Below are 55,007 nucleotides of genomic sequence, written 5' to 3' on the forward strand. Positions count from 1 at the left end.
GCGCCCGATATGTCGGCGGCCGCGCGCGCCGAATCGGGGTTGAGCGCGCGGCCCGCCCCAAACCAGCCGCCGGTGTCGAATGCCGCCCCCGCCAAGCCGCGCGTTGCCGCCGCGACGGCCGAGCCGGGCAAGCGGCCTTGGGCAACCGGGCCGAAAGACCGGCCAGCCCTGAAATCGGATACCGCGTCAGCGCCCGCGCGCATCCCCGGCCGGGCGCCGCCGCAAAGCGGCGGTCGCAAAAAAATCGTCACCGGCAAATGGTGGGATGCCAAAGGGCCGCGCACGATCGAGCTTGGCCCGAAGGGACAGCAGGCGCTGAGCGGCGGTTTTCTGATGCTGTTTGCCGTCGCGTTTGTCGCAGCGATCGTCGCGCTGATCATTCAGCCTTTGCTGCTGTTTGTCGGCGCCTTCCTGCTGTTCCGTTTCGGCAGCAATATTCTGGGGCCGCTGGGCGCGGGGATTATCGACAAGGCGATTGCGGAAAGGGATTAGCCGATCCTCCCTGTCGCATGGCGACGGGGAGGGGGACCGTTCGCGAAGCAAATGGTGGAGGGGCCGCGACGCCGCGTCATAGCCCCTCCGTCAGCGCTTCGCGCTGCCACCTCCCCATGGCTACGCCACAGGGAGGATAGACACCGTTTACGCGTCCACCAAAGCCGGATAGTCGATGTAACCCTCGGCGCCCGGCGAATACCAGGTCTGCGGATTGTCCTGCGACCAGGCGGCGCCGCTCCGGATGCGTTCGACGAGATCGGGATTGGCAATGAAGGGCCGGCCAAAGGAGATGGCGTCGGCCACACCGCTCGCCAGCGCCGCCTCGGCCTTCGCCACATCATAGTCGCTGTTGAGCACCAGCGGCCCCTTGAACGCCTGACGAATTGCGGGCGACTGCTTCGGCACCTCGGTATTCCCGAACGTCCCGTCGGGGCCGGGTTCGCGCAGTTCAAGGAAACCGATGCCGAGCGCGTCCAGCGCCGCGGCTGCCGCCGGGAACAGCTTCTCCGGCGCGCTGTCGTCGACGCCCTGCGTTTCGCCGTTCGGCGACAGGCGCACCGACACCCGGTCGGCGCCCCAGACGCCGGTCAGCGCTTCGGTGACTTCGCGCAGCAGGCGGATGCGGTTTTCGACCGGTCCGCCATAATCATCGTCGCGCAGGTTCGAATTGTCGCGCAAAAACTGGTCGATCAGATAGCCGTTGGCGCCGTGCAGCTGCACCCCGTCGAACCCCGCCTTTTTGGCATTTTCGGCGGCATGGACATAATCGGCGATCACGCGGGGGATCTCGTTCTGTTCCAGCGGACGCGCGACTTCCAGATCGCGACGGCCGACCGGCGTATGAGCGCGGCCCGCGCCGACGGTGGCCGATGCCGACACCGGCGGCTTGCCGTCGTTGAACACCGAATGGACGAGGCGGCCCATGTGCCACAGCTGCGCGATGATCCGCCCGCCCGCGGCATGGACGGCATCGGTCACCGGCTTCCAGCCTTCGACCTGCGCATCGGTCCACAGCCCGGGGGCCGACGGCCAGCCGAGCCCTTCCTGCGAAATGCCGGTCGCTTCCGAAATGATCAGGCCCGCCGCGGCGCGCTGGCGATAATATTCGACCGCCAGCTCGTTGGGGACGAAACCGGGCCCGGCGCGGCCGCGGGTGAGCGGCGCCATGATGATGCGGTTCGGTGCCTCGATGGCGCCCAGCTTGATCGGGTCGAAAAGCGATACGGCCATAAATCCTCCACGTTCCAAATTTCCGGCGACGACCGGTCGGGGCGTCGCTATGGCCCGCAAAGCTATGGTCGCCGCGGTGCCTGCACAATGGTCAGTATCAAAAGAAAATCTAAATGACAGCCAAGATCGAAAGCCTCGACGAGAAAGACGGTGCGGCGACGGTCGCGGGACGCTGGGCGTTTCTGGCGTTGCTCGCGGGAAATATTTCGCTGTCGGTCGGCGCGCTGTTTGTCCGGCTGGCCGACACCGGCCCGACCGCCTCGGCCTTCTGGCGCATGGCGATCGCGCTGCCCTTTCTGCTTGCGCTGGCATGGCGCGAGAGCGGCGGGCGGATGCCGCCCCGCAATGCCATCGTCGTGGCCGGCGCTGCGGGCATTTTTTTCGCGCTCGATCTCGTCGCCTGGCATATCGGCATCCTCCAGACCAAGGTCGCCAACGCGACCTTGTTCGGAAATTGCGCCAGCCTGCTGCTGGTCATCTGGGGCATTTTCCTCGCGCGCCGTTGGCCGCGCGGGTGGCAGGCGCTGGCGATCCTGCTCGCCTTTGCCGGATCGGCGCTCTTGATGGGGCAAAGTTACGAACTGTCGCCCGCCTATCTGGTCGGCGACCTGCTCAGCCTGCTCGCAGGGGTGCTCTACACCGCCTATGTCATCCTGATGCAGCGCGTGCGCGGCACGCTCGAACCCTGGACCGCGCTCGCCATTTCGTCGGTCGTCTGTGTCCCGATCCTGCTCGCCACCGCGATGGGGCTGGGCGAGACGATCATGCCGCAAAACTGGACGCCGCTGATCCTGCTGGCGCTGACCAGCCAGCTCATCGGCCAAGGATTGATGACCTGGTCGCTGCCGCGCTTCTCGCCGCTCGTCATCGGGCTGACCTTGCTCGTCCAGCCGGCGGTCGCCGCGCTCGCCGGCTGGCTGGCGTTCGGCGAGCTGCTGGGACCCCTCGACATTTTCGGCGGGATGATGGTCGGCGCCGCGCTCGTGCTGATCCGGTTGCCGAACCGCCGCGCGGCGCCTATCTAGAGCCTATGGCCTCGATCCTTCCTGCCGATCCGACCCTTGACGAGATCCGCGCCGCGCTCGCGCCGCTGGTCGCGCAGTCGGCGGCGTTCGACGGCTTCGGCGCCGCGGCGCTCGCCGACGCGGCGCGCCGCGTTGCGATTGATTCCGACGTCGCCCGGCTTGCCTTTCCCGGCGGCGGGCGCGACATGGTCGATGCCTGGTTCGCCGACATCGACGCGCGCATGGCGGCGAAGTGGCCCGCCGACAAACTGGCGGCGCTCAAGATCCGCGAACGCATCACGACGCTGGTCGAAACGCGCATCGACCTGCTCTCCCCCGACCGCGAATCGCTGCGCCGCGCGCTCGCGCTGCTCGCGCTGCCCACCAATGTGCCGTTCGCGGCCAAGCTCGGCTGGCGCAGCGCCGATGCGATGTGGCGGCTCGCGGGCGACACCGCGACCGACTATAACCACTACAGCAAACGCGCGATCCTCGGCGCCGTCTATGCCTCCACAATGGCGGTGTTCCTGAACGACGAGAGCGCGGGTTTTGCCGACACCCGCGCCTTCCTCGCGCGCCGGATCGACCAGGTGATGCGCTTCGAAAGCTGGAAATATCGCCGCGCCTCGCGCAGCACCGAACGCCCGAGCCTTGCCCGCTTCATCGGGCGGCTGCGCTATCCGGGGCGCTAGCGAGCCGCGATAAAGCGCTGGCGCTCGACCAGCGTTATTGATAATCGCTCGCAAATGAACCCCAGGCTCGATTCTGCGCCGCTCGGCGTCGCCGTCCGCATTTCCCGTATCGATTGGGACGCCATGTCGCAGGACGAGGGGCGGCGGCTGCGCGAATTCGGGTTGATGGAGGGGATCGAAGTGACCCCGCTGCACCGCGGCAGCCTGTTCTCGCGTGACCCGCTGGCGCTGTCGGTCGGGCGGATGCAAGTGATCATCCGCGCGCGGCAGGCGGCGATGATCGAAGTGGCGCCGACCGCGCCATGACCGCTGCCATCCCGACGATCGCGCTGGTCGGCAATCCCAATGCCGGCAAATCGAGCCTGTTCAACGCGCTGACCGGCGCGCGGCAAAAGATCGCCAATTATCCCGGCGTCACCGTCGAACGCAAGGCGGGGCACGCCAGCTTTGCCGATGGGCGCCCCATGTCGCTGGTCGACCTGCCCGGCAGTTACAGCCTGACTCCGGCCAGTCCCGACGAGGCGGTGACGCGCGATGTGCTGCTGGGAAGGCAGGCGGGCGAGCGGCAGCCCGACGCGCTGGTCGTCGTCGTCGACGCCGCCAATCTCGACAATCATCTGTGCTTTGCGCTCGAACTGATCGCGCTCGGGCGGCCGACGGTGGTCGCGCTCAACATGCTCGACCTTGCGACACGCGACGGGCTGACGCTCGACCCGGCGATCCTGTCGCGCGAGCTCGGCGTGCCGGTGGTGCCGACCGTCGCGGTGCGCAAGCGCGGGCTGGCCGACCTGCTCGCCGCGGTCGACGGCGCGATCCTGTCGCACCAGACGCAGGCGAGTGCGCCGTCCGCCCCGCCGCCCTCCGACGCCGCGCTGCACCAGCGCGCCCGCGCAATCGCACGCGCCGCGACCGTATCCGAAACCCCGGTGCGCCGCTGGACCGGGCGCGTCGATGCGATCGTGCTGCATCCGGTCGCAGGTTTCCTGATCCTGCTCGCGCTAATGTTCGTGATGTTCCAGGGGGTCTATGCCTGGTCCGAGGCGCCGATCGGCTGGATCGAGGGCGGCATCGCCGCCTTGCAGGGCGCGGTCGATGCCGCGTTGCCCGATGGCTTCCTGCGCGGACTGATCATCGAGGGGATTCTCGGCGGGGTCGGGTCGGTGATCGTCTTCCTGCCGCAGATCCTGATCCTGTTCCTCTTCATCCTGTTGCTCGAGGCGACGGGCTATATGACCCGCGCCGCCTTTCTGATGGACGGCATCATGGCCAAGGTCGGGCTGTCGGGGCGCGGCTTCATCCCTTTGCTGTCCAGCTTCGCCTGCGCGGTCCCCGGGATCATGGCGACACGCGCGATTCCCGATGCGAAGGATCGGCTGACGACGATCCTGATCGCGCCGCTGATGACCTGTTCGGCGCGGCTGCCCGTCTACACGCTGATCATCGGCGCCTTCATCCCGAACAGCAACGTCGGCGGCTCGCCGGTCGGGTTGCAGGGGCTGGTGCTGTTCGGCCTCTATCTGTCCGGCATCGTCGGGGCGCTCGTCGTCGCGCTGGTGCTGCGCCGCACCGTCGCCAAAGGCACCGCGGCGGGCTTCATGATGGAAATGCCGCGCTATCAATGGCCGCGGCTGCGCGATGTCGCCATCGCGCTGTGGCAGCGCGCGTGGATTTTCCTCCGCCGCGCCGGGACGATCATCTTTGTCACCACGATCGCGCTATGGCTGCTGCTCAGCTACCCCACGGTGCCGACCGACAGCAGCGAGAGCCAAGTCGATTACAGCGTCGCCGGCCGCATCGCGAGCGGGCTGGAGGTCGTCGTCGCGCCGATCGGGTTCAACCATGACATCGCGCTCGCGCTGATCCCCGCGATGGCGGCACGCGAGGTGGCGGTGTCGGCGCTCGCCACCGCCAATGCGATCGAGGCGGGCGATGACGAGGAGGCGATGGCGCAATCGCTCAGCGAGCGCTTGCAGGGCCGCTGGAGCATCGCCACGGCGCTCGCTTTTCTGGCGTGGTTCGTGTTCGCACCGCAATGCATTTCCACCATCGCGATCACCAAGCGCGAGACCAACGGGTGGAAATGGCCGCTGTTCATGGTTGGCTATTTGTTCGCGCTCGCCTATGCCGCAGCAGGTATCACCTACTGGACAGCCGTTGCCTTTGGACTAGGCTGATCCTTCCAACATTCAAGCGGAGCGGAGCGGCATGGCTGGCAGCGTCAACAAGGTAATTTTGATCGGCAATCTGGGCGCCGACCCCGAAATCAAGTCGTTCCAGAACGGCGGCAAGATCGCCAACATCCGCATCGCGACCTCCGAACAGTGGAAGGACCGCATGACCGGCGAGCGCAAGGAGCGCACCGAATGGCATAATGTCGTGATCAACGGCGAAGGGCTGGTCGGGGTGGTCGAACGCTATCTGAAAAAAGGCTCGAAGGTCTATATCGAAGGCTCGCTGCGCACCCGCAAATGGCAGGACCGCGACGGCAACGACAAATATACGACTGAAGTGGTGATCGCGGGCATGGGCGGCAATCTGACCATGCTCGACGGCGCGCCCGGCGGCGGCTCGCGCGGCGGTGGCGGCGAGGATAGCTGGGGCGGCGGCGGGTCGAGCGGTGGCTCGGGCGGCGGCTGGAACCAGGGCGGCAGCTCCGGCGGATCGTCCGGCGGCGGTAGCGGCGGCGGACGCCCGCCGTTCGACGACGATCTGGACGACGACGTCCCGTTCTGACGAGTAACTGACACGATGCTGAGCGAACAGATCACCGCCGCGGACGTTGCGCGCGGCGTGTGCCGTCTGTTCGCGCAGGCGGGGCTGGTCGCAATCCCCGAAGTGCCGTTGCCCAACGGGCGGCGCACCGACCTGACCGCGATCGATGCCAAGGGCAACATCACGATCGTCGAGATCAAGGTCAGCCGCGCCGACCTCATCGGCGACGGCAAATGGCCCGACTATTGCGACTGGTGCGACCGTTTTTACTGGGCACTGGCGTCGGGGCTCGACCCGGCGATCCTCGACACCCCCGATTATCGCCCCGAAACCTCGGGCCTGATCATCGCGGACCGCTATGGTGCCGCGGTCGTGCGCGAAGCCGCAAGTTGCAACCTCGCCCCGGCGCGGCGCAAATCCGAACTGCTGCGCATCGGCCGCATCGCGATGCGGCGGTCGATGGTGGCGATGGACCCTGAGATCGCGGTGGGCTGGGGCGAAGGCTGAGGCCGTCAGCGTCGCGCAGGAAAATGTTCTCACGCAAAGGCGCGAAGGCGCAAAGAAAAAGAAATCTCACACAAAGACACAAAGATGGCGTGATTTTCCGCGGCCGTCGCTTGTCGCCGCAGGCGACCATCAAAATGGCGCTTCGCGTGGTTTGCGCGCGACGGTGTTCGAGAAGACCACCATCTTTGTGTCTTTGTGTGAGATTATCGAAAGGCCCGCCGCGCTGACTTTTTCTTCTTCGCGCCTTTGCGCCTTTGCGTGAGACATTCTCACAACCGACCTCTGAAGCCCGCCTATCCCCGCGCCTGCATCCGCGCCAGATAGCGCGCGAGGATGTCGATCTCCAGATTGACCAACCGCCCCGCCGCCGCTTCGTCGAGCGTCGTCATCGCCTGCGTATGCGGGATGATGTTCAGCGTGAAATGCGCGCTGCCGTCGGGCTGGTCGGTGACCTCGTTCACCGTCAGCGACACCCCGTCGACGGTGATCGATCCCTTCGGCGCGATATGCGCCGCCAGCGCAGCGGGCGCCGCGACGGTGACTGTCACGCTGTCGCCAACCGGCACGACCGACACGATGGTCCCGACGGCATCGACATGGCCGGTGACGATATGCCCGCCAAGTTCATCGCCAACCTTGAGCGCGCGTTCGAGGTTCATGCGGCGGCCCGCGTCCCACATGCCTGGTGCGGTGCGCGCCAGCGTTTCGGCGCTCGCGTCGATCGCAAACCAATGCCCGTCTGCATCGGCGCCCCTGTCGACGACGGTCAGGCACGCGCCCGAACAGGCGATCGAAGCGCCCAGGTCGATGGTGGCGGTGTCATAGGTCGTGCCGATGATCAGCCGCGCGTCGCCGCGATCCTCGCGCGAACGAACGGTGCCGATGTCGGTGATGATGCCGGTGAACATGGGGCGCGCTTATCCTTCTCTGACCCGCTCGTAAACGTCGAGCCGGTCGCTGCCAAGCAGGCGGCTGTCGGCCAGGCGCCAGTGGCCATGGGCGTCGGCCAGACCGGTCAGGCCGATGTCGCCGAGCGCGGGCTTGCCGCCACCGATCAGGATCGGGGCGCGATAGAGCAAAAGCCGGTCGACGCGGTCGGCGGCGAGAAAAGCCGCCGCGGCCCCGGCGCCGCCCTCGACCAGCACCGAATCGACGCCATCGATCGCTTCGGGCGAGCCAACCGCGGTCCAGCCGGCCGGCGCAATCCCCCGCGTCAGCAGCAGCCTTTTCGGGCTGCGCGCTTCCAGTCCGGGTAGCCGCACATCGAGTTTCGGATCGTCGGCGCCCAGCGTCCCGCGGCCGACGAGAATCGCCTGATGCTGCGCGCGTTCGAGGTGGCCGTGCGCGCGGGCGCACACTCCCGTGATCCAGCGGCTCGACCCGTCAGCCATCGCGATGCAGCCGTCGAGCGACGTTGCGAGCTTGAGCGTGACATACGGACGCCCTGCCGTCTGGCGCGTCCACCACGGCGCCATCGCGGCGCGCGCGTCGGCGGGCAGGACGTCCTCGACAACCGCGATCCCCGCATCGCGCAGCCGCGCGATGCCCTCGCCATCGGTGCGCGGGTCGGGATCCTGCGCCGCGACGACGACGCGCGCGATACCGGCGGCGATCAGCGCGTCGCTGCACGCCGGGCCGCGCGGGCTGGTGTGCGCGCAGGGTTCAAGGCTGACATAGGCGGTCGCACCGCGCGCGGCGTCACCCGCTGCCGCCAGCGCCACCGCCTCGGCATGGGGACGGCCGCCGGGTTGCGTCCAGCCGCGCGCGACGACGATCCCGTCCTTGACGATCAGGCATCCGACATTGGGGTTCGGCGCCGACATCGGCTTCCCCCGCCGCGACAGCGCGATCGCGGCTGCCATCCAGTCGGCATCGGCGGGTACAGGCTGCATGCCGATCAGTCGGCGGCCTGCGATTGCGGACCGCGCGCCGCGCGTTCGGCGAGGGTGGAGCGCTGGGCAGCCACCGGCCTTTTCTGCTTCGCCGCCGCCGCCGCTTCCTCGCCCAAAGTTTCGCGGGTCACCTTGTCGGCCTCCGCCGAATCATATGCGACGCCCATCATGTCGGCGAGGCGCTGATATTCTGCGCGTTTTTCGGCGTTTCGGCGGGTCGTCTCCTTTGCGCGTGCGACCCAGTCGGCGCGAATCTCGTCGGCGCCGCGGTCCTGCTTCCAATTTTCGAAATAGATGATCTTCGGCTGTGGCTTCTCGTAGGGAATCAGATGTTCCGAAAATCCGTAAAACACGACCAGCGGAAGAACGAGCGCCACCCCCCAGCTCGCCCAGCGATGCGGGCGCGGTTGGCGGATATAGGCCCAGAAATCCGACAGGCCGCCGCCAACATCGACAGGTTTGAACATTCGCATCGGCGCAGTTTAGGCGATGCCGCGTCAATTTGCGAGGGGGTCGAAGATTGCACTGAATAGACACCAACCCGGCAACGATTGCAAATTTTGCAATTACAGATGCTCATTTCGCAGTTGCACAATTTTTTGTGCGCTGCAATATGACACTGCCTTTTAGGCATCCTCTCCCAAAACTTTCATGGGCCGCCCCTCGGGCGGCCCTTTTTTTCGACCTTTTTGGTTGAGAGTGCGATTCGCCGTTTCCGGCACGGCGCGCGAATCAGTCCTGGCGCGGCAGCCGTTTCTCGAATCGCCGCACTTCGGCGATAAAGCTGCCCGGCAACGCGGTCGGCTGGCCGCTGTCGCTGTCGATATGCGCATAACCGATTTCGATGTCGGTCAGCCGGTCCGTACCCCGAAATATGCCGCAGTGGATCGTGAAGCTGGTCCGCCCGATCGCGCTGATCCGCGCCGCGATCGTGATCAACTCGTCCAGCCGCGCCGGCGAATGATAATCGATTTCGCAATGCGTTTCACGGATGTCTGTACCATATTGGTCAAAATACGGTCCCGGTTGTCCTTCGCCGAGCGCGCGAAAATATTCGGTCACCCCGATGTCCGCATAAACCAGATAATTGCCGTTGAAGACGATATTCTGTCCGTCGATCTCGTTGAAGCGCACGCGCACGCGCTCCTGCACGCGGAAATCGTCGAGCGGCACGGCGCTGCGCGGGTCGGTCATACGGACGCTCAAGCCGCGAGCGCGGCAGGCGTGCGGTCGAGCGGCGCGCAGGCGGCGGCAAGCCAGCCGCGCGTCGCCTCGTCCATCCCCGGCGCCAGCTTGTCGAACACCGCGGCGTGATAGGCGTCGAGCCAGTCGGCCTCGGTCGCCGACAACAAAGACACGTCGACCAGATTCTGCGCGATCGGCGCGAAAGTAATCGTCTCGAACCCCAGCATCTCCTCCTCGGCGCCCGTGATGCTTTGCGGCACGACGATCACCAGATTTTCGATGCGGATGCCGAAATGCCCCGCTTTGTAATAGCCGGGCTCGTTCGACAGGATCATGCCGGCATGCAGCGGCTCCTCGGTCCCCGCCTGCCCGCCCGCGGGCTTGGCGATCCGCTGCGGCCCTTCGTGGACCGCCAGATAGGTGCCGACCCCGTGGCCGGTGCCATGCGCATAATCGACCCCGTCGGCCCACAGATATTGGCGCGCGAGAATGTCGAGCTGGCTGCCGCGCGTGCCCTTGGGGAAGCGCGCGGTGGCGAGCGCGATATGGCCTTTCAGCACCTGCGTGAAGCGGCGGCGCATTTCGGCGGTAGGGGTGCCGATCGCGATCGTGCGGGTGATGTCGGTCGTCCCATCAGCATATTGCCCGCCCGAATCGACCAGATAGAGCGTGCCCGTTTCGATCGCGCGGTTGGTCGTCTCATCGACCTTGTAATGCGGCAGCGCGCCGTTCGGCCCCGCCGCCGAGATGGTGTCGAACGACAGATCCTTCAGCCCGCCGCCCTGCTCGCGAAATTCGCGCAGCTTCGCCGCGGCGCCCAGCTCGTCGAGCCCGCCCTGCGGCGCGACCTCCTCCGTCCATTTCAGGAAGCGCGAAACCGCGACCCCGTCGCGGACATGCGCGGCGCGGGTGCCGCCGAGTTCGACGTCGTTCTTGATCGCCTTGGGCAGCACCGCGGGGTCGCGATGACGCTCGATCTTGGCGCCGGTCGCTTCGAGCGCGGTAAAGATCGCCGCGACCGCGCGGTCGGGATCGACCGCCACCTTCTTGCCCGCGAGATCGGCGAGCGCACCCTCGAACGCGTCGCGATCATGGATGCGCACGCTGTTGCCCAAATGCGCACGCACCGCATCGGTGATCTTTTCGGGCGCGATAAACAGGTCGGCGGTCGCATCGGCGTGCAGCAACGCAAAGGCGAGGCCGACCGGGGTGTGGCTGACGTCGGTGCCACGGATATTGAACGTCCAGGCGATCGAATCGAGCGCAGTCATCACGGTGGTGTCGAGGCTGTTGGCTTTCAGCCAGTCGGCGATGATCTCGCGCTTTTCCACCGCGCTCTGTCCGGCCAGTGTAGCATCATGGACGGTCACGACCGCGGCGCTCGGCGCGGGCTGGTCGTCCCACGCGGCATCGACCGGATTTTTATCGACCGCGACCAGTTCGGCGCCCTTCGCCGTCAGCGCCTTTTCCAGCCCGCGTGCCCAGTCGATGCTGTGCAGCCAGGGGTCATACCCGACCTTCTGCCCCGCGCTGACATGGGCGCCGAGCCATTCGGCGACACTCGACTGCGGCACCCCGACATAGTCGAACAGCGCGCCGTCGACCTGGTCGCGCACCTGCACCGTATAGCGCCCGTCGACGAACACCGCCGCCTTTTCGGGCAGCACCGCCGCGGTCCCCGCCGATCCGCCAAAGCCGGTCAGCCACGCCATGCGCTGCGCATAATCGCCGACATATTCGCTCATATGCTCGTCGCTGATCGGCACGACAAAGCCGTCGAGGCCGCGCGCGGCGAGTTCGGTGCGGACGCGGGCAAGGCGCTCGGCGTGGATTGAGCCGGGGACGGGGCTGGACATGACGGCTTCCTTGTTCCTACATCGCAGCCGAACCGGCCCATCTGGGACGATGCTGCGGGAGTTTTCTTATGCGCGCTATTTGGATGTTTCTGGCCGCAATTACCACCCCGCTTGTCGCGTCCCCGGCCGCCCTTGCCGCAGAGAAAGAGAGCGAATTGACCACCATCCCCGCCGCTCCGGTCGCCGAAAAACGGCCGCATGACGTGACCTTGCACGGCAAAACGCTGTCCGATCCCTGGTTCTGGCTGCGCGATCAAAGCTACCCCGTAATCGATGACGCCGACATCCTCGATTATGTGAAGGCCGAAAACGCCTATTTCGACGCGGCGATGAAGCCCCACGCCGATCTGGTCGAAACATTGTTCCAGGAAATGAAGGGCCGGATCAAGGAGGCCGATTCGAGCGTGCCGCAAAAGGACGGCGACTGGGTCTATTGGGTCGAATATGAGGAAGGCGCCGAATACAAGAAGTGGTACAGGAAGCCGGCGGCCGGTGGTGATACCCAGCTGATCCTCGACGAGGTCGCAATGGCGGCGGGCAAGGAATATTTCCGCCTCGCCGAAGTGTCGGTGAGCCCGAACGGCAAGCTGATGGCCTATTCGTTCGACGACAATGGGTCGGAGCGCTTCGAGGCGCGCATCCGCAACCTCGAAACGGGCGAGCTGCTCCCCGACGTGATCCCCGGCACCTTATCGTCGCTGGTGTGGACCGCGAACAACGACGCCATTCTCTATGGCCTTGCGAACGAGAATTGGCGCACCGACAATGTCCGGCTGCACAAGCTCGGCACCCCGGTGAGCGACGATAAATTGCTCTACAAGGAAGCCGACATCGGCTTCGGCGTCGGCATCGGCAAGACCGCCGCCGACAATTATATCGTCATCGCGACGGGCGATAACGAGACGAGCGAGGTTTACCTCCTCCCCGCCGACAATCCCGAAGCGCCGATGCAGCTCGTATCGGCGCGCCAGAAGGGCCGCGAATACAGCGTCGATGAGCGCGAAGGCACGCTCTATATCCACACCAACGACGAACACCCCAATTTCCGTGTCGCGACCGCGAGCATCGACAAGCCCGGCGAATGGAAAACGCTGATCCCCGGATCGGATCATAGCTACATCACCGGCCTGTCGATCTTTCGCGACTATTTCGTGCTGGAAGCGCGCGAGAACGGGCTCGATCAGGTCGATGTCCGCAAATATGACGCCCCGCTGACCCCCGGCCGGATCAAATTTCCCGAAGCGACCTATGTGGCCGGGCTCGGCGACAATCCCGAATATCATCAGGACAAGCTGCGCCTTGACTATGAATCGATGGTCACCCCCGACACCGTCTATGACTATGATCTGGCGAGCGGGACGCTCGAAACGCTGAAGGTGCAGGAAATTCCGTCCGGTTACGATTCGTCCCAATATATTACCGAATGGGTGAATCTGCCGAGCCGCGACGGCAAGACGATGATCCCCGCCTCGCTCGTCTACAAAAAGGGCATAAAGCTCGACGGCAGCGCGCCGATGCACCTCTATGCCTATGGCAGCTACGGCTACCGCGTCCCGCCGGGCTTTTCGACGACGCGTTTGAGCCTCGTCGACCGAGGGATGATCTATGCCATCGCGCATGTCCGCGGCGGCGACGATATGGGGCGCGCCTGGTATCTTGCGGGCAAGACGACCGAGCGCACCAACACGTTCAACGACTTCATTGACGTCGCAAAAGGCCTGATCGCCAAGAAATATACCAGCGCGGGCAAGATTTCGATCGAGGGCCGCTCGGCGGGCGGACAGGTGATGGGGGTTGTTTATAACGAGGCGCCCGAATTGTGGGGCGCGGTGCTCGCGGGCGTACCCTTCGTCGATGTCATCAACACGATGGTCGACGAAACGCTGCCGCTGACCCCGGGCGAATGGCCCGAATGGGGCAATCCGGTCACCGACAAGGCGGCGTTCGATTATATGCTGCGCTACAGCCCCTATGACAATGTGACGGCCAAGGCCTATCCGCCGATGCTTGTGTCGGCGGGCCTCAACGACCCGCGCGTGACCTATTGGGAGCCCGCGAAATGGGTCGCCAAGCTCCGCGCGGCGCGGACGAACGATTCGCTCCTGCTGCTGCGCACCAACATGGGCGCGGGCCATGGCGGCAAGTCGGGCCGCTGGGGCGCGCTGCGCGAGGACGCCGAGGAGTTCGCCTTCGTGCTGACGCAGCTGGGGGTGGAGGAATAATGTACCGGTACCGCTAGCGCCGCGCGCTGCGACAGCCGTGCGACAATTCGGCACATCGGTGCGACAGCTCGCCATCACCGCCTCCCCTCCACCGAGGGAGACATGGAATGCGAACAATCTCGACGGCGCGCGCTGCGGGGCTATTGGCTTTGCTGGCGGGCGCATCACCGGCAGTCGCCGAACCCGGCGCCGATGCTGCCATCATCGCGCAACGCCTGCTCGATACGCTGCGCGACACCAACGGCGTCCCCGGCATGGGGGCGGCGGTGTGGCAGGACGGCAGGATCGTGTGGGAGGGATCAAGCGGGCTGCGCGATATCGACCGCGACCTGTCCGTTACGCGCGATACGCTGTTCCGCCTTGCCAGCGTATCCAAACTGTTCACCGTCACCGCCGCCGCCAAGCTTGCCGAAGCGGGCAGGCTCGACCTTGACGCACCGGTGCAGGCGCAGTTGCCCTGGCTCGGCGCGCGCTGGCCCGCGATCACCCCGCGCCAGCTCGCCGCGCATACATCGGGGTTGCCGCATTATCAGGCCATCGATGCGGATCGCGGATCGCGCCATTACGCTACCGGGCGTGACGCGGTCGCCATCTTTGCCGAACGCGACCTGCTGAGCCCGCCGGGAACCGCCTACAGCTATTCATCATGGGGCTATACCTTGCTCGGTGCGCTGGTCGAAGAAAAGGCCGGGCGCCCCTTCACGGATTATGTGAGCGAGGAGGTAGCGCCGGGCATCGCGATCCGCGCCGACGCGACGAACAGTGATAATCCCGACGCCTCGCGCGCCTATGGGTTCGATGCGGGTCGGGTGGTCGAGATGCCGCGCCATGATTTCAGCTACACTTGGGGTGGCGGCGGCTTAAGCGGCACCGCGAGCGCGGTCGCGAGCTTCGGCGGGCGGATGATCGACGGCCGCGTCGTGCGCCCGCAAACCTTCGACGCAATGCTGGTCCCGGTACAGCTGGCCAGCGGCGAAGCGGCCGGAGAAGATGATTATCGCGTCGGCTTCGGGTGGCGGATCGGTTCCGATGCCGACGGCGCGCCATTCCTGTTCCACAATGGCGTCACGCAGGGCGCGCGCAGCACGCTCGGGCTGTGGCGCGGCGAGCGCATTGCGGTCAGCCTGCTTTCCAACGCCGCGTGGGTGTCGCGCATGGAACCCACTGCGCAGATGATCGCGGCACCATTTCGTCCCGTCCCGGCGGGGCTCGTTTCAGCGCCCTGCCCCCTCGAAGCGCGGAATTACAGCGGCACGTTTGGCGACGCCGCGGTTGAAGGCGTTGTCCGCTTCCGGATCGAGCGGGGCTTGTGCGTCGGTACCGCGGAACAGCATCCCGCGATACTGGCCTATTTCGGCACCGCGATGCAGCGCAGTGACGCGCCGCTGACGATCATCGGGCTCGAGTCCAAAGGCGGACTGAGCCGCGCGGGGATCGTCAATCCGTTCGGCATTGCCGATCTTCGCGCGCAAGCCGATGGCAGCTTTGCCGCCGACGTCACCGCAACACGGCGACTGGTTCTGCGTTTCGATCAGCCGGGCAAATAGCCGCGCGCGACCAGAGCGCGTTCGAGCATCGCCGCGCCGCCAAACAAATGGCCGGCGATGCCGACCGATTCAGCGCCCGCGACATTCGCCGCCACATCATCTACGAACAGCGCGCCTGCGGGGTCGATGTCGAAGCGCTCGAGCGCGAGACGGTAGATCGCGGGGTCGGGCTTCATCATTTTTTCGGTGCCCGACACGATGATATCGCGGAAGCGATCGAAGATCGGCTGGGTCGGACGGAAGCCTTCCCAAAATTCATGGCCGAAATTGGTGATCGCAAACAGCGGCACGCCCGCGGCATTGAGCCGCTCGACCAGTTCGAGGCTGCCCGGCATCGGCCCGGGGATCGTCTCGTTGAAGCGCGCGGCATAGGCGTCGATCAGCGGCGCATGGCCGGGAAAGTCGGCCTTGAGCTCGGGCAGCATCTCGGCGAGCGGGCGCCCGGCGTCGTGCTGAAAATGCCATTCGGGCGTGACGACGTTGGTCACGAACCATTCGAGTTCGTCCCGGTCGTCGATCAGCTTGGCAAACAGGTGGCGCAGGTCCCAGTCGAACAGGACGCGGCCGACATCGAAGATTACGCTTTGGCGAATCATAGGCTTTCCAGACACGCGAAAGCGCCGCCGGAAGCATCCGACGGCGTCACGCTTACTCGCAAATGCACGCGGGGCGAAAAAAGCCCCGGCAGGACAATCAGCCCTGGCGCGCCTTGAAGCGGCGGTTGGTCTTGTTGATCACATAAGTGCGGCCACGGCGGCGGATAACGCGGTTATCCCGGTGGCGGTCCTTCAGCGACTTCAGGCTGTTGCGAATCTTCATGGTTCTTGTCCGTAAATCTTGGCGTGTTGACGCGAAGCGGCGCAACTATGGGGAAGCGGGTAAAAAGTCAACCGGCTGCCGGCGAGAAAACGTCGCCCCCGCGAAGGCGGGGCCGTCGTCGGGCTTGCGCGACACCGCTGCGTATACCTCCAGCGGCCCCCACCTACCCGGGGGCGACCGATCCTACCCCGCCAGCGCCTTTTGCCGCCGCCGCTGCACCGACGATCCATAACCCATCGCTTCGCGATATTTCACCACCGTGCGGCGCGCGATGTCGTGGCCCTCGGCCGACAGCCGCTGCGCGATCGTCTCGTCGGACAGGATCGCCTTGGCGTCCTCGGCCTCGATCATCGCCTTGATCCGGCTCTTGACCGCCTCGGCCGATACCGCGCCGTCACCCTCGGTCGCCGAAATACCGCTGGAGAAGAAATATTTGAGTTCAAACAGCCCGCGCGGACAGGACAGATATTTGTTACTGGTGACGCGGCTGACGGTCGATTCGTGCATGCCGATTTCCTCGGCGACCTGACGCAAGGTCAGCGGCCGCATATGCGCGACGCCGTGCAGGAAAAATCCCTCCTGCTGCTTCACGATCGCGCTCGCCACCTTGATGATCGTGCGCTGCCGCTGGTCGAGCGCGCGAACCAGCCAGTTCGCGCTCGCCAGCTGTTCGGACAGCCACGCCTTGCTCTTGGCCGCGGCACCGGTGGCCAGCTCGGTGTAGTAACGGCGATTGACCAGCAGGCGCGGCAGGGTGCCGCTGTTGATCTCGACCGCCCAACCCTTGGCGGTCGGGCGGATGAACAGGTCGGGAACCACCGCCTGCGACCGGTCGCCGCCGAATTTCAACCCGGGCTTGGGATCATAGCCGCGCAGCTCGCGAATCATGTCGGCCAGATCCTCGTCGTCGACCCCGCAGATGCGCTTCAGCTGCGGAAAGGCGCCCTTGGCGACCAGATCGAGATGCGCGATCATCGTCGCCATCGCCGGATCGTAGCGGTCGGCCTCGCGCGCCTGGATCGCGATACATTCGGAAAGGTCGCGGCCGCCGACCCCCGACGGATCGAAACATTGCACCCCGGCCAGCACATTCTCGACCAGCGCCAGCGGCACGCCCAGCCGCTGCGCAACCTCGGCCAAATCGGCGCGCAAATAGCCCGCCTCGTCGATCAGCGCGACGAGCTGTTCGGCGATCATCGCCTCCATCCCGCTGAACCGCTCGCCGACCTGCGCCAGCAGATGCTCGTGCAGCGTCGCATCCTCGCCGGCAAAGCTGTCGAAATCGATACCCTCGCTATCGTTTCCACCCGACAGTCCGACATTGTCGCTGGCGCTGTCGTGGTGAAAGCTTTCGACGGTCATATCGACGTCGAGATCGTTGGCGGTGCCGCTCTCCGACGACAGCGCATGATCCGCATCGAGCGATGCCGCTTCGCTGATCGGCGTTTCGTCGCCCGGGACGTCCATCGCATCGGCCGCGCTGCTGTCGCTGTCGGCCGACGCCGTATCGAGCAGCGGATTGCCCTCGAGCGCTTCGGCCAGATAGGTTTCGAGTTCGAGGTTCGACAGCGCCAGCAGCTTGATTGCTTGCTGCAGCTGCGGCGTCATCACCAGCGATTGCGACTGGCGAAGATCGAGGCGCGGACCCAACGCCATCGAAAGTTACCTGCTTACTTTCCCGTTCGTGTCGAGCCCCTCGACTGCCTTGGCAGTCGCTCGGGATAAACTTCCGGCTTTCCCGGAAGTCGAGACACGTGAAGCCATGCACGAACTCGGCGTATCTCGACTTCGCTCGACACGAACGGAAACGGAAAGCCGCTCATTCGACATTGGTACGACCACGGCCCCTCACAGCGAGAAACCCTCGCCCAGATACAGCCGCCGCACTTCGGGGTCGGCGACCAGCTCTTCGGGCGACCCCGCGAGCAGCACCTTGCCGTCGTAAATGATGCAGGCACGATCGACCAGGTCGAGCGTTTCGCGGACATTGTGATCGGTGATCAGCACCCCGATGCCGCGCGTCTTCAGATCGGCAACAAGGTCGCGAATGTCGCTGATCGACAGCGGATCGATCCCGGCGAAGGGTTCGTCGAGCAGCATGATCGACGGGTTGGCGGCGAGCGCGCGGGCGATTTCGGCGCGGCGCCGCTCGCCGCCCGACAGCGCCATCGCCGCCGCGCTGCGCAGCCGCGTCAGCCCGAATTCCTCAAGCAATTCTTCCAGCCGCCGTTCGCGCGCGATCTTGTCGGGCTCGGCAAGCTCGAGCACCGCGCTGATATTCTGCTCGACCGTCATGCCGCGAAAAATCGAGGTTTCCTGCGGCAGATAGCCGAGGCCGAGGATCGCGCGGCGATACATTGGCAGCGCGGTGATGTCGGCGCCGTCGAGCATGATGCGCCCGGCGTCGGGCTTTACGAGTCCCATGATCGAATAAAAACAGGTCGTCTTGCCGGCGCCATTGGGGCCCAGCAGACCGAGCACTTCGCCCTTTGCCACCGACAACGACACGTCGGATAGCACCACCCGCTTGTCATAGCTTTTGGCGATCGAGATGACCGCCAGCCCGTTGCCCGCCGCCGCGTCGTCGCGGACATGCGCCCGATGTTCGGCGACGCCATGATCGGTGTCGGCAGTCACGATCGCAGGGGTCGCTTCGTCGTCGGTCATTTCCACATCGCTTCCTGAGGAGACATGCACGGGCGTTACCCGAGGAGCGCCGCCAAGGTCAATCTGGCAAGATATTTGCAGGGCTGTCCCCCTCCCTTTTAGGGAGGGGTTAGGGGTGGGTCGCCGCAGGCGTTCTTTCTTCGCCGCACACCCACCCCCGACCCCTCCCTAGAAGGGAGGGGAGATAGAAACTAATGCCCCGCTTGCGGTCCGCGTGCGATCCCCGACAGCGCGAGCTGTTCGTCGATCGCGGCGAGCAACCGTGCCAACGCTGCGTCGTCGTTTGCCTCGGCGCGCGCCACCAGCACGTCCTGCGTGTTCGACGCGCGGAGCAGCCACCAGCCGTCATCGGTGAGGACGCGCGCGCCGTCGGTGCGATCGACTTTTGCCCCCGATGCGGCGAGCCGCGCCAGAACTTCATCCACAATGGCGAATTTGCGCACCTCGTCGACCTGAAAGCGCAGCTCGGGCGTGTTGACCATCGGCGCCATATTGCCGCGCAATTCGGTCACGCTCTGCCCCAGCTTCGTCGCCGCCTCGATCAGCCGCACCGCCGCGTAAGGCGCATCGTCATAGCCAAAATAGCGGTCGGCAAAAAACACATGCCCGCTCATCTCGCCCGCCAGCGGGCTGCCGACCTCCTTCATCTTGGCCTTGATCAGGCTGTGGCCGGTCTTCCACATCAACGGCTGGCCGCCGAGTTCGGCAACGCGATCGAACAGCGCCTGGCTGGCCTTCACATCGGCGATGATCGTTGCGCCGGGCGTGTCGGCAAGCAGCGCCGCGGCATAGATTTGCAGCAGCTGGTCGCCCCAGATCACCCGCCCCTCGCCATCGATCGCACCGATTCTGTCGCCGTCTCCATCGAAAGCGACGCCGAAATCGAGGCTCCTCTCGGCGACGAGCTTACGCAAATCGGCCAGATTCTTCTCTTCGGTGGGATCGGGATGGTGGTTCGGGAAATGACCGTCGATGTCGGTAAACAACAGGAAATGCTCGCCCGGCAACTTCGCGGTGAGTTTTTCGATCACGGTTCCCGCGGCGCCATTGCCCGCATCCCAGCCGATCCGATAGGCGCCGCCGGTAAAACCTTCGACCAGCCGGTCGACATAGGCGTCGATGATGTCGATGCCCCGCGTGGCACCTTCGCCAACTTCCCAATCCCCCGCAGCAGCCATTTCGCCGATCCGCTGAATATCGGCGCCATAAAAAGGCCGCCCCTGCATCACAAATTTGAAGCCGTTATAGTCGGGGGGGTTGTGGCTGCCGGTTATCTGGATGCCGCCGTCCACCTCCTGGGTTGAGGCCGCATAATAGAGCATCGGTGTCGGCCCCAGCCCGACGTTCAAGGCGTCGATACCCGCGGCGTTGACCCCCTCGATCAGGGCATCGCACAGCATCGGCGACGACAGTCGGCCATCGTAGCCAACCGCGATCCGCTTGCCCCCGGCGCGCGCCACCAGCGTCGCGAAACTACGCCCGATGGCATAGGCATCCTTGTCGGACAGCGTGTCGCCAACGACGCCGCGGATGTCATATTCGCGCAGCATTGTGGGATGGAAGATATGGGTCATTGGGGGATCCTGTTGGGGGAGAGAAATCTCAGGCGGCAGCGAACAGATCGCCGTCGGGGTGCAGCCGCTCGCGCGCGGGCAGGTTCAGCCCGCCCATCGCCTCGCGCAATTCCTGCCGCGCGACGACATGGCCGATGCCCATACCGCCTAGATGCGCCTTGTCGAGCAGGGTCAGACCCGCAGGGAAGAGTTCGCGATAGATGACGCGCTCGCCTAGCCCGGGAATGACGCGGAAACCGACGCGGCGCGACAGCTGGCTCAATGCTTCGCCGACGCGGCGCATATTGTGCGCGTCGACATGCTGGAGGCGGTTGCGCAGGATGATCCAGTCGATCGTTCGCCCGTCGGTCTTCGCGCGCGCCTTGCGCGTGTCCCAGATCAGCTCGGAATAAAAGCTGGGGCGGGTGACCTGAAATGTCTCGGGATCGACTTGGCCGATCAGGTCGAAATCGATGAAGCTGTCGTTGATCGGAGTGACCAGCGTGTCGGCGGATGTCGCCAGATGGCGCGCAAAGACATCGTCGCGGCCGGGTGTGTCGGCGATGAAATAATCGACGTCGTGCGACAACCGCGCGACCTGCGCGTCAAGTTCCTCGACCGTCGACCCTTCGAATACCTCGAAATGCGGCGTCGGCAGGTCGATATCGCGGCGCTTCGCGGTATTGGTCCGATTTTCGAGATAGCGGTGAAAGGTGCGCTGGCGCGGATCGAGATCGAGGCCGGCGACCTTCCATCCCTGGCTGGTGAGCGCGACCGCAAAATGCACCGCGCAGGTCGATTTGCCGGTCCCGCCCTTTTCATTGGCAAAGATGATGCGGTGCGGTGCGGGGTTCGTCATGGGCGTTGCGATTTTCCTGTTGGCGGCGCATGGGAGCCGCTCGGGGTGGCCATCGCGTCGCCATTATCGGAGGGCGGGCAAGCGTGCAAATCATCCGTGACATCGCGACGCTGCACCGCGCCATCGCGGCGCTCAAGCAGGGCGGCAAAAGTGTTGCCTTGGTGCCGACGATGGGGGCATTGCACGATGGCCATCTCTCGCTGGTCCGCATGGGGCGGCGCGTCGCCGATCATGTCGTCGTGTCGATCTTCGTCAACCCGACCCAATTCGGCCCCAACGAGGATTTCGCCGCTTATCCGCGCGACGAAGCACGCGACGCGGCGCTGCTGGTCGAGGAAGGCGTCGCGCTGCTCTGGGCGCCCGACGTCGCGGTCATGTATCCGGGCGGTCACAGCACCCATATCGAGGTCGCCGAGCTCGGCGCCGATTATTGCGGTGCCGCGCGGCCCGGCCATTTCGACGGGGTCGCGACCGTCGTCGCCAAATTGTTCAACCAGGTCAGGCCCGACATCGCCATTTTCGGCGAAAAGGACTGGCAGCAACTCGCAATCATCCGCCGCATGGCGCGCGATCTCGATTTCCACCTCGACATTCTGGGCGCGCCGATCGCGCGCGACCCCGACGGCCTCGCACTGTCGTCGCGCAACGCCTATCTGTCGGTCGAGCAGCGCTCCGCCGCAACCGCCTTTCCCGATGCCTTGAAAGCCGCCGCAACAACAATTGCCAAGGGTGGGGATGTCGATGGGGCGTTGGCCGAAGCGGCAGCGGCTATCGTCGCGGGCGGGTTCGACAGCGTCGATTATGTCGCGCTCGCCGATGCCGACAGCCTTGAAAGATTGACCGTTTTTCGGCGCCCGGCGCGCCTGCTCGCTGCCGCGCGGATGGGCAAAACGCGGCTGATCGACAATTATCCGGTGAATTGATTGCGGCCAATAACCACGGAATTGCGCCACTTTGGCGTGCTATCCACAAGAAATCGCGCACCGCGTTAACGCTTTGTTGACCATAAGTCGCAAGGTTAGACCCCGAAGCCTCCTGTGGGGGGAGGCGACAGGGGGTTTTTATGGCCAACAGTCTGAAGTCCGCGCAGTTTCTGATCGAAAGCCGCTTGCTCGATGCGGCGCGCGGTGACGCCAATGCCTATTTCGATCTGGGCATCGCCTTTTCCACCGGGACCGGCGGTGTCGATGTCGACCTGATCCAGGCGCATAAATGGTTCAACCTCGCGGCGCTCGGCGGCAACAAGGAAGGCCAGCAATGCCGCGCCGACCTGTCCGACGAAATGACCCGCGACGAAATCGCCGAAGCGCAGCGCCAGGCACGCGCCTGGCTCGATGAAACCGCGCGCCGTCCGGCTGCACGGCGCTTTGCCGCCTAATCCTTCCGCTTGAAGGGCGTATGCCCTTCTAGCCAGTCCATCTCGGCTGCTTCGGCGCGGCGCTCCTGCTCCAGAAAATCGGCAACCGCACGGCGGAACCCGGGATCGGCGATGAAATGCGCCGACCAGGTCGCCACGGGGCCATAGCCGCGCGCCAGCTTGTGCCCGCCCTGCGCGCCCGCCTCGACCCGGCGCAGCCCGCGCGCGATCGCGATATCGATCGCGCGGTAATAGCACAGCTCGAAATGCAGATAGGGGATGTCGGCCAGGCACCCCCAATAGCGGCCATAGAGCGTGTCGGCGCCAAGGAAGTGCAGCGCCCCCGCGACCGGCCGGTCATCTTCATAGGCGATAAGCAGAATGACTTGCTGCGCCATCCGCTTGCCAATCAGGTCGAAGGCCGCGCGGGTCAGATAGGGCTGGCCCCATTTGCGCGCGCCGGTGTCCTGATAGAAAAGCCACATCGCGTCCCAATGCTCGGGACGGATCGCGTCGCCGCTCAGTTCCTCGATCCGCAACCCTTCGACCGCCCGCAAGCGTTCCTTGCGCAGCTGCTTGCGCTTGGCCGAGGTCAGCGTCGCTAGAAACTCGTCGAAGCTGGCGTAGCCCGCATTGGCGAAATGAAACTGGATGTCGCGGCGCACCAGCCAGCCAGCCTTCTCGAACAGCGGCATCTGCTCGGGCGCGACAAAGCTCGCGTGCGCCGACGACAATCCGTTCTGCCGCACCACCGTTTCGGCGGCGCGGACCAGCAGCGATGCGTCGCCGGCGTCCCGTGCCAGCAACCGCGGCCCCGGCACCGGGGTAAAGGGCGCCGCAATCTGGAGCTTGGGATAATAATCCCCGCCCGCCCGCGCCCAGGCGTCGGCCCAGGCGTGGTCGAAGACATATTCGCCCTGGCTGTGCGATTTGAGGTACGCGGGCGCGGCGGCGGCGAGGCTGCCCGCCGCATCTTCGACCAGCAACGGGGCGGCCTGCCAGCCCGTCCCCGGCCCGACGCTGCCCGATTCTTCGAGCAGCGACAGGAAGGCATGGCTGACGAACGGGTTGCCGCCGTCGTGCAACGCGTCCCACGCCGCGGCATCGATCGCCGCGACACCGGTGCCGAGCGAGATCGTCCGGGCAGGCGGGTCGGCTTCGGCCATCGCCAGCCTTAGGCGGGTTTCACCGCGACGATCGCATCGGCCTCGACCGCGGCGCCGAGCGGCAGCACCGCCACGCCGACCGCGGCGCGCGCGTGGCGCCCCGCTTCGCCAAACAACGTTTCGAACAGGTCAGACGCGCCGTTGGCGACCTTTGCCTGATCGGTGAAGCTCGGCGCGCTGTTGACGAATACGCCCAGCTTGATGACGCGCTCGACACGCGAAAGGTCGCCGCCCAGCGCCTGCGCAATCTGCGCGATCAGCATCAGCGCGACGCGCTGCGCCGCATCCTGCCCGCTGGCGACATCCATGTCGTCACCGAGGCGTCCGGTCACGACCTGCCCGTCACGGAACGGCAGCTGGCCGCTGACATAGAGCAGCCCGCCATGTTCGACGACGGGGACATAGGCGGCGACCGGCGCGGCAGCCTTGGGCAGTTCGAGGCCGAGTTCGGTGAGCTTTGCGGTGATATCCATGGTCGTTCCTTCTTAAACGGGTTCGGGGGCCGGAGCGGGGACATTTTCCGCGAGCCGCGCGAGGATCCAGTCCTGCGCCGCCGCCCAGTCATCGATGCGCGCATGGGCATAAGGCGACGGCGCGATCTTGTCGGCGATCGCGGGTTCGCCGACCAGATGGAGCCGCCACACGTCGGGCGCTTCCTGCGCCACCGACTGATGATGCCCCGCCAGATCGTCGATGAACAGCGCGACAGAGGGTTGATATTGTTCGATCAACCGGCGCACCGGTTCGCCCTTGCCGCCGCGGCTGCCGATCACCGGCGCGTGAAAATCGTGCAGCGCGAGTTGCTCGATCCGCGCCTGCTGATGGTCGGGACCGACGTTGGTCAGCACGACGATGTCGGCCTGCTCGGCGATTGCGGCCATCGCCGCGAGCGCGCCCGGAATCGGATATTGCCGCGCCATCTCGCCCCGGAAAAAGGCGTCGAGCAGCGGCCAAACCTCGGCCGCCTCCAGCGGCGTGCCGCATTCCTTGCGCTTCAGCGCCCCGGCAAAGCTGGCATCCTCGATGCGGAACAGCACGCCATGTTCGGCGTCGACCCATTCGGCGAAAGGCACGACCATGTGCATCAGCACCTCGTCGCAATCGGTGATGACGAGCGGGCGGGTCATGGGTCGATCCTTTCATGGCCTTCGAGGCGGTCCGCCGCGGCGGCAAGCTGTGCGGGGGGCAGGTCGAGCGCGTCGGCGCAGGCGACCAGATCGGCCTCGTGCGCGGTGAGGAAGGTCAGGATCGCCGCGAGCGTCGCGCGTTCGCCGAGCGATGCGCGCAGCCCGTCCGGGTCGAGCCCGGTCATGCCGAGCAGCCGTTCGGCGCGCGGCTCGTCGCTCAAAATCCACCCCAGTGCCTGGAGCGCCAGCGCCTCGTCACTTTCCTGCAAGACCGAATATCCTTCGCCGCGAGGCAATTGTGTCACACCGCCGATTCGCCTAAACGGTCGACAGACGCAAGGTGGGGAAGCGAATAATCATGGGCAAGACCATCCTGGTCGTCGAAGATAATGAGCTGAACCTGCGCCTATTCTGCGACCTGCTCAACGCCCACGGCTATACCGCGCACCCCGTCCGCGACGGCCGCGATGCATTGGCGAAAGCGCGCGAGATCGCGCCCGATCTGATCATCATGGACATCCAACTGCCGCATGTCAGCGGGCTCGAGCTGATCGGCCAGATGAAGGCCGACCTGACTCTGCGCGCGGTGCCGATCATGGCCGTCACAGCCTATGCTGGCAAAGGCGACGAGGAACAGATCAGGGCGGCGGGGGCCGAGGCCTATGTGTCGAAGCCGATTTCGGTGATCAAATTCATCGAGAGCGTTGGGGTGTTTGCCTGACGCGAACGACTGGAAGCGACCAATTGCGGACATAAGCTCAATCTGGAATGCTGATCGCGATGGCCGAGCTAGACAATCAATGGAGCCTCTCCAACCCTGGGCGCGACGAGCTTTTGGTGTGGCTTGAGCCATGGGCCGAAGAGTTTGTTGTACCAGCCAGATCAACCATCGCCATGAGACCGTCTAGTGGGCGCACCCTTGGCGAGGTCGAATGGACACCCGATCATCTCATTGTGTGGGCAAGCGCTCCGACGGTGGAGGTTTTGGTCGATGACGTGCTCCAGGATTCTGCATCGGCAGCGATCACTGTTCCTGATGGTTTGACCAAGGGAATGCTCAATATCGTCTTCGCTGGTCGGCCCGCCGCTCGTCTTGGCGGCGCCCCTGCAAATATGAATGAGCGAGACTCACTGTGGAGTCGTATCAAGCATCGCCTAGGCTGGTAGTTTGCGTGCGCAGATAGTGTGCGGGCTTCGCAATGTCAGCTTCCCACCCCAAAGCTGACATCTAATCGGCGCACGAAAAAGGGCGGCGCAAATGGCCACCCCTTGATCCCGGCTTTCACCGGGGTAGCGAATCTTGCCGCGCGCGTTCAGCGCGCGGGAAAATGCCTCACTTGATCTTCGATTCCTTGAACTCGACATGCTTGCGCACGCGCGGGTCGTACTTCCGGACCGACATTTTTTCGGTCATCGTGCGCGGGTTCTTTTTCGTCACATAGAAAAAGCCCGTGTCGGCGGTGCTCACCAGCTTGATCTTGACGGTCGTCGGCTTGGCCATGGCCTGTGTTCCTCGAAATAACTGCACATCCGCCGGAGTTCCGGGGACGCGGCGGGACTTTGGCCCCGACGTTGGTGTGAAAAAACTCAGGGGCCGCGCACGAGGCGCCGCCCCCAATATCCGCGCGCCTGTGGCCGGATTCGGCGCTTCTGTCAAGCAAAAGAGCGGGCGGGCCGACGCTTTGATCGCCCGTCCCGCGAGGTTCATGACATGATCATGCGCCCTTGATTTCAAAGCGCACCGTCATCGTCTTCCAGCTTTCTTCCGTCACGCCGCCGCGCGTCGCGGGCTTGAAACGCCACTTGGCGAGCGCGCGGCGCCTGGTTTCGGCGAAAAAGCCGGGGCTGTCGGTGCTGACCAGTTCGACAGCCTTCACCCGCCCGTCGGTGCCGATCAGGACGCGGACTTTCACGACGCCCTCGATCTCGCGGCGCTGTTCGCTCGCCGGATAATCGGGCTGGAACGACGCAGCGTAGCGCGGGTCGAGTTCGGCAAGGACGAGCTGGGGCAAAGGCGGATCGGCGGGCGGATCGATCACAAGCGTCGGCCCGGTCCCGGTTCCGCTTGGCGCGACATAAGGACGTTCGGGGCCGGCCGTCGGCGCTTCCGGGGTCAGCGGTCGGAACGGCGATTCGCTGGCGGTGAAAGCGGGATCGGCGGGTTGCGGCACCGGCAGTTTCGCCTTCTTCGCGTCGGGCGGCACCGGCTTGGGAAGTGTGATCGTCTCCCAGGGTTCGGAATGGATCTTGGGCGGCGGTTCGACGATCATCGGCGACAGTGCCACCGCGACGACCAGCGCGGCGGGCAGCCCGACGGCGAGAAGCGCCGCGACCGGATGGCGACCGTGATCGCTGCCATAGATGTTGCGGGGCATCGATTCTGATCGACTCGCGGGGGCCGTGGTCACTTCGGGCGCGGTCATGATCGCCGAAATCAAGGGTATCAGGGTCATGGCATCTCTCCTTGCCTGTCAGACCCGGCCCCGCCGCGTTTTGACCACCGCTAGTCGGCCAAGTCATAGCAGAGTAATAGTATAACATTACTCATTTTGTCAAGCTGAGAAGTAGGCAAATCTGCGCCCGCTTGGTGCTATGGGCAGTTTAGCCGACGTTCAGACGCGCCAGCGCCTGATCTTTCGCGATCAACGGCAGCAGTTCCGCCATGTCGGGACCATGGTTGCGCCCGGTCAGCACGCGGCGCAGCGGCAGGAACAGGCTGCGCCCCTTTGCCCCGGTCGCCTCCTTCACCGCTGCGGTCAGGGCGTGCCAGGGGTCGGCGCTCCAGTCGATCGCAGGCACAGCCGCAGCGGCGGCGGCCAGCACCGCGCGGTCGGTATCATCGACCGGTGACGGCCCAAGCGGCCCGTCGAACACGTTCACCCAATCAGCGGCCTCGGGGACCGTCATCAGATTCGGGCGAATCGCGTGCCAGCGCGCCGCGGTGATCGCGGCGGGGAGCCGATCGGCGACCGCCTCATAATCGGTTTGGTGCAAAATCTTCTGGTTGAGCAACGCAAGCTCGGCCTCGTCAAAACGCGCCGGAGCGCGGCCGAAACGGGCGAAGTCGATATGTTCCACCAGCGGCGTCAGACTGGTAACCGGCTCGACCGGATCGCTGGTGCCGAGCCGCGCGAGCAAGGCCGCGAGCGCGATCGGTTCGATCCCGGCGTCGCGCAAGCTGGCCATGCCCAGCGAGCCGAGCCGCTTCGACAATTTGCCCTCGGTGCCGACGAGCAGCGCCTCGTGCGCGAAGTGCGGCGGCGTCGCGCCGAGCGCCGCAAACATCTGGATCTGCGTCGCGGTGTTCGACACATGGTCCTCGCCGCGCACGACATGGGTAATGCCCATCGCAATATCGTCGATCACGCTGGGGAGCAGATACAGCCAGCTGCCGTCGGCGCGGCGGATCACCGGGTCCGACATGGTGCGCGGATCGAAATGCTGGTCGCCGCGGATCAGGTCGGTCCATTCGATCGGCGCATCATGATCCAGCCTGAAACGCCAGTGCGGCGCCACACCCTCCGGCACCGGCGCATCCACCGGTTTGCGTTCATAGACCGGCGGCAGCCCGCGCGAGAGCAGGATCTTGCGCCGGATGTCGAGCTCCTCGGGCGTTTCGTAGCAGGCGTAAACGCGCCCCGCCGCCTTGAGCTTCTCGAACTCCGCCTCGTACAGCGCGAAGCGCGCCGACTGGCGCTCCTCGCCGTCGATAGCGAGCCCGAGCCACGCGAGGTCGGCGCGAATCGCGTCGACATATTCTTCTTTCGATCGCTCAAGATCGGTGTCGTCGATGCGCAGCAGGAAGCGCCCGCCATGTTTGCGCGCCCATAACCAGTTGTGGAGCGCGGTGCGGACGTTGCCGACATGCAGGGCGCCGGTCGGCGAGGGGGCGAAGCGGGTCACGACGGTCATGCCGCGCGCCTATAACCGCTTCGTCCTCTGCGCGCGACCCTGTCGTGGCGCCTCAGTCGGTGGGGCGCCGTTCCGGCCAATAGGCCCAGGCGATGGCGAGCAGCGACACGATCAACAGGACGCTATACTCCATCCCGTTGCGGCCGCCGCCGACGACGAACCATCCGGCGGGCAGATGGACCAGGATCATCCCGAGCGTCAAGATTGCCGCATGGCCCAAGGCCGCAAGGCTGGTCCAGCGACGCGCGAGCATCAGCGCGGGACCGACGAGCTCGTACAGGGTGACGGCCATCGCCCAGCCATAACCAAAGGGAAATCCGATGCTGTCGAGCCAGGTGCCGAACGGCACGACGAGCCCGGCCGCGAGCCGATAGACGCCATGGATCAGAATCAGGATCGCCACTGTGATCCGGAGTATTTCGAGCACTTGTGCGGCCCGCTTTGCCGGAGCCTTTGGTCCCAAATACGCCGTCATCTTCTGCCTCCCCTGTCGCTGCATTGCGGATCTCGACCCTGCACGGCTGCGCCGATCCAACCAGCCCCAAACATGCACCGGTACGCGGGCCGGAGTCGTCGACGTTCAACCGGTCCGGAAACCGTGGGTGATCGGGTAGCGCCGGTCGCGGCCGAAATTGCGCGTCGACAGCTTGACCCCCGGCGGCGCCTGGCGGCGCTTGTATTCGGCCAGCATCAGCAAGCGTTCGATCCGCGCGACCGTTTCGCGCGCGAACCCATATCGGGCAACTACCTCGTCGGTACTCGCTTCCTCCTCGACCAGCATGTGCAACATGCGGTCAAGATCGGGATAGGGCGGCAGGCTATCCTCGTCCTTCTGGTCGGGACGCAGCTCGGCGCTGGGTGGCTTGGTGATTACGCCCTCGGGCATGACGGGCGTCACCGGGTTTCGCGACAGGCGCGGCACATTCTCGTTGCGCCATTTGGCGAGCGCAAACACCGTCATCTTGTACGCGTCCTTCAGCGGATTATAACCACCCGCCATGTCGCCGTAGATGGTCGCATAACCGACGCTCATCTCGCTCTTGTTGCCCGTGGTCAGCAGCATCGGCCCGAATTTGTTGCTGAGCGCCATCAGGGTCACGCCGCGGATGCGCGACTGGACATTCTCTTCGGTGATGTCGACCTCGACATCGGCAAAGCTGCCTTCCAGCATCGTGTCGAACGCGTCCACCGCGGCGGCGATCGGGATGGTGTCGAGCCGGCACCCGATCATCGCGGCGCAGCCCGCCGCATCGTCGAGGCTGACCTGACTGGTGAAGCGGCTGGGCAGCATCACGCACCAGACCTTGTCCGGTCCCAGCGCGTCGGCGGAGATTGCGGCGCAGATCGCCGAATCGATCCCGCCCGACAGCCCGAGCACGACGCCCGGAAAGCGGTTGCGTTCGACATAGTCGCGCAAAGACAGGATCATCGCGCTATAGATGTCGGCGGGATGCGCCTCCCATTCGGCGATCGCACCGGGGGCACAGGTCCAGCCGCCCCTTTCGACATTTGGCGCGCCTTTTGTCCAGCACGTCACGCGCTCCTCCGGCTCCCAGTCGGTCAACCGGTGCGCCGTTGACCCGTCGGCGTTGAGCACGAACGAGCAGCCGTCGAACACAATCTCGTCCTGCCCGCCGATGCGGTTGAGAAAGATCACCGGCAGCCCGGTTTCGGCCACGCGGCTGGCAAAGACCTGCGTCAGTCGTCGTTCGTCCTTGTCGATTTCATAGGGGCTGCCGTTGACCGAAATCAGCAGCTCGGCGCCCTGCCCCGCCAGATGCTGGCAAACTTTCGGCAGCCACCCGTCCTCGCAGATCGGCAGTCCGAGCTTGATCCCGCGCCAATCGACGACATCGGGGAGCGGGCCGGGAACAAAGATGCGCTTTTCGTCGAAGGTGCCGTAATTGGGCAGCTCGTGCTTGCGCCGCACGGCGACAATTTTGCCGCCGTCGAGCAATGCGACGATGTTATAAAGGTCGGCCCCGTCGCGTTCCACCGACCCGACCAGCATCGCCGGGCCGCCATCGGCGGTTTCCAGCGCCAGTTCGGCCAGCATGGTCGCGGCGCGTTCGGCGAGCGCGGGTTTCAGCACCAGATCCTCGGGCGGATAACCGATCAATTGGAACTCGGGATAGAGGATCAGGTCGGCCCCGGGGTGGCGCGCCCGAACGCCACGCATCGCGTCGGCATTGGCGGCAAGGTCGCCGACCGCCTGCGTCATCTGGGCCATCACGATGGTGAGCATTTGGGCGGCGTCGGTCATGCCGCCGAGCCATACGCGCGGCGGCGGCGATTGCAATGCTCAGCCGAACAGCAGGTGGGGAAGGAACCGGCCCGGCATCATCGAAAAGGCGCCGGCGACGATCAGCCCGATATAGACCCCGCGCATGGCGCGCTGGTGTGCGACGATATTCCCGCGCCGCGCATGCCAGATGCCCATCGGAATCGAATAGAGGGTGATCACCGAAAAAATATGGATCGGCCCGATGCCGCCGGTCAGCCCGCGCAGCCAGAAGCTGGCGATCGCGGTCACCAGCATCAGCAACGCCCACACGCGCCCCGCCGTTTTGTGCCCGCGCGTTCCCTTGGGCGCCCACAGCACAAAGGCGCCGAGCGGCACCGCGGGGATCACGGTGCCAAGATGGATCCACAGCGCCCAGGCCGGGGTGCGATATTCGCCCTGGCCGCGCATCAGATAGCCCAGCGCGAGCACCGCGGCGGTGATCGCGGCGGTCTGTGCGATCGCGCGTAGAAACGGGGCGGAACGACGTAGTGGCGGAGCGGCTGCGGTATGGGTGATCATCGGATAGTCCTTGCTGGTCGATGCACTGCAGATGCCGCGCGGCCATCCGCGGGCAATCGCCACTTCGCCGGTCCGGCCAAAAACTTCGCGAATCCGGCGCATTTGCCAATTGACGAAGCGCGAACCGGCAGCCAGACCGGCGTCATGGCGCGGAAAATTGCGATCGAAAGCTTTCTGATGATCGTCGCGGGAATCATCCTCGCGCTGATCGGCCCGTTTGGTAGCTACGAATTGCCGCTGGTGCAGCGGCTGATCCTGTGGCCGCTGATGATCCTGTGTGGCTATCCGATCTTCGGCGGCCTCGGCGCGGTGGCACGCTGGCTCGCCGAAGCGGTGCGTATCCCCTATGCGGTGACCATCGCGCTCGGCCTGATCGTCGGGTCGATGCCGATGACGTTGCTCGTCATGCTGCTTTGGCGACGGGCTTCGATCGACCAAGCGCTGCAATCGCCCTTGCTCGGTGCGGTCTATCTGCAGGTGCTGGTGATCGGGGTGATCATCCACACGGCGATGTATCTGCTGTTTCGTCCCGCCGCCAATCCCGAACCGACGGCGCCCCCTCTCCTTCCGCCGACGCTCCAACCGACGGCGGGAGCACCCGACAGCGGCACCGCGGCGTCCATCGCCCCTAACTTGCCGCTCCCGCCCGGTTTCGGTCCGGTGCGCGCGCTGAAAGGCGAGGATCATTATGTCCGCGTCATCGGTGACGGCCGCGAAGAACTGATCCTGATGCGCCTGCGCGACGCCATCGAGCGGCTCGGCACCACCGACGGCCTGCGCGTCCATCGCAGCTGGTGGGTGGCGCGCGGCGGGGTGATCGCGGTGCGCCGCGACGGCCGCGTTGCGGCAATCACGCTGGTCGGCGGGCAAGAGGTCCCGGTATCGCGCGACATGATGCCGCAGCTTCGCGCGGCGGGATGGCTTTAAGCTCTTCCCCTATCGCCCCCCGCTGGCTAAGGGGCGCGCAATCCTATCCGCCGCGAAAGGGCCGCGCACCCCATGAAACTGATCTCCGGCAACAGCAACCTGCCTCTCGCCCGCGCCATCGCGGACTATCTGGAGCTGCCGCTGACCGACACGAGCGTGCGCCGCTTTGCCGACGAGGAAGTGTTCGTCGAAATTCATGAAAATGTCCGCGGACAGGACGTCTTCATCGTCCAGCCAACCAATTTCCCGGCCAACGACAATTTGATGGAGTTGCTGATCATCACCGACGCGCTGCGCCGCGCCTCGGCAAAACGGATCACCGCGGTCATCCCCTATTTTGGCTATGCCCGCCAGGACCGCAAACCCGGTCCGCGCACGCCGATTTCGGCGAAGCTCGTCGCCAATCTGATCACCACCTCGGGCGCTGACCGTGTCCTCGCGATCGACCTGCACGCCGGGCAAATCCAGGGCTTTTTCGACATCCCGACCGACAATCTTTACGCCGCGCCGGTGATGAGCGCCGACATTCAGGCGCGGTTCGCGGGCAAGAATCTGATGGTCGTGTCACCCGACGTCGGCGGCGTCGTGCGCGCCCGGGCGCTCGCCAAGCGGCTCGACAATGCGCCGCTGGCGATCGTCGACAAGCGCCGCGAACGCGCCGGCGAATCCGAAGTGATGAACATCATCGGCGACGTTGCAGGGCGCTTCTGCATCCTGATCGACGACATCGTCGATTCGGCGGGAACGCTGTGCAACGCCGCCGGGGCGCTGAAGGCCGCGGGCGCCGAGGGCGTCGTCGCCTATTGCACCCACGGTGTCTTGTCCGGCGGCGCCGTCGCGCGCGTCGAGGCGAGCGAGCTGACCGAACTGGTCATCACCGATTCGATCCAGCCGACCGACGCGGTCAACGACAGCAAAAAGGTCCGCGCGCTGACCGTCGCGCCGCTGCTCGGCGAAGCGATTAAGCGCATCGCCGACGAATCGAGCGTCTCGTCGCTGTTCGACTAGGAGGGCCTGATGACCAATCCCGATATCTTCACCCAGCCGCTGCACCTCGGCCTGGGCGCGACCGCCGCCGTCCAGCCTGCGTTCGACGGTATGCAATGGTACGCCGATTATGCGGCACGCACCGCATCGGATGGACGCGAGGGACGGCTGGTCAGCGCCCATCGCTTCACCGGAAACTGGACCAGCTGGGAAATGCACCCGGCGGGCGACGAAGTGGTCCTGTGTCTCAGCGGTGAAATTAGTCTGCATCAGGAAATGGCCGACGGCTCAGCCCGATCGCTCACACTGAAACCCGGCGAATATGCGATCAACCCTCCCGGTTGCTGGCACACCGCCGATATCGATGGCGACGCTAGCGCGTTATTCATCACCGCCGGGGCGGGTACCGAGCATCGGCCTCGCTGACGTGGCCCGATCGTCCGATATCGCGCTTGCCAATCGCTTGGCCGACGCCGCAGGCGCCGCGATCCGTCCACTGTTCCGTTCAAATTGGACCCACGAGGCGAAAGCCGACGCGTCGCCGGTGACCGAGGCTGATCGCGCCGCCGAGGCCGCGATGCGCCGCCTGCTCGACGCCGAGGCGCCGCGCGATGGGATCATCGGAGAGGAATATGGTGCCGAGCGCCCTGATGCCGCGCGCCAATGGGTGCTCGACCCGATCGACGGCACGGTCAGCTTCATGGCCGGGCGGCCGATCTTCGGCACCCTGATCGCGCTGTTGCAGGACGGCTGGCCGGTGCTGGGCATCATCGACCAGCCGATCGCGGGCGAACGCTGGATCGGGGCGGTCGGACAGCCGACCTTGTTCAACGGCGAACCAGCGCGCGCGCGAAGCTGTCGCACGCTCGGCGACGCGGTGCTCGCAACCACTGGGCCGCAATATTTCGACGATCATGACGCCGAACATTTCATGGCGCTCGCCGCCAAGACCGCGCACAAGCGCATGGTCTTTGGCGGCGACTGCTATAATTATGGTCTGCTGGCGAACGGCCACATCGATCTGGTCGTCGAGGCAGGCCTCAAGCTCCACGACTTCGCCGCGCTGGCACCGATCGTCGAGGGTGCGGGCGGGACGATGTGCGACTGGAACGGCGACCCGCTCAGCGCCGAAAGCGCGGGCCATGTCATCGCGCTGGGCGATCCGGCGCGGCTCGAGGATGTGATCGAAGGCCTCGCCTGCCATCATTGAGCCGCAGCGCGCGCACCTGTGCGCCCGCAGCGCTTGCATTTCATTGCGATTCCCCCTAAGCGCCCCGCTTCCGATTGTGTCGGCTGGCGACAAGGGCTGCCAGGCCGACACCAAACGGACTTCCAAAGGAGACCAAAATGCCCAAGCTGAAGACCAAGAGCGGTGTGAAGAAACGCTTCAAATTCACCGCCACGGGCAAGGTGAAGCACGGCGTTGCCGGCAAGCGCCACCGCCTGATTTCGCACAATGCCAAATATATCCGCACCAACCGCGGCACGAGCGTGCTCAGCGATTCGGACGTGGCCCATGTGCGCCTCTGGGCGCCCTACGGCCTGAAGTAAGGAGCGCTAGACCATGTCACGCATCAAACGCGGCGTCACCACGCGCGCCAAGCACAAACGCGTATTGGAACAGGCGAAAGGCTATTATGGCCGTCGCAAGAACACCATTCGTATCGCCAAGCAGGCGGTCGAAAAGGCCGGCCAATACGCCTATCGCGACCGCAAGGTTAAGAAGCGGAGCTTCCGCGGCCTGTGGATCCAGCGCATCAACGCGGCGGTCCGCGCCGAAGGCCTGACCTATTCGCAGTTCATGCACGGCGTGAAGCTGGCCGGAATCGATCTCGACCGCAAGGTCATGGCCGACCTCGCCATGAACGAAGGCGGCGTCTTTACCGCGATCATCGCACAGGCGAAAGCGGCGCTGCCCAAGGCAGCGTAACGCTCCGGCGGACAAGCCAGTTACAAAGGGGCGGTTCCGCAAGGAGCCGCCCCTTTTGCATCGCCCGTCGCGGGGTTGACCCGCTCGCACCATCCGGTGCAAGCGGCACCCCGGATGGCGAATGGAACATGCGGTGGCGCGCGGGGTGCCCGTCATCGCCGCAGGACAAACGATGATGAGCAATTATCAGGCGATGCAAGCCCGGCTGGCGGCAGACATTGCGGCAGCGGAAGATCTCGACGCCCTCGAAGCCCTGCGCGTCATCGCGCTCGGCAAGGCGGGCAGCATCACGGCGCTGCTCAAATCGCTCGGCGCCATGACCCCCGATGAGCGGCAGGCGCAGGGGCCGCAGATTCACGCGCTGCGCGAGACGATCACCGCTGCGCTCGCCGAACGCAAGGCGGCGCTCGATGCCGCGGCGCTCGACATCAAGCTCGCCGCCGAGGCGATCGACATGACCCTTCCCGCCGATGCCGCGCCGAAGGGCAGTGTTCATTCGGTCAGCCAGGTGATGGACGAACTCACCGAAATCTTTGCCGACATGGGCTTTGCCGTCGCCACCGGTCCCGAGATCGAGGATGACTGGCACAATTTCACCGCGCTCAACATTCCCGAAACGCATCCGGCGCGCGCGATGCACGACACCTTCTATTTCCCCGACGTGGACGCCGAGGGCCGCGCAATGTTGCTGCGCACCCACACGTCGCCGGTGCAGATCCGCACGATGATGAACCAGGAGCCACCGATTCGCATCATCGCCCCCGGCCGTGTCTATCGCAGCGACAGCGATGCGACGCACACGCCGATGTTTCACCAAGTCGAAGGTCTCGTCATCGACCGCGGCATCCATATGGGACACCTCAAATGGACGCTCGAAACATTCCTGAAGGCCTATTTCGAGCGCGACGACATCGTCCTGCGGCTGCGCCCGAGCTATTTCCCCTTCACCGAACCGTCGGCGGAAGTCGATGTCGGCTATAAACAGGAAAAGGGTCGCCGGATCGTCGGCGGACATGGCGACGATGATGGCCATGCGTGGATGGAGCTGCTCGGCAGCGGGATGGTCAACCGCCGCGTGATCGCGAACTGCGGGCTTGATCCCGACGTGTGGCAGGGCTTTGCCTTTGGCGTCGGGGTCGATCGGTTGGCGATGCTGAAATATGGCATGGACGATCTGCGCGCCTTCTTCGACGGCGACCTGCGCTGGCTGGCGCATTATGGGTTCGGCGCGCTGAGTGTTCCCACGCTGAGTGGGGGGATTTCGGCATGAAGATCACCCTCGACTGGCTCCGCGAGCATCTGGACGGCGATTTCACCGTCGAAGATGTCGTCGCCACGCTCAACCGCATCGGTCACGAAGTCGAAGGCGTCGAGAATCCCGCCGACAAGCTGGAGGGCTTCCGCGTCGCGCGCGTGCTGACCGCCGAGAAACATCCGCAGGCCGACAAATTGCAGGTGCTGACCGTCGACACCGGCGACGGTGGCGCACCACTGACCGTCGTGTGCGGCGCCCCCAATGCGCGCGCCGGGCTGGTCGGCGTGCTCGGCCTGCCCGGCGCGGTCGTGCCCGCGAACGGCATGGAGTTGAAGGTCGCCGCGGTGCGCGGGGTCCAATCGAACGGCATGATGTGCTCGTCGCGCGAGCTCGAGCTCGGCGACGATCATGACGGCATCATCGAACTGCCCGAGGATGCGCCCGTCGGCACCAGCTTCGCCGATTACAGCGGCGCGGGCGACCCGGTGATCGACATTTCGATCACCCCGAACCGGCAGGATTGCATGGGGGTGCGCGGGATCGCGCGTGACCTCGCCGCCGCCGGGCTCGGCACGCTGAAGCCGCTCGACGTCCCGACGATCATCGGCGAGGGCGCGCCCGCAACCGAAATCCGCACCGACGATCCCGAAGGCTGCCCCGCTTTCTATGGCCGCACGATCAGCGGCGTCACCAACGGCATCGCCCCCGAATGGATGCGCCGCCGATTGGAAGCGGTCGGGCAGCGGTCGATCTCGGCGCTTGTCGACATCAGCAATTATGTGATGTTGGACCTCGGCCGCCCGAGCCATATCTATGACCGTGCCAAGCTGACCGGGCCGCTCGTCGCGCGGCGCGCAAAGGCGGACGAGACGCTTACCGCGCTCAACGGCAAGGATTACACGCTCACCGACACGATGACGGTGATCGCCGACGATAGCGGCGTCCACGACATCGCGGGCATCATGGGCGGCGAGCATTCGGGGTGCAGCGAAGCGACGAGCGACGTGCTGGTCGAGGTCGCGTACTTCACCCCCGAACGCATCGCGCTGACTGGACAGGCACTGGCGCTGACCAGCGACGCGCGCAGCCGTTTCGAGCGCGGGGTCGATCCGGCGTTTCTGGACGACGCGACCGCGATCGTCACCGCGCATGTGCTGGCGATCTGCGGCGGCACACCCTCGGCGGTCACCCGCGCCGGGACGCCGCCCGCCGAGGTGAAGATGGTCGATTACGACCCGACGCTGTCGGCGACGCTGGGCGGTATCGCGATCGCGCCCGAGCGGCAGCAGGAAATCCTGACCGCGCTGGGCTTCACCGTCATCGAACAGGGCGGCCGCTGGCAGGTTCAGGTGCCGAGCTGGCGCCGCGACATCGACGGCGCCCCCGATCTGGTCGAGGAGGTCACGCGCATCACCGGGTTCGACGCAATCGCGTCGGTGGCTCTGCCGCGCACCGATGGGGTGGCCAAACCGACCGCGACCCCCGAACAGATGCTGGAGCGGCGTATGCGCCGCGCCGCGGCCGCCGCAGGCTTCCATGAAGCGGTGACCTGGTCATTCATCAGTGACCGTGATGCGGCGCCGTTTGGCGGCGGCGACTGGTCGCTCGCCAATCCGATCAGCGAAGATCTGAAGGTCATGCGCCCGTCGCTGCTCCCCGGCCTGCTCGCCGCGGCGCAGCGCAACCAGAACCGCGGCGCGGCCAGCATCCGCCTGTTCGAAATCGGCCGCCGCTATCTGGCCGATGCCGAGCATCCGACGCTGGCGGTGCTTATGGCGGGCGAGAAGCGCGCGCGCGGCTGGCAGGCGGGCAAGGCGGCGGCGTTCGATGCGTTCGACGCCAAAGCCGCAGCGCTGGCACTGCTCGACGCCGCGGGCGCACCCGCCGACCGTTTGCAGGTGATGGAAGCGGTGAGCGAGGGCCAAATCTGGCATCCCGGCCAGTCGGCCACCCTGCGGCTGGGGCCCAAGGCGGTGCTCGCCGAATATGGCGCGCTCCACCCGCTGCTGACCCGCCATTTCGACGTCGACGGCCCGGTGATGGCGGTGCAGATCTTCCTCGATGCCATTCCCGCCAAACGCGCGAGCGGCCCGGCGCGCGCGGCCTTCACCCCGCCCACGCTGCAATCGGTGCGCCGCGACTTTGCGTTCCTGGCCCCGACGAGCCTGACCGCCGCCGAGCTGGTGCGAGCGATCCGCGGTGCCGACAAGGCGGCCATCGTCGATGCTCGTTTGTTCGACCGCTTCACCGGGCAGGGCGTGCCCGAGGGTCATGTGAGCCTGGCGGTGGAGGTCGAATTGCAGCCGGTCGAGAAGAGCTTCACCGATGCAGAGCTGAAGGCGATCGCCGACAAGGTGGTGGTGGCGGCAGCGAAGGTGGGGGCGGTGTTGCGGGGGTAGGCCCCTGAAAGTCCGCCGTTTATCGAAGGCGACTGGACAAGGATGGCGTGGCGCGGAACGCGCCAATTCTGGAATAGCTTTTGTCACGGAGGGAACATGGCGCTCGAGCTTCGTCCGAATTGCGAATATTGCGACCGCGACTTGCCGATCGATGCTGTGGACGCACATATTTGCACCTATGAGTGCACATATTGCGCCGATTGCGTCGACAATATCCTGTTCAATGTCTGCCCGAATTGCGGCGGCGGATTTGTGCCGCGGCCGATTCGTCCCGCGAACGAATGGCGCCCCGGCGTATCACGCGTCCACCAGCCGCCATCGACGCAGCGCCGTAAGGTAAGCTATGACGCCGAGAATATTCGCGCGCATTCGCTCCGCCTGCGCGACATTCCGCCCGAGCAGCGCTGATCGCACACAGCCGGTTCGGTAGCGACGTTGCCGTGTGTGCGCTGTGGATCGGGCAGGGAGCGAAGATGGGGTTGGCCATCAAACCGTCGGGATCGTGCCGCCGTCGATCACATATTCGGTGCCCGTGATCGCCGCGGCGCGGTCCGATGCGAGGAAGGCGATCAGGTTGGCGACATCTTCGGGCTTTGCCGGGCGGCCGAGCGGAATGCCGCCGAGCGAGTTCATGATGATCGCCCTGCCGCCTTCATAATCGGTCCCCGCGTCGCGCGCGATGCGTTCGGCGAGCTGCACCGATGCTTCGGTCTCGATCCATCCCGGGGCGACGCGGACGACGCGCACCCCCTTTGGCGCGACCTCTTTCGACAAGGCTTTGCTGTAGGTCGAAAGCGCCGCCTTGGCCGCGGCATAGCCGGTCGTTGCTTCCGGTAAGGGCAACTGGCGCTGAATCGAGGAGACATGGACGACGACGCCAGATCCCTGCGCGGCCATCGCCGGGACCAGCGCCCGGTCGAGCCGGACGGCGGGGAACAGGTTGAGCGCAAGCTCGCGATCCCAATGCGCGTCGCTCAGCGCGGCAAAACCACCGCCCGGCGCCGACGACCCGCCGAGCATGTGGACGAGAATGTCGATGCCGCCGAGGCGTTCGTGCACCGCGGCAGCGGCGCGCTCGCATCCTTCGGCGGTCGTCAGGTCGGCGGCGATGAACAGGGGGTCAGCCCCGGAATCGGACGCGTTCCGGGCGACGGTGAGCACCGTCGCGCCGAGTTCGCGGAGCAGGGCGGCGGTTGCCTTGCCCGCGCCCTTCGTGCCCGAGGTGACGAGCGCGCGCTTGCCGGCGAGCGACAGAAAGCCGGTCATGGCCGAATCTCCAGTTCGGCGATGCGACCGTCGGCGAGCGTAAAATGATAGGTGAGGACAGCCGGGCTGGTCGGGAAATTGCCCGTCACCGTGGCACGAACGCTGATCCGGTCATCCGCGAGCTCCGCCTCGAATGGCGCCGCCTGATGGGCATATTGCTGCTTGGCGTCGCGCCACCAGGCATCGATCTGGTCGTGCCCGCGGTACGAGTGCCCTTCATCTTTCACGAGCGCATCGGGGGCGAAGGCCGCCATCAGGGCGGCGCCGTCGCCGCGCTGGTCGGCGTCGAAATAGGTTTGAACGGGATGAGGCAATTGCATGACGAGTCTCCGATCTTGGGCTTGCTTCCCATCTAAGCGCGCGGCATCATCCGCATAAGTGGGCTAATGTTGGATGTTCTGATGAAGAAATCGGGATAATGACACAACTTGCACTGCGCGATTTTGACGCCGTGCTAGCGGTTGCGCGGCGCGGATCGTTCCGGCAGGCGGCCGTTGACCTTGGCCTGTCGACGACCGCGCTCAGCCACATGATCGCGCGGATCGAGGCCGAACTGGGCGTGCGGTTGTTCAACCGCACCACGCGCAGCGTCGCGCTGACCGACGCGGGCCATATTTTCGTCGATCGGATCGGCCCGTCGCTGCTCGACGTTCGCGAGGCGATCGAGATTGTCCGGGCGCGCGGCGAAACGCCATCGGGGACGCTGCGTATCAACGCGCCGCCGTTTGCGGCGCGATCGGCGCTGGCGGCGCTGATCCTGGACTATACGCGTCGCTACCCGGACGTGCATGTCGATGTGGTGGCTGACGGGCGGCTGGTCGATATTGTCGCGGAAGGGTTCGATCTGGGGGTGCGGGTCGAGTCACTGGTCCCCACCGACATGATCGCGCTGTCGCTGGGCGAAGCGCAGCGTTTTGCCGTCGTCGCGTCGCCCGACTATCTTGCTGCGCATGCGCCGCCGCGTGTTCCCACCGATCTTGCCACCCATGCCTGCATCCGCGTGCGCCTGCCCGACGGCGGGCTTTATCGCTGGTATTTCGAGAATGGCGCCGAGACGGCACAGATCGACGTGAGCGGCCCGATGACCATCGACGATGTGACGATCGCGCGCGCGGCGGTGGTTGCGGGTGTGGGGGTCGGATTCTTTTTCGAACAGGATGTGATCGCCGACATCGAGGCGGGGCGGCTCGTCCGCCTGCTCGACGACTGGACCCCAGCGTTTCCGGGGGTCGCGCTCTATTATCCGGACCGCCGTCATCCTTCAGCCGCTCTGGCGGCGTTTCTGGCGCTGGCACGCGAGCTGGGGCGCAAGACCTAAGCCGCCACCGCCTCCTCGCTCGCGCTCGTCGCCGCTTCGAGCAAGCGTTTCTCCAGCGACTTCACCCGCGCTGCGCTGTCGATCTTGTCGCCGATCAGGTCGGTGACATAGAAGGTATCGACCGCGCGTTCGCCATAGGTGGCGACGTGGGCGCTGTGGACCGTCACCTTCGACTGGAACAGCGCATAGGCGAGCTGGTTGAGCAGCGCGGGGCGGTCCTGTGCGTTGACCTCGATCACGGTGAAGCGGTTCGATGCCTTGTTATCGACGAAGACATTGGGGGCGATGCGGAAAGCTTCGGCGCGGGTGCGCGGGAGGGCGCGGGCTTCGAGTTTGGGGAGCAGTTTCTGGCGGTTGGCGAGCGCGTCCTCGATCGCGCGGGTCAGTCGGCCGATCTGCCCCGGCTCGTCGAACGGGCGACCGATCGGGTCCTGCACCAGAAAATTGTCGAGCGCGAGACCGTCGCGCGTCGTGTGGATACGCGCGTCGATGATGTTGCCGCCGGCCAGGTGAATGCCCCCCGCGATGCGATAGAAGAGCCCCGGATGGTCGGCGGCAAGCACCATCACCAAGGTCGCGCCGCGATCGTCGTCGGGGACCGCGGCGATGTGCAGCGGCGCGTCGCCCGCCTGCCGGATATGGACGAGATTGGCGGCGATGACCTCGACCGGCTCGGCGATCCAATAGCTTTCGGGCAGGCGCTTTGCGACCTTGTCGAAGGTTTTCTGGTCGAAGCCGAATTGCGCCGCGACCGCTTCCTTCTTGCTGGCGATGCGTTGTTCGCGGCCCTTTTGCTTGTGGCCGAGGCGCAGCACTTCTTCGGCGGCGTCGTAGAGTTCGGTGAGCAACTGCCGTTTCCAGCTGTTCCATACCCCGGGCCCGACCGCGCGAATATCGACGACGGTGAGGACGAGGAGCAGGCGGAGGCGTTCGGGGCTTTGCACTTGTCCGGCGAAGTCGAGGATCGTCTTGAAATCGGCGAGGTCGCGTTTGAATGCGGTCGCCGACATGAGGAGATGATAGCGCACGAGCCACGAGACGGTCTCGGTCTCCGCCTCGCTCAGCCCCAGCCGCGGGCAGACGCGCAGCGCGAGTTCGGCGCCGAGCACACTATGGTCGCCGCCGCGCCCCTTGGCGATATCGTGCAGCAGCACCGCGACATAGACGACGCGGCGCGAATGGATCTGGTCCATGATCGCGGTCGACAGCGGATGATCGTCCTTGAGCCGCCCCTGTTCGATATCGGACAGCAGGCCGATGGCGCGGATCGTATGCTCGTCGACGGTGTAGTGATGATACATGTCGAACTGCATCTGCGCGACGACGCGGCCGAAATCGGGAACGAAGCGGCCGAACACCCCAGCCTCGTTCATCCAGCGCAGCACCGTTTCGGGATCGCGTGGGGACGTCAGCACGTCGAGGAACAGCGCGTTGGCGCGCGCGTTGCGCCGCACCCCCTGCGTCTCGATCAGCTTCGCCTCGTGCCGCGCCTGCCGCATCGCCTGCGGATGGATTTCGAGGGCGTGCTTGTCGGCGAGCGCAAAAATCTCGACCAGCCGCACCGGGTCCTGCTGAAAAAATTTGTCGTCGGGCAGCGCGAGGCGGCCGCGGTCGAGGACGAAGCCATTGAGCTTGCCGGGACGCCGCCGGATCGTCGGCAGAAAGCGCCGCCCGCGCGCCGCCATCTGGTCGTCGAGATGCGCGAGGAAGGTGCCGGTCAGGTCGCCGACGCTTTTCGCGTGGAGGAAATAGAGCTGCATGAAGCGCTCGACTGCGCTTTTGCCGGGGCGGTCGGCGAATTGCATGCGCGCGGCGATCTCGCGCTGGAAATCGAAGGTCAGCCGGTCCTCGGCGCGGCCCGCGAGGGTGTGGAGGTGGCAGCGCACCGCGAGCAGGAAATTTTCGGCGCGCGCAAACTGGCGAAGCTCGCGCGCCGAGAGCAATCCGGCGTCAACGAGCTCGGGCACGGTGCGCACGCGGTGGATGAACTTACCGATCCAGAACAGCGTGTGGAGATCGCGCAGCCCCCCCTTTCCTTCCTTCACATTGGGTTCGACGACATAGCGCGAATCGCCCATGCGCTTGTGCCGCTCGTCGCGCTCGGCGAGCTTGTCGGCGACGAAGGCGCGCGCGTTGCCCGCGACGACCTCGGCATCGAACCGCGCTGAGGCCTGATCATAAAGTTCGCGGTCGCCCCAGATGAAGCGGCCTTCGAGCAACGCGGTGCGGATCGTCAGGTCGTCCTTGGCGGCGCGGACCATTTCGTCGATCGAGCGGCTGGAATGGCCGACCTTCAGCCCGAGATCCCACAACGTGTACAGCTGCGCCTCGATCACACTTTCGGTCCAGCTCGTCTGCTTGAACGGGGTGAGAAAACCGATGTCGATGTCGCTGTATGGCGCCATTTCGCCGCGGCCATAGCCGCCAACCGCGATCAGGGTGATCCGCTCGCCCGACGATTTATTGCCCGAAGGATAGAGGTGGCCGACAGTGAAGTCGTGGCTGAGGCGGACGATCTGGTCGATCAGGAAGGCGGTGGCGCTGGCGGCGAGGCGGCCCGACGAGGGGTGCGCGAGCAGCCGCCGCTCGATCTCTGCCCGCCCGTCGTCCAGCGCGCTCTTAAGCAGCGCGACCATCGCGCGGCGGCGGGCACCGGCGTCCTGCGCTTCGGCGGCGATCGCGTCGAGCCGGTCGGCGAGAGCGCGGCGATCGATGATCGCGCGGCGCTGTTCGAGCTTGTCGAAGATGTCGCTCATTCCTCGTCCGCCAGCAGGCGTTTGAGCGCATAAAGCGCGTCGAGCGCCTCGCGCGGTGCGAGCGCGTCGGGGTCGATCCGGGAGAGCGCGTCGCGCAGCGCGTCGGCCTTTTCGGCAGGCGCCGCGGCGAGGGTGGCGGCGAACAGCGGCAGGTCGTCGAGCCCTGCGGCGAGGCCGCCGGTTTTCTCGCGCCCCGCTTCGAGCTTGGCTAGCACCGCCTCGGCGCGCTTGACGACCGCCGCGGGTACCCCGGCGAGGCGTGCGACGGCGAGGCCGTAGCTGCGGTCGGCGGGACCGTCGGCGAGTTCGTGGAGCAGCACCAGTTCGCCCTGCCATTCGCGCGCGCGGACATGGTGGAGCGAGAGCGCATTCAGCGTTTCGGCGAGGCGCGTCAGTTCGTGGTAATGCGTCGCGAACAGGCAGCGGCACTTGTTCACTTCATGCACCGCCTCGACCACCGACCAGGCGAGCGCAAGCCCGTCGTAGGTTGAGGTACCGCGCCCGACCTCGTCGAGAATGACGAAGCTTTGCGGGGTCGCCTGCGCGAGGATCGCGGCGGTTTCGACCATTTCGACCATGAAGGTCGAGCGCCCGCGCGCGAGATTGTCGCTGGCGCCGACGCGGCTGAACAATTTGTCGACGAGGCCGAGCTTCGCCGAAGCCGCGGGGACGAAACCACCCGCCTGCGCGAGCACGATAATCAGCGCATTCTGGCGCAGGAAGGTCGATTTACCCCCCATGTTCGGGCCGGTGACGAGCCACAATCGGTCGGTTTCGGACAGCGACAGATCGTTGGGGACAAAACGCTCGCCCGCTTTCGCGAGCGCCGCCTCAACCACCGGATGTCGCCCGCCGACAACATCGAGGCAGGGCGTATCGGCCAGGTCGGGGCGGCACCAGTTATGGCTCATCGCATGGTCGGCGAGCGCCGCGGCGACGTCGATGCGCGCCAGCACGTCGCAGCTGGCGGCGATCTGCTCACGCCGCGCGGTCGCGGCTTCGGTGAGCGATTCGAGATGCGCGGCTTCGGCGGCGACGGCATGGACGCCCGCCTGCGTCACGCGGCTCGCCGCTTCGTGGAGGTCGGAGGAGTTGAAGCGCACGACACCCGCGAGCGTCTGGCGGTGGGTGAAACCCGTTTCGGGCGCCATCAGCACGTCGGCGTGCTTCGCGGGCACCTCGACATGATAGCCGAGGACACCATTGTGGCGGATCTTGAGCGAGGCGATGCCGGTGCGGTCGCGATACTGCGCCTCCAGTGCCGCAATCGCCTTGCGCCCGTCGCGCGCGGTTTCGCGCAGCGCGTCGAGCGCATAGTCGTAACCTTCGGCTATATAGCCGCCCTGCGCGGCATCGATCGGCGGCATTTCGATCAGCGCGCGAGTCAGTTCGTCGACGAGCGCGCCGTGGCCGTCGAGGCCGGGAAGCAGGCGCGCGAGCAAGGGCGGCAGGTCGGCGCGCCGCGCGAGGCGTTCGCGCAGGCGCCGCGCGCCTTCGAGCGCGTCGCGCAGCTGCGCCAGGTCGCGCGGGCCGCCGCGCCCCGCGACGAGGCGTCCGAGCGCGCGTCCGGCGTCGGGCAGTGCGCGGAGCGCCGCGCGGAGATCGCCGCGCCATAGCGCATCGCGCGCAAGCGCATTGACAAGGTCGAGCCGGTCGAGGATCGCTGCCTTGTCGGTGAGCGGGCTGGCGAGATCGTCAGCGAGCAGCCGCGCGCCTGCCGCAGTGACGGTGCGGTCGATCGTGCCGAGCAGGCTGCCGTCGCGCGTCCCGGCCATGGTGCGGACGAGTTCGAGGCTTTCGCGCGTCGCGGCGTCGATCGCCATGCGCCCCGACGCAAGATGCCGCACCGGCGGCTGGAGAAAGGTCGGCGCGCCGGTGCCGACATGGTCGAGATAGGCGATAAGCGCGCCCATCGCGGCGATTTCGCCGCGCGAAAATTGGCCAAAACCGTCGAGCGTCTGGACGCCGAAGAAGGATTCGAGCCGTTTCTGCGCCGCGGTACTCGAAAAGTCGCTCGGTGGTCTCCGCACGATCTGGCGCGCTGACGACATCGGGAGTTCGCCCGCGCTTTCGCTGACCAGCAGTTCGGACGGCGCCAGCCGCGCCAGTTCGGCATCGATCGCTTCGCGGCGCACCGCGACAACCTCAAACCGCCCGGTCGAAATATCGGCGGCGGCAATCGCGACTTCGTCCTCGCTGCCAACTTCGGCGAACGCGGCGAGCCGGTTGGCGCTGCGCCCTTCGAGCAGGCTTTCCTCGGTCAGCGTCCCCGCGGTGACAAAGCGCACGATCGCGCGCGCCACGAGCGCCTTCGACCCGCCGCGCGCCTTGGCCTCCGCAGGCGTTTCGACCTGTTCGGCGATCGCGACGCGGTGCCCGGCGCGGATCAGCCGCGCAAGATAGGATTCGGCCGAATGCGCGGGCACGCCGCACATCGGCACCGGCTGTCCATCATGCTCGCCGCGCGACGTGAGCGCGATGTCGAGCGTCGAGGCCGCGGCCTTGGCATCGTCGAAGAACAGCTCGAAAAAATCGCCCATGCGATAGAAAAGCAGGCAGTCGCCGGCCTTGGCCTTCAGCGCCCAATATTGCGCCATCATCGGCGTTGCCGCGGACGCAGCGGCGTTGCTGTTCGCGGGTTTGGGAGCGGCGGCAGGCATCGGACCCTGCTTAGTGACTGGGCGCGGCATGGCAAGGTCGGGGTGGGGGGATGCTGGTGGAAGGGCCGCTCTGGGGTGGGGAGCGGACACCGACAGATCCTCCCAATCGACTTGCGATGGGGAGGTGGCAGCCCGCAGGGCTGACGGAGGGGTTGAGCGCGCAGCGCTCGCTGACGCTCGCGGCCCCTCCACCACCGCTTCGCGGCGATCCCTCTCCCCATCGCAAGTCGATGGGGAGGATATTATGGCAGCAACCGGTCGAATCCAGACATGCGGCATCCCCGGCTCAATCCGGGATGCAAAATACCGGAGCCGTTCATCGGACCACCGCTCGACAACATTGGCGGTTACAATCGCCGCCGGTGACGTTAGGGAATGGGCTCGGGCGCGCGTCTGGCAAATTCAACCAAGGGGAACAGCGATGGACAGCGGCAGCAAGGTGCAGTTTTCGGACCGCGAGGCTCTGCTTTACCATGAATATGGGCGGCCCGGGAAAATCGAGATCGTCGCGTCGAAGCCGATGGCGACGCAGCGCGACCTGAGCCTTGCCTATTCGCCCGGCGTCGCTGTCCCGGTGAAGGCGATCGCCGCCGATCCCGCGACGGCCTATGACTATACGATCAAGGGCAATCTGGTCGCGGTGATTTCGAACGGCACCGCGATCCTCGGCCTCGGCAACCTTGGCGCGCTCGCCTCGAAGCCGGTGATGGAGGGCAAGGCGGTGCTGTTCAAGCGCTTTGCCGACGTTGATTCGATCGATTTGGAAATCGACACCGAAGACCCGCAGCGCTTTATCGATGCGGTCGAGTTGCTCGAGCCCAGCTTCGGCGGCATCAACCTGGAGGACATCGCGGCGCCCAACTGCTTCATCATCGAGCAGGCGCTGAAGGAAAAGATGAATATCCCGGTCTTCCATGACGACCAGCATGGCACCGCGATCATCACCGCCGCGGGGCTGATCAACGCCTGTTACCTGACCGGGCGCGACCTTTCGACGGTGAAGGTCGTCGTCAATGGCGCCGGTGCGGCGGCGATCGCGTGCACCTCGCTGATCAAATCGATGGGCGTGCGGCACGAAAATGTCATCATGTGCGACCGCAAGGGCACCATTTATCAGGGCCGCACCGAAGGTATGGACCAGTGGAAGTCCGCCCACGCCGTCCCGACCGAGGCGCGCGACCTGACCGAGGCGCTGGTCGGCGCCGACGTGTTCCTGGGGCTGTCGGCGGCGGGCGCGCTGAAGCCCGAGATGGTCAAGGATATGGCGCCGGCGCCGATCATCTTTGCGATGGCGAATCCCGATCCCGAAATCTCGCCCCCCGACGCCCGTGCAGCAAGACCTGACGCGATCATTGCGACGGGGCGGTCGGATTATCCGAACCAGGTCAACAACGTCCTCTGCTTCCCCTTCATCTTCCGCGGCGCGCTCGACGTCCATGCGACCGCGATCAACGAGGAGATGAAGATCGCCGCGGCCTATGCGATCGCCGACCTGGCACGCCAGCAGGTGCCCGAAGAGGTCGCCGCGGCCTATGGCGGACGCGCGTCGAGCTTTGGCCCCGAATATATCATCCCCTCGCCCTTCGACCCGCGGCTGATGGAAATCGTGCCCGCCGCGGTCGCCAAGGCGGCGATGGAGACGGGGGTCGCGCAGAAACCGATCGCCGATCTGGGCGCCTATCGCACCTCGCTCCGCGCACGGCTCAACCCCACGACGTCGGTGCTAACGCTCGCCTATGAGGCGGCGCGCGCGAACCCCAAGCGTGTGGTGTTCGCCGAGGGCGAGGAAGAAGTGGTGCTGCGCGCCGCAATCCAGTTCCGCGACGGCGGCTATGGCACCCCGGTGCTGGTCGGCCGCGAGGGACTGCGCGACAAGCTGAAAGAAATGGGGGTCGCCGACCCTGAAAGCTACGAAGTCCACAACAGCGTCAATTCGCCGCATGTGCCGCAAATGGTCGAGATCCTGTACGAACGCTTGCAACGGCGCGGGTACCTGCGCCGTGATGTCGAACGCATGGTCAACCGCGACCGCAACATCTTTGGTTCGCTGCTGCTCAAACTCGGGCTGGGCGATGCGATGATCACCGGGGTCACGCGTACCTATTCGCAGACGATGCGCGAGGTGCGGCGGGTAATCGACCATGCCGAGGGCAAGACCGCTTTCGGCATCCATGTGCTGGTCGGCCAGCATCAGACGATCTTCATGTCCGATACGACAGTGAACGAGCGGCCGAGCGCCGAAATGCTGGCCGATATCGCCGAACGCACGGCGCAGGTCGCGCGGCGGATGGGGCACGAGCCGCGCGTCGCGTTCCTGTCCTATTCGACCTTCGGCAATCCGCCGGGCAGCTGGCTCGACAATATCCGCGACGCGGTCGCGATCCTCGACGCCCGCAAACCGGCCTTCGAATATGAGGGCGAAATGTCGCCCGACGTCGCGCTCAACCCCAAGGTGATGGCGAACTATCCCTTCTGCCGCCTGTCGGGTCCGGCGAACGTGCTGGTCATGCCGGGGCTGCAATCGGGCAATCTGTCCGCGAAACTGCTGCGCGAACTGGGCGGCAGCGCGGTGATCGGCCCCATGCTCGTCGGCATGGAGCATCCGGTCCAGGTCGCGACGATGGCGTCGCCAGCGTCGGATCTGGTGACGCTGGCGGTGCTCGCGGCGGGCGGGATCGCGCAGTAGTTTCTAATAATCTTCCCTGTGGCGCAGCCATGGGAAGGTGTCAGCGCCAAGCGCTGACGGAGGGGCGATAGCGCACAGGCCGCGGCCCCCCATCGGCTGTGCCGACGGTCCCCCTCCCCATCGCTTCGCGACAGGGAGGATTAACGCATAAGCCTACTGCCCGCTCGGCGCGCCCGCGCCCGGGGCGCCGACCGCGCCGATATTGCCGAAGATATCTTCAAAGAAACTGCGCTGGCGGCCCAGCGTCGGCGTCTTGTCACCCGACGGATTGAGGCGGCTGACCAGTTCGAGCCCGGTGCGATCGACCGCCGCAACATTGCCCGCCGCGTCGAAGCGGATACGCAGAACCTGCTGGTTCACGGGGCGCGGCTTGGCAAAGGCGAGCTGGCGCGTTTCGCGCGAGACATAATAATATTCGTTGGTGCCGAACTGGCCGACAAAAGTCGGGCGGCCCAGCGTTCTTTCCACCGATTCGCGGTTATCGACGCCCGCAGTGACCGAGTCGGTCAGCAGGGGATCGACAACATAGCCCTGCCGCCCCTTGAGCTGCGAGCAGCCGCTGGTGGCGACCGCGACGAGCAGGCCAAGGGCGAGAAGACGCGCGCGCGAGGCGGCGGGCGAAAGGCTGAAATTCGACATCATTATCTCCGTTGCGCCGGATCGCCGCATTCCGGCGGTCGGCGCGCGCTCTCGCGCCTCTTAACCGCAAGCGGACGGGACGCACAAGCGGCTTGTGGCGCCGCCAAGCTTGCCAGAAGCTGACCGGCGCGGCGGACCGGTGCCTCTTTTCGGCAGCGCCAATTGCGCCTAAGCGGTGGGCATGTTTTCGCTCCGCAATCTTTTCCGCCCGCAACCCGATCCGCGCGAGGCGCGCCGACCGCTGTGGAACGCCGTCGTCGCCACCGCGCGCGCGCCGCACTGGTATGCCGCAGGCGGTGTTCCAGACACGCTTGACGGCCGGTTCGATATGGTCAGCCTGGTGCTGGCGCTGGTCCTCCACCGGATCGACGAGGACCCCGCGCAGGCTCGCGCAGGCGTCGAGCTGACCGAATTGTTCGTCACCGACATGGACGGTCAGATGCGTCAGATCGGGTTCGGCGACATGGTCGTCGGCAAACAGATCGGTCGCATGGTCGGCGCACTGGGCGGGCGACTCGGTGTCTACCGCGCCGCCGACGGATCGGACGAACTGCGCGCGGCACTGGTCCGCAACCTGTGGCGCGGCAACGAACCCGATGCCGCGGGGCTGGCGCACGTCATGGCCGAGGTGGCGAAATTGCGGGCCGCGTTGGCGGCGACGCCGGTGGCCGAGCGGGTCGTCGCCGATCGGTTGGGCGGAGTCGCAGAGTGAGCGCGGCGCCCGAATTTTCGCTGATCCTGACACTGGCCGACGCGGCGCAAGGGCGTGCCGTGGCGGTCGAGGCCGACGCCGAAGCGCGGGCGCGGATCGCGCAGCGACTGGCGCTGATCACGGTCGATCACTTTGTCGTTACTGCCGAAATCCGCACCGTGGCGGGTGGGATCGGCGCCAAGGGGGCGGTGGATGCCGCCATTGTCCAGCCGTGCGCGGCGACGGGGCTGCCGGTCCCGGCGACGCTCAGCGAGCCGTTCGACTTGCGATTCCTGCGCGATATCGACGCACCGGTCGATGCGGACGAAGAAATCGAGATCAGCAGCGAGGATTGCGACCTGCTGCCGCTGGAGGGCGATCGCATGGATCTGGGCGAAGCGGCGGTGCAAACGCTGTCGCTTGCGCTTGATCCTTTTCCCCGTCACCCCGATGCCGACCGCATCCTCGCCGAAAAGGGCGTGCTGAGCGAAGATGCGGCGGGGCCTTTTGCGGCGCTAGCGAAGCTCCGCGGGAAACCCGGCAATTAAATCAGTCGGGCGTCGCCGAATCATCCTTTGCCAGATCGGCGGCGACAGAATCGAGCCCGGTTTCCTTGGCGGGCGTCGCTTGCCCCGCCGCCGCTTCGTCACGCGAAGCCGGCAAAGCACCGCCGAGCGCCGCAGCGAGGCCGGCAAGCTGTTCGCCGATCACCGCGTCGACCGCCGGAGCGATGTCGGCGACCTTGAAGCGCATATAGCCGCCGACGACATAGTCGAACCGCAATGCACTGCCCGTCGGCGTTTCCTTGATCTGGATGGTCAGCGTACCGGTTACGGCCTCGCCCTGGAGCGGCCCGAAGGCGCCCGACAGACGCAGCATCTGGCCGGGCTTCGAGAACAGGACGCGGGCGTGCTGAACGCTGCCGACCCCCGCGCCGCCATCGGGCAGCTTTTCGCAAAAACAGCCCCCTGCCTGCGAATCGAGCCAGAAATTCGCCGCATCGCCCGACCAGCTATGGTCCTTCGACCACCATTTGTCGGGCGTACGGAGCATTTTCCATACATCGGCGGGGGTCGCCGCAACCTGCGCGGTGTGCGCGACAGTGAACCCCGCGTCGCTCTGGTCGATAACCTTGGCGTGCGCCGCAGGCGCCAGGGTCAGCGCCGCAACGGCTGAAACTGCACTCGCGCATATTGAGTTGAAATTCATGACCGGTCCCCCGCTTGCCGCAACCAGGCTTCGTCGATGCGAGCGAAACGAAGCAGTCCAAGGCGGCATTGCACCGGTCCGGATTGCCACGGGGCTTCGCCCCTCGCAATGACGATTAAGCGTGGGCGCTAGCCAGCAGGCGTGAGGACGGCCTCGATCGCGTCGTTGACCTGGTCGATCGGCGCCATGCCATCGACACGCGTGACAATACCACGCGCGTCGTAGATCGGCAGGATCGGCGCGGTCTTGGCGCGATATTCGGCCATGCGGGTGCGCACCGTTTCCTCGTTATCGTCGGGGCGGCGCTTGAATTCGGTGCTGCCGCAAACGTCGCAAACATTCTCCACCTTCGGGAGCTTGTAGCGGTCGTGATAGCCCGCGCCACAGCTGGCGCAGGAAAAGCGCCCAGTGATGCGATCGACCAGCGCGTCTTCCTCGACCAGCAGTTCAATGACGTGATCGAGCTTGCGACCACGCTCGCCAAGAATGATGTCGAGCGCGTCGGCCTGCGCCGCGGTGCGCGGATAGCCGTCGAAGATCACCGAAACGTCGGCGCCAAGCTGGTCGAGCCGTTCGCCGATCAGGCCCGAGACAATGTCGTCGGAGACGAGCTCGCCCGCGTCCATCACCGCCTTGGCCTGGACGCCGATCGGAGTGCCTGCCTTGACCGCGGCGCGCAGCATGTCGCCGGTCGACAGCTGGACCATGCCATGCTCGTCCTCGAGCCGCGAAGCCTGCGTACCCTTGCCCGCCCCCGGCGGTCCGAGCAAAATGATGTTCAGCGTCATGGAAGCCCCTGTTGCCTCAACCCGTGTCGCGGTTGCCGTAGCGGGGCGATCAGCGCCGCGCAACGCCGCCCTTCAACTTGGCCTTTTTGATGAGGTCGCCATATTGGTGCGCCAGCATATGGCTCTGGATCTGGCTGATCGTATCGATGGTCACATTGACGACGATGAGCAGGCTGGTGCCGCCGAGCGCAAAGGGCAGGCCCGAACTGGCGATGAAATATTCGGGGACAAGACAGATGGCTGCCAGATAGGCGGCCCCGATCACCGTGATGCGTGTCAGGACGAAATCGAGATAGGTTGCGGTATTCTTGCCCGGGCGGATGCCCGGAATGAAACCGTTCTGGCGCTTCAGATTGTCCGCCGTTTCCTCGGGATTGAACACCACCGCGACGTAGAAGAAGCAAAAGAAGATGATGCCCGCGGCATAGAGCGCCATATAGAGTGGCTGGCCGTGCGCCAGATACTGGTTCAGCGTGATCAGGAAGTCGCCCGTCGCGGTGTCGCCCTGGACATTATTGCCCATCATCTGGGTGATGGTGACGGGCATCAGCAGCAGCGACGACGCAAAGATCGGCGGGATGACGCCCGCGGTGTTGACCTTCAGCGGGAGATGGCTGCGGTCGGCCTGCATCACCCCGCGCTGTGTCGCGCGCTTGGGATATTGGACAAGCACGCGGCGCTGCGCGCGTTCCATGAAGCTGATGAAGGCGATGATCGCGACCGCCCCGACGAGGACCGCGACGACGACGCCGCCGCCCATCGAACCTTCGCGCACCTGGGTGAACATCTGCGAAAAGCTGCGCGGCAGCTGCGCCAGAATGCCCGCCATGATGATCAGCGACACGCCGTTGCCGATCCCGCGCGCGGTAATCTGTTCGCCAAGCCACATCAGGAACAAGGTGCCGCCTACGATCGAAATCACCGCCCCGACGCGGAACATCATGCCGGGATCGACGACTGCGGCAATGCCCTGGCTGGCGCCGAGTGTTTCGAGCCCGACGGCGATGAAATAGCCCTGGATCGCGGTGAGGAACACCGTGCCGTAGCGCGTATATTGATTGAGCTTCTTGCGCCCGCTTTCGCCCTCTTTCTTGAGCGCGGCGAGCGTCGGCGAGAGCGCCGCGGCCAGCTGCACGACGATCGACGCGGTAATATAGGGCATCACGCCGAGCGCGATGATGCTCATGCGCTCCAGGCTGCCGCCCGAGAAGGTGTTGAAGATGTCGAGGACGCCGCCCGAAGCGGCCTGGCTGTACAACGTCGACAGCGCGACCGGATCGACGCCCGGCAGCGGCACGAACGACAGAAAGCGAAACACGATCAGCGCACCGATCGTGAACCAGATGCGGTTCTTGAGTTCGGTCGCCTGACCGAATTTCGAGAAATTGAGGTTGGAAGCAAACTGGTCGGCGCGAGAGGCCATGGGTGTTTTCCTCGAGGATATTCCGGACCGCGCCCCCCGCGACCCGGCGCCTATGTGCGTTCGCCGGTCACGAAGCGCAAGGGGAAAGACCCGCTTTAAAGCTCCCTCCCCTTCAGGGGCGGGTTGGGGTGGGGCCTGTCCGCGTAGCGCGAAGCCGAGGCGCCCTCCCCGCTGCGACCAGGAAGCAAGCTTCCAAGTCTCACTGCCCCTCCCGCAAGCGGGAGGGGTAATTTAGATCAAGCGTTCTTGGCGGTCGCTGCGGCCTTGCGCTTGGCCTTCTTGCCGTCGCCTTCCGGCTGGACTTCGGGAAGTTCGACCTTGCCGCCGGCCTTTTCGACCGCTTCGATCGCGCCCTTCGACGCACCGGCAACCGCGAAGGTCAGCTTGGCGGTGAGTTCGCCCTTGGCAAGCAGGCGGACGCCGTCCTTGCCGCCGCGGGCAACGCCGGCGGCCTTGAGCGCGGCGTGA

Annotated in this window: 57 protein-coding genes (1 of these 57 running past the window's edge); 26 read left to right on the forward strand and 31 right to left on the reverse strand. The window is 65.7% G+C overall.

Annotated elements, in window-relative coordinates:
* Positions 1-492 (forward strand): hypothetical protein (locus IR187_RS01980; protein WP_407699061.1); only part of this gene is annotated, 492 nt, incomplete at its 5' end.
* 147 nt (positions 493-639) lie between these two features.
* Here the strand turns inward: IR187_RS01980 and IR187_RS01985 are convergent.
* Complete coding sequence (locus IR187_RS01985) at positions 640-1,725, reverse strand: alkene reductase (protein ID WP_194953047.1); 1,086 nt, start codon at positions 1,723-1,725, stop codon at positions 640-642.
* A gap of 113 nt (positions 1,726-1,838) precedes the next feature.
* Between IR187_RS01985 and IR187_RS01990 the strand changes: the two genes are divergently transcribed.
* Genes IR187_RS01990 through IR187_RS02015 form a run of 6 tightly spaced genes read left to right on the forward strand, consistent with a single transcriptional unit; the run spans position 1,839 to position 6,640 of the window.
* Positions 1,839-2,750, forward strand: coding sequence for a DMT family transporter (locus tag IR187_RS01990; protein WP_194953048.1), 912 nt, complete (start codon positions 1,839-1,841; stop codon positions 2,748-2,750).
* Between the two features lie 5 nt (positions 2,751-2,755).
* Positions 2,756-3,421: a COQ9 family protein gene (locus tag IR187_RS01995; protein ID WP_194953049.1), complete on the forward strand. Its 666-nt coding sequence runs from the start codon at positions 2,756-2,758 to the stop codon at positions 3,419-3,421.
* A gap of 54 nt (positions 3,422-3,475) precedes the next feature.
* Positions 3,476-3,727: a FeoA family protein gene (locus IR187_RS02000; RefSeq protein ID WP_194953050.1), complete on the forward strand. Its 252-nt coding sequence runs from the start codon at positions 3,476-3,478 to the stop codon at positions 3,725-3,727.
* A complete protein-coding gene (gene feoB, locus IR187_RS02005; protein WP_194953051.1) occupies positions 3,724-5,595 on the forward strand; it encodes a ferrous iron transporter B in 1,872 nt (623 codons plus the stop codon). The genes IR187_RS02000 and feoB overlap by 4 nt, the downstream gene beginning before the upstream one ends.
* A 31-nt stretch (positions 5,596-5,626) precedes the next feature.
* Positions 5,627-6,154, forward strand: a complete 528-nt coding sequence (gene ssb / locus IR187_RS02010; protein WP_194953052.1) for a single-stranded DNA-binding protein — start codon at positions 5,627-5,629, stop codon at positions 6,152-6,154.
* Positions 6,155-6,169: 15 nt separating this feature from the next.
* Positions 6,170-6,640, forward strand: a complete 471-nt coding sequence (locus tag IR187_RS02015) for an MmcB family DNA repair protein (RefSeq protein ID WP_194953053.1) — start codon at positions 6,170-6,172, stop codon at positions 6,638-6,640.
* Positions 6,641-6,933: 293 nt separating this feature from the next.
* Here the strand turns inward: IR187_RS02015 and IR187_RS02020 are convergent, their stop codons facing one another.
* The 5 genes from IR187_RS02020 to IR187_RS02040 all read right to left on the reverse strand — a co-directional run bounded on the left by IR187_RS02020 (position 6,934) and on the right by IR187_RS02040 (position 11,573).
* Positions 6,934-7,548, reverse strand: coding sequence for a riboflavin synthase (locus IR187_RS02020; protein ID WP_194953054.1), 615 nt, complete (start codon positions 7,546-7,548; stop codon positions 6,934-6,936).
* Between the two features lie 9 nt (positions 7,549-7,557).
* Entirely contained in the window at positions 7,558-8,502 is a 945-nt protein-coding gene (ribD, locus tag IR187_RS02025) for a bifunctional diaminohydroxyphosphoribosylaminopyrimidine deaminase/5-amino-6-(5-phosphoribosylamino)uracil reductase RibD (RefSeq protein WP_194953241.1), read from the reverse strand.
* Between the two features lie 35 nt (positions 8,503-8,537).
* On the reverse strand, positions 8,538-9,005 hold the full coding sequence (locus IR187_RS02030) for a hypothetical protein (protein WP_228765484.1): 468 nt from the start codon (positions 9,003-9,005) through the stop codon (positions 8,538-8,540).
* Between the two features lie 259 nt (positions 9,006-9,264).
* Entirely contained in the window at positions 9,265-9,726 is a 462-nt protein-coding gene (locus IR187_RS02035) for an acyl-CoA thioesterase (protein ID WP_194953055.1), read from the reverse strand.
* Between the two features lie 8 nt (positions 9,727-9,734).
* The gene (locus tag IR187_RS02040; RefSeq protein WP_194953056.1) at positions 9,735-11,573 is read right to left on the reverse strand and encodes an aminopeptidase P family protein; all 1,839 of its coding nucleotides are present in this window, start codon (positions 11,571-11,573) and stop codon (positions 9,735-9,737) included.
* Between the two features lie 68 nt (positions 11,574-11,641).
* Here IR187_RS02040 and IR187_RS02045 point away from each other — a divergent pair, with 68 nt between their 5' ends.
* Positions 11,642-13,795 (forward strand): S9 family peptidase, encoded by a 2,154-nt coding sequence (locus tag IR187_RS02045; protein WP_228765485.1) that lies wholly within the window; start codon positions 11,642-11,644, stop codon positions 13,793-13,795.
* Positions 13,796-13,902: 107 nt separating this feature from the next.
* Positions 13,903-15,342, forward strand: a complete 1,440-nt coding sequence (locus tag IR187_RS02050) for a serine hydrolase domain-containing protein (RefSeq protein WP_194953057.1) — start codon at positions 13,903-13,905, stop codon at positions 15,340-15,342.
* On the opposite strand, the gene IR187_RS02055 is transcribed toward IR187_RS02050, so the two are convergent.
* The 6 genes from IR187_RS02055 to IR187_RS02080 form a co-directional block, all read right to left on the reverse strand.
* Entirely contained in the window at positions 15,327-15,938 is a 612-nt protein-coding gene (locus tag IR187_RS02055; protein ID WP_194953058.1) for an HAD family hydrolase, read from the reverse strand. The two genes, IR187_RS02050 and IR187_RS02055, sit on opposite strands and share 16 nt — an antisense overlap.
* Before the next feature lie 97 nt (positions 15,939-16,035).
* The gene (gene ykgO / locus IR187_RS02060) at positions 16,036-16,161 is read right to left on the reverse strand and encodes a type B 50S ribosomal protein L36 (RefSeq protein WP_003046794.1); all 126 of its coding nucleotides are present in this window, start codon (positions 16,159-16,161) and stop codon (positions 16,036-16,038) included.
* Between the two features lie 183 nt (positions 16,162-16,344).
* A complete protein-coding gene (rpoN, locus tag IR187_RS02065) occupies positions 16,345-17,817 on the reverse strand; it encodes an RNA polymerase factor sigma-54 (protein ID WP_194953059.1) in 1,473 nt (490 codons plus the stop codon).
* A gap of 192 nt (positions 17,818-18,009) precedes the next feature.
* Positions 18,010-18,828, reverse strand: a complete 819-nt coding sequence (gene lptB / locus IR187_RS02070; RefSeq protein WP_194953060.1) for an LPS export ABC transporter ATP-binding protein — start codon at positions 18,826-18,828, stop codon at positions 18,010-18,012.
* A 191-nt stretch (positions 18,829-19,019) separates the two neighbouring features.
* Positions 19,020-20,402 carry a phosphoglucomutase/phosphomannomutase PgmG gene (gene pgmG / locus IR187_RS02075; protein ID WP_194953061.1) on the reverse strand — a complete coding sequence of 461 codons (1,383 nt, stop codon included), beginning with the start codon at positions 20,400-20,402 and terminating at the stop codon, positions 19,020-19,022.
* Between the two features lie 28 nt (positions 20,403-20,430).
* Positions 20,431-21,240: a division plane positioning ATPase MipZ gene (locus tag IR187_RS02080; RefSeq protein WP_194953062.1), complete on the reverse strand. Its 810-nt coding sequence runs from the start codon at positions 21,238-21,240 to the stop codon at positions 20,431-20,433.
* Between the two features lie 83 nt (positions 21,241-21,323).
* Here IR187_RS02080 and panC point away from each other — a divergent pair, with 83 nt between their 5' ends.
* Positions 21,324-22,163, forward strand: coding sequence for a pantoate--beta-alanine ligase (panC, locus tag IR187_RS02085; protein WP_194953063.1), 840 nt, complete (start codon positions 21,324-21,326; stop codon positions 22,161-22,163).
* Between the two features lie 140 nt (positions 22,164-22,303).
* Positions 22,304-22,618 carry an SEL1-like repeat protein gene (locus IR187_RS02090; protein WP_194953064.1) on the forward strand — a complete coding sequence of 105 codons (315 nt, stop codon included), beginning with the start codon at positions 22,304-22,306 and terminating at the stop codon, positions 22,616-22,618.
* Here the strand turns inward: IR187_RS02090 and IR187_RS02095 are convergent.
* From IR187_RS02095 to IR187_RS02110, 4 genes are read right to left on the reverse strand one after another with little or no spacing between them, the layout of a single operon-like run.
* Complete coding sequence (locus IR187_RS02095) at positions 22,615-23,763, reverse strand: GNAT family N-acetyltransferase (protein ID WP_194953065.1); 1,149 nt, start codon at positions 23,761-23,763, stop codon at positions 22,615-22,617. The genes IR187_RS02090 and IR187_RS02095 overlap by 4 nt on opposite strands.
* Before the next feature lie 8 nt (positions 23,764-23,771).
* Positions 23,772-24,236, reverse strand: a complete 465-nt coding sequence (locus tag IR187_RS02100) for a RidA family protein (RefSeq protein ID WP_194953066.1) — start codon at positions 24,234-24,236, stop codon at positions 23,772-23,774.
* Positions 24,237-24,248: 12 nt separating this feature from the next.
* Positions 24,249-24,890 (reverse strand): HAD family hydrolase, encoded by a 642-nt coding sequence (locus IR187_RS02105; RefSeq protein WP_194953067.1) that lies wholly within the window; start codon positions 24,888-24,890, stop codon positions 24,249-24,251.
* Positions 24,887-25,195, reverse strand: a complete 309-nt coding sequence (locus IR187_RS02110) for a DUF3572 family protein (RefSeq protein ID WP_324187627.1) — start codon at positions 25,193-25,195, stop codon at positions 24,887-24,889. The genes IR187_RS02105 and IR187_RS02110 overlap by 4 nt, the downstream gene beginning before the upstream one ends.
* A 53-nt stretch (positions 25,196-25,248) precedes the next feature.
* Between IR187_RS02110 and IR187_RS02115 the strand changes: the two genes are divergently transcribed.
* Together IR187_RS02115 and IR187_RS02120 are read left to right on the forward strand one after the other, a co-directional pair.
* The gene (locus tag IR187_RS02115) at positions 25,249-25,611 is read left to right on the forward strand and encodes a response regulator (RefSeq protein WP_194953068.1); all 363 of its coding nucleotides are present in this window, start codon (positions 25,249-25,251) and stop codon (positions 25,609-25,611) included.
* 47 nt (positions 25,612-25,658) lie between these two features.
* Complete coding sequence (locus IR187_RS02120; protein ID WP_194953069.1) at positions 25,659-26,057, forward strand: hypothetical protein; 399 nt, start codon at positions 25,659-25,661, stop codon at positions 26,055-26,057.
* A 166-nt stretch (positions 26,058-26,223) separates the two neighbouring features.
* On the opposite strand, the gene rpmG is transcribed toward IR187_RS02120, so the two are convergent.
* From rpmG to IR187_RS02150, 6 genes are all read right to left on the reverse strand, one after another.
* Positions 26,224-26,391, reverse strand: coding sequence for a 50S ribosomal protein L33 (gene rpmG / locus IR187_RS02125; RefSeq protein ID WP_058818055.1), 168 nt, complete (start codon positions 26,389-26,391; stop codon positions 26,224-26,226).
* A 214-nt stretch (positions 26,392-26,605) separates the two neighbouring features.
* Positions 26,606-27,343: an energy transducer TonB gene (locus IR187_RS02130; protein ID WP_194953070.1), complete on the reverse strand. Its 738-nt coding sequence runs from the start codon at positions 27,341-27,343 to the stop codon at positions 26,606-26,608.
* Positions 27,344-27,491: 148 nt separating this feature from the next.
* A complete protein-coding gene (gltX, locus tag IR187_RS02135) occupies positions 27,492-28,802 on the reverse strand; it encodes a glutamate--tRNA ligase (RefSeq protein WP_194953071.1) in 1,311 nt (436 codons plus the stop codon).
* Between the two features lie 52 nt (positions 28,803-28,854).
* Entirely contained in the window at positions 28,855-29,277 is a 423-nt protein-coding gene (locus IR187_RS02140) for a DoxX family protein (protein ID WP_194953072.1), read from the reverse strand.
* Positions 29,278-29,382: 105 nt separating this feature from the next.
* A complete protein-coding gene (locus IR187_RS02145) occupies positions 29,383-31,065 on the reverse strand; it encodes an NAD+ synthase (RefSeq protein WP_194953073.1) in 1,683 nt (560 codons plus the stop codon).
* A 39-nt stretch (positions 31,066-31,104) separates the two neighbouring features.
* The gene (locus tag IR187_RS02150) at positions 31,105-31,605 is read right to left on the reverse strand and encodes a DUF2306 domain-containing protein (RefSeq protein WP_194953074.1); all 501 of its coding nucleotides are present in this window, start codon (positions 31,603-31,605) and stop codon (positions 31,105-31,107) included.
* A gap of 144 nt (positions 31,606-31,749) precedes the next feature.
* Between IR187_RS02150 and IR187_RS02155 the strand changes: the two genes are divergently transcribed.
* From IR187_RS02155 to IR187_RS17055, 9 genes are all read left to right on the forward strand, one after another.
* Positions 31,750-32,532 carry a LytTR family DNA-binding domain-containing protein gene (locus IR187_RS02155; RefSeq protein ID WP_194953075.1) on the forward strand — a complete coding sequence of 261 codons (783 nt, stop codon included), beginning with the start codon at positions 31,750-31,752 and terminating at the stop codon, positions 32,530-32,532.
* A 72-nt stretch (positions 32,533-32,604) separates the two neighbouring features.
* Positions 32,605-33,540 (forward strand): ribose-phosphate pyrophosphokinase, encoded by a 936-nt coding sequence (locus IR187_RS02160; protein ID WP_194953076.1) that lies wholly within the window; start codon positions 32,605-32,607, stop codon positions 33,538-33,540.
* A 9-nt stretch (positions 33,541-33,549) separates the two neighbouring features.
* Positions 33,550-33,945 carry a cupin domain-containing protein gene (locus IR187_RS02165; protein ID WP_194953077.1) on the forward strand — a complete coding sequence of 132 codons (396 nt, stop codon included), beginning with the start codon at positions 33,550-33,552 and terminating at the stop codon, positions 33,943-33,945.
* Between the two features lies 1 nt (position 33,946).
* Complete coding sequence (gene hisN / locus IR187_RS02170) at positions 33,947-34,729, forward strand: histidinol-phosphatase (RefSeq protein WP_194953245.1); 783 nt, start codon at positions 33,947-33,949, stop codon at positions 34,727-34,729.
* Positions 34,730-34,866: 137 nt separating this feature from the next.
* Positions 34,867-35,070 (forward strand): 50S ribosomal protein L35, encoded by a 204-nt coding sequence (gene rpmI, locus IR187_RS02175; RefSeq protein WP_194953078.1) that lies wholly within the window; start codon positions 34,867-34,869, stop codon positions 35,068-35,070.
* 13 nt (positions 35,071-35,083) lie between these two features.
* A complete protein-coding gene (gene rplT, locus IR187_RS02180; RefSeq protein ID WP_194953079.1) occupies positions 35,084-35,449 on the forward strand; it encodes a 50S ribosomal protein L20 in 366 nt (121 codons plus the stop codon).
* Between the two features lie 175 nt (positions 35,450-35,624).
* Positions 35,625-36,719, forward strand: a complete 1,095-nt coding sequence (gene pheS, locus IR187_RS02185; protein ID WP_194953246.1) for a phenylalanine--tRNA ligase subunit alpha — start codon at positions 35,625-35,627, stop codon at positions 36,717-36,719.
* Positions 36,716-39,103, forward strand: a complete 2,388-nt coding sequence (pheT, locus tag IR187_RS02190; RefSeq protein WP_194953080.1) for a phenylalanine--tRNA ligase subunit beta — start codon at positions 36,716-36,718, stop codon at positions 39,101-39,103. The genes pheS and pheT overlap by 4 nt, the downstream gene beginning before the upstream one ends.
* A 96-nt stretch (positions 39,104-39,199) precedes the next feature.
* On the forward strand, positions 39,200-39,511 hold the full coding sequence (locus tag IR187_RS17055; RefSeq protein WP_194953081.1) for a DUF1272 domain-containing protein: 312 nt from the start codon (positions 39,200-39,202) through the stop codon (positions 39,509-39,511).
* Positions 39,512-39,589: 78 nt separating this feature from the next.
* Here IR187_RS17055 and IR187_RS02200 read toward each other — a convergent pair whose 3' ends face one another.
* Together IR187_RS02200 and IR187_RS02205 are read right to left on the reverse strand one after the other, a co-directional pair.
* Entirely contained in the window at positions 39,590-40,369 is a 780-nt protein-coding gene (locus IR187_RS02200) for an SDR family oxidoreductase (RefSeq protein WP_194953082.1), read from the reverse strand.
* Positions 40,366-40,689: a nuclear transport factor 2 family protein gene (locus IR187_RS02205; RefSeq protein ID WP_194953083.1), complete on the reverse strand. Its 324-nt coding sequence runs from the start codon at positions 40,687-40,689 to the stop codon at positions 40,366-40,368. Before IR187_RS02205 ends, IR187_RS02200 begins: the two co-directional genes overlap by 4 nt.
* A gap of 98 nt (positions 40,690-40,787) precedes the next feature.
* On the opposite strand from IR187_RS02205, the gene IR187_RS02210 reads away from it, so the two are divergent.
* Positions 40,788-41,687, forward strand: coding sequence for a LysR family transcriptional regulator (locus IR187_RS02210; RefSeq protein WP_194953084.1), 900 nt, complete (start codon positions 40,788-40,790; stop codon positions 41,685-41,687).
* Here the strand turns inward: IR187_RS02210 and IR187_RS02215 are convergent.
* Together IR187_RS02215 and mutS are read right to left on the reverse strand one after the other, a co-directional pair.
* Positions 41,684-44,443, reverse strand: coding sequence for a [protein-PII] uridylyltransferase (locus IR187_RS02215; protein ID WP_194953085.1), 2,760 nt, complete (start codon positions 44,441-44,443; stop codon positions 41,684-41,686). The two genes, IR187_RS02210 and IR187_RS02215, sit on opposite strands and share 4 nt — an antisense overlap.
* Positions 44,440-47,103 (reverse strand): DNA mismatch repair protein MutS, encoded by a 2,664-nt coding sequence (gene mutS / locus IR187_RS02220; protein ID WP_228765488.1) that lies wholly within the window; start codon positions 47,101-47,103, stop codon positions 44,440-44,442. Before mutS ends, IR187_RS02215 begins: the two co-directional genes overlap by 4 nt.
* A gap of 421 nt (positions 47,104-47,524) precedes the next feature.
* On the opposite strand from mutS, the gene IR187_RS02225 reads away from it, so the two are divergent.
* Positions 47,525-49,789: an NADP-dependent malic enzyme gene (locus IR187_RS02225; protein WP_194953086.1), complete on the forward strand. Its 2,265-nt coding sequence runs from the start codon at positions 47,525-47,527 to the stop codon at positions 49,787-49,789.
* Positions 49,790-49,942: 153 nt separating this feature from the next.
* Here IR187_RS02225 and IR187_RS02230 read toward each other — a convergent pair whose 3' ends face one another.
* Entirely contained in the window at positions 49,943-50,428 is a 486-nt protein-coding gene (locus tag IR187_RS02230) for an outer membrane protein assembly factor BamE (protein ID WP_194953087.1), read from the reverse strand.
* A gap of 181 nt (positions 50,429-50,609) precedes the next feature.
* Between IR187_RS02230 and IR187_RS02235 the strand changes: the two genes are divergently transcribed.
* Both IR187_RS02235 and IR187_RS02240 read left to right on the forward strand, forming a co-directional pair.
* Complete coding sequence (locus tag IR187_RS02235; RefSeq protein ID WP_194953088.1) at positions 50,610-51,140, forward strand: ubiquinol-cytochrome C chaperone family protein; 531 nt, start codon at positions 50,610-50,612, stop codon at positions 51,138-51,140.
* The gene (locus tag IR187_RS02240) at positions 51,137-51,667 is read left to right on the forward strand and encodes a YceD family protein (protein WP_194953089.1); all 531 of its coding nucleotides are present in this window, start codon (positions 51,137-51,139) and stop codon (positions 51,665-51,667) included. The genes IR187_RS02235 and IR187_RS02240 overlap by 4 nt, the downstream gene beginning before the upstream one ends.
* Position 51,668: 1 nt before the next feature.
* Here the strand turns inward: IR187_RS02240 and IR187_RS02245 are convergent, their stop codons facing one another.
* The 4 genes from IR187_RS02245 to rplO all read right to left on the reverse strand — a co-directional run.
* Positions 51,669-52,328 carry an SRPBCC family protein gene (locus IR187_RS02245; RefSeq protein WP_194953090.1) on the reverse strand — a complete coding sequence of 220 codons (660 nt, stop codon included), beginning with the start codon at positions 52,326-52,328 and terminating at the stop codon, positions 51,669-51,671.
* Positions 52,329-52,456: 128 nt separating this feature from the next.
* Positions 52,457-53,116, reverse strand: a complete 660-nt coding sequence (locus tag IR187_RS02250; protein WP_194953091.1) for an adenylate kinase — start codon at positions 53,114-53,116, stop codon at positions 52,457-52,459.
* Positions 53,117-53,165: 49 nt separating this feature from the next.
* The gene (gene secY, locus IR187_RS02255) at positions 53,166-54,539 is read right to left on the reverse strand and encodes a preprotein translocase subunit SecY (RefSeq protein WP_194953092.1); all 1,374 of its coding nucleotides are present in this window, start codon (positions 54,537-54,539) and stop codon (positions 53,166-53,168) included.
* 236 nt (positions 54,540-54,775) lie between these two features.
* A protein-coding gene (gene rplO, locus IR187_RS02260) for a 50S ribosomal protein L15 (protein WP_228765489.1) crosses the window boundary here: on the reverse strand, positions 54,776-55,007 show its 3' portion. It continues 296 nt past the right edge of the window; 232 of the gene's 528 nt are visible here — the last part of the coding sequence; its start codon lies beyond the right edge, outside the window; it ends in the stop codon at positions 54,776-54,778.

The sequence above is a fragment of the Sphingopyxis solisilvae genome, from assembly GCF_015475875.1.
GTDB classification, from domain to species: domain Bacteria; phylum Pseudomonadota; class Alphaproteobacteria; order Sphingomonadales; family Sphingomonadaceae; genus Sphingopyxis; species Sphingopyxis solisilvae.

Excerpts from the sequence above, each read along its gene's own strand:
- IR187_RS01985 (WP_194953047.1), bottom strand. The coding sequence starts at position 1,725 with ATGGCCGTATCGCTTTTCGACCCGATCAAGCTGGGCGCCATCGAGGCA.
- IR187_RS01990 (WP_194953048.1), top strand. The coding sequence starts at position 1,839 with ATGACAGCCAAGATCGAAAGCCTCGACGAGAAAGACGGTGCGGCGACG.
- IR187_RS01995 (WP_194953049.1), top strand. The coding sequence starts at position 2,756 with ATGGCCTCGATCCTTCCTGCCGATCCGACCCTTGACGAGATCCGCGCC.
- IR187_RS02000 (WP_194953050.1), top strand. The coding sequence starts at position 3,476 with ATGAACCCCAGGCTCGATTCTGCGCCGCTCGGCGTCGCCGTCCGCATT.
- feoB (WP_194953051.1), top strand. The coding sequence starts at position 3,724 with ATGACCGCTGCCATCCCGACGATCGCGCTGGTCGGCAATCCCAATGCC.
- ssb (WP_194953052.1), top strand. The coding sequence starts at position 5,627 with ATGGCTGGCAGCGTCAACAAGGTAATTTTGATCGGCAATCTGGGCGCC.
- IR187_RS02015 (WP_194953053.1), top strand. The coding sequence starts at position 6,170 with ATGCTGAGCGAACAGATCACCGCCGCGGACGTTGCGCGCGGCGTGTGC.
- IR187_RS02020 (WP_194953054.1), bottom strand. The coding sequence starts at position 7,548 with ATGTTCACCGGCATCATCACCGACATCGGCACCGTTCGTTCGCGCGAG.
- ribD (WP_194953241.1), bottom strand. The coding sequence starts at position 8,502 with ATGGCAGCCGCGATCGCGCTGTCGCGGCGGGGGAAGCCGATGTCGGCG.
- IR187_RS02030 (WP_228765484.1), bottom strand. The coding sequence starts at position 9,005 with ATGCGAATGTTCAAACCTGTCGATGTTGGCGGCGGCCTGTCGGATTTC.
- IR187_RS02035 (WP_194953055.1), bottom strand. The coding sequence starts at position 9,726 with ATGACCGACCCGCGCAGCGCCGTGCCGCTCGACGATTTCCGCGTGCAG.
- IR187_RS02040 (WP_194953056.1), bottom strand. The coding sequence starts at position 11,573 with ATGTCCAGCCCCGTCCCCGGCTCAATCCACGCCGAGCGCCTTGCCCGC.
- IR187_RS02045 (WP_228765485.1), top strand. The coding sequence starts at position 11,642 with ATGCGCGCTATTTGGATGTTTCTGGCCGCAATTACCACCCCGCTTGTC.
- IR187_RS02050 (WP_194953057.1), top strand. The coding sequence starts at position 13,903 with ATGCGAACAATCTCGACGGCGCGCGCTGCGGGGCTATTGGCTTTGCTG.
- IR187_RS02055 (WP_194953058.1), bottom strand. The coding sequence starts at position 15,938 with ATGATTCGCCAAAGCGTAATCTTCGATGTCGGCCGCGTCCTGTTCGAC.
- ykgO (WP_003046794.1), bottom strand. The coding sequence starts at position 16,161 with ATGAAGATTCGCAACAGCCTGAAGTCGCTGAAGGACCGCCACCGGGAT.
- rpoN (WP_194953059.1), bottom strand. The coding sequence starts at position 17,817 with ATGGCGTTGGGTCCGCGCCTCGATCTTCGCCAGTCGCAATCGCTGGTG.
- lptB (WP_194953060.1), bottom strand. The coding sequence starts at position 18,828 with ATGACCGACGACGAAGCGACCCCTGCGATCGTGACTGCCGACACCGAT.
- pgmG (WP_194953061.1), bottom strand. The coding sequence starts at position 20,402 with ATGACCCATATCTTCCATCCCACAATGCTGCGCGAATATGACATCCGC.
- IR187_RS02080 (WP_194953062.1), bottom strand. The coding sequence starts at position 21,240 with ATGACGAACCCCGCACCGCACCGCATCATCTTTGCCAATGAAAAGGGC.
- IR187_RS02090 (WP_194953064.1), top strand. The coding sequence starts at position 22,304 with ATGGCCAACAGTCTGAAGTCCGCGCAGTTTCTGATCGAAAGCCGCTTG.
- IR187_RS02095 (WP_194953065.1), bottom strand. The coding sequence starts at position 23,763 with ATGGCCGAAGCCGACCCGCCTGCCCGGACGATCTCGCTCGGCACCGGT.
- IR187_RS02100 (WP_194953066.1), bottom strand. The coding sequence starts at position 24,236 with ATGGATATCACCGCAAAGCTCACCGAACTCGGCCTCGAACTGCCCAAG.
- IR187_RS02105 (WP_194953067.1), bottom strand. The coding sequence starts at position 24,890 with ATGACCCGCCCGCTCGTCATCACCGATTGCGACGAGGTGCTGATGCAC.
- IR187_RS02115 (WP_194953068.1), top strand. The coding sequence starts at position 25,249 with ATGGGCAAGACCATCCTGGTCGTCGAAGATAATGAGCTGAACCTGCGC.
- IR187_RS02120 (WP_194953069.1), top strand. The coding sequence starts at position 25,659 with ATGCTGATCGCGATGGCCGAGCTAGACAATCAATGGAGCCTCTCCAAC.
- rpmG (WP_058818055.1), bottom strand. The coding sequence starts at position 26,391 with ATGGCCAAGCCGACGACCGTCAAGATCAAGCTGGTGAGCACCGCCGAC.
- IR187_RS02130 (WP_194953070.1), bottom strand. The coding sequence starts at position 27,343 with ATGACCCTGATACCCTTGATTTCGGCGATCATGACCGCGCCCGAAGTG.
- gltX (WP_194953071.1), bottom strand. The coding sequence starts at position 28,802 with ATGACCGTCGTGACCCGCTTCGCCCCCTCGCCGACCGGCGCCCTGCAT.
- IR187_RS02140 (WP_194953072.1), bottom strand. The coding sequence starts at position 29,277 with ATGACGGCGTATTTGGGACCAAAGGCTCCGGCAAAGCGGGCCGCACAA.
- IR187_RS02145 (WP_194953073.1), bottom strand. The coding sequence starts at position 31,065 with ATGACCGACGCCGCCCAAATGCTCACCATCGTGATGGCCCAGATGACG.
- IR187_RS02150 (WP_194953074.1), bottom strand. The coding sequence starts at position 31,605 with ATGATCACCCATACCGCAGCCGCTCCGCCACTACGTCGTTCCGCCCCG.
- IR187_RS02155 (WP_194953075.1), top strand. The coding sequence starts at position 31,750 with ATGGCGCGGAAAATTGCGATCGAAAGCTTTCTGATGATCGTCGCGGGA.
- IR187_RS02160 (WP_194953076.1), top strand. The coding sequence starts at position 32,605 with ATGAAACTGATCTCCGGCAACAGCAACCTGCCTCTCGCCCGCGCCATC.
- IR187_RS02165 (WP_194953077.1), top strand. The coding sequence starts at position 33,550 with ATGACCAATCCCGATATCTTCACCCAGCCGCTGCACCTCGGCCTGGGC.
- rpmI (WP_194953078.1), top strand. The coding sequence starts at position 34,867 with ATGCCCAAGCTGAAGACCAAGAGCGGTGTGAAGAAACGCTTCAAATTC.
- rplT (WP_194953079.1), top strand. The coding sequence starts at position 35,084 with ATGTCACGCATCAAACGCGGCGTCACCACGCGCGCCAAGCACAAACGC.
- pheS (WP_194953246.1), top strand. The coding sequence starts at position 35,625 with ATGAGCAATTATCAGGCGATGCAAGCCCGGCTGGCGGCAGACATTGCG.
- pheT (WP_194953080.1), top strand. The coding sequence starts at position 36,716 with ATGAAGATCACCCTCGACTGGCTCCGCGAGCATCTGGACGGCGATTTC.
- IR187_RS17055 (WP_194953081.1), top strand. The coding sequence starts at position 39,200 with ATGGCGCTCGAGCTTCGTCCGAATTGCGAATATTGCGACCGCGACTTG.
- IR187_RS02200 (WP_194953082.1), bottom strand. The coding sequence starts at position 40,369 with ATGACCGGCTTTCTGTCGCTCGCCGGCAAGCGCGCGCTCGTCACCTCG.
- IR187_RS02205 (WP_194953083.1), bottom strand. The coding sequence starts at position 40,689 with ATGCAATTGCCTCATCCCGTTCAAACCTATTTCGACGCCGACCAGCGC.
- IR187_RS02210 (WP_194953084.1), top strand. The coding sequence starts at position 40,788 with ATGACACAACTTGCACTGCGCGATTTTGACGCCGTGCTAGCGGTTGCG.
- IR187_RS02215 (WP_194953085.1), bottom strand. The coding sequence starts at position 44,443 with ATGAGCGACATCTTCGACAAGCTCGAACAGCGCCGCGCGATCATCGAT.
- mutS (WP_228765488.1), bottom strand. The coding sequence starts at position 47,103 with ATGCCTGCCGCCGCTCCCAAACCCGCGAACAGCAACGCCGCTGCGTCC.
- IR187_RS02225 (WP_194953086.1), top strand. The coding sequence starts at position 47,525 with ATGGACAGCGGCAGCAAGGTGCAGTTTTCGGACCGCGAGGCTCTGCTT.
- IR187_RS02230 (WP_194953087.1), bottom strand. The coding sequence starts at position 50,428 with ATGTCGAATTTCAGCCTTTCGCCCGCCGCCTCGCGCGCGCGTCTTCTC.
- IR187_RS02235 (WP_194953088.1), top strand. The coding sequence starts at position 50,610 with ATGTTTTCGCTCCGCAATCTTTTCCGCCCGCAACCCGATCCGCGCGAG.
- IR187_RS02245 (WP_194953090.1), bottom strand. The coding sequence starts at position 52,328 with ATGAATTTCAACTCAATATGCGCGAGTGCAGTTTCAGCCGTTGCGGCG.
- IR187_RS02250 (WP_194953091.1), bottom strand. The coding sequence starts at position 53,116 with ATGACGCTGAACATCATTTTGCTCGGACCGCCGGGGGCGGGCAAGGGT.
- secY (WP_194953092.1), bottom strand. The coding sequence starts at position 54,539 with ATGGCCTCTCGCGCCGACCAGTTTGCTTCCAACCTCAATTTCTCGAAA.